General features: G+C 32.1%; 46 protein-coding genes (2 of these 46 only partly in view). 14 read left to right on the top strand and 32 right to left on the bottom strand.

Translation table 11 applies throughout. The annotated features are described in order from the left end of the window. The 11 genes from GQR97_RS13810 to nrfH all read right to left on the bottom strand — a co-directional run. On the bottom strand, window positions 1-938 hold the 5' portion of the coding sequence (locus GQR97_RS13810; protein WP_158849379.1) for a transglutaminase domain-containing protein. Its footprint begins 91 nt before the window's first position; only the first 938 of its 1,029 coding nucleotides appear in the window; the start codon lies at window positions 936-938; its stop codon lies beyond the left edge, outside the window. Continuing rightward, complete coding sequence (locus GQR97_RS13805) at window positions 939-1,652, bottom strand: carboxypeptidase-like regulatory domain-containing protein (protein ID WP_158849377.1); 714 nt, start codon at window positions 1,650-1,652, stop codon at window positions 939-941. A gap of 176 nt (window positions 1,653-1,828) precedes the next feature. Beyond that, a complete protein-coding gene (locus tag GQR97_RS13800) occupies window positions 1,829-3,085 on the bottom strand; it encodes an alginate export family protein (protein WP_158849375.1) in 1,257 nt (418 codons plus the stop codon). Between the two features lie 123 nt (window positions 3,086-3,208). Continuing rightward, window positions 3,209-4,027 carry an ABC transporter ATP-binding protein gene (locus tag GQR97_RS13795; protein ID WP_158849373.1) on the bottom strand — a complete coding sequence of 273 codons (819 nt, stop codon included), beginning with the start codon at window positions 4,025-4,027 and terminating at the stop codon, window positions 3,209-3,211. 11 nt (window positions 4,028-4,038) lie between these two features. Beyond that, a complete protein-coding gene (locus GQR97_RS13790; protein ID WP_158849371.1) occupies window positions 4,039-4,890 on the bottom strand; it encodes an ABC transporter ATP-binding protein in 852 nt (283 codons plus the stop codon). 118 nt (window positions 4,891-5,008) lie between these two features. Next, a complete protein-coding gene (locus tag GQR97_RS13785) occupies window positions 5,009-6,115 on the bottom strand; it encodes an ABC transporter permease (RefSeq protein ID WP_158849369.1) in 1,107 nt (368 codons plus the stop codon). A gap of 27 nt (window positions 6,116-6,142) precedes the next feature. Continuing rightward, window positions 6,143-7,537: a CmpA/NrtA family ABC transporter substrate-binding protein gene (locus GQR97_RS13780; protein ID WP_158849367.1), complete on the bottom strand. Its 1,395-nt coding sequence runs from the start codon at window positions 7,535-7,537 to the stop codon at window positions 6,143-6,145. Window positions 7,538-7,889: 352 nt separating this feature from the next. Beyond that, window positions 7,890-8,648, bottom strand: a complete 759-nt coding sequence (locus tag GQR97_RS13775; protein WP_233267544.1) for a Crp/Fnr family transcriptional regulator — start codon at window positions 8,646-8,648, stop codon at window positions 7,890-7,892. 209 nt (window positions 8,649-8,857) lie between these two features. Next, a complete protein-coding gene (ccsA, locus tag GQR97_RS13770; protein ID WP_158849365.1) occupies window positions 8,858-12,001 on the bottom strand; it encodes a cytochrome c biogenesis protein in 3,144 nt (1,047 codons plus the stop codon). A gap of 91 nt (window positions 12,002-12,092) precedes the next feature. Continuing rightward, window positions 12,093-13,589, bottom strand: a complete 1,497-nt coding sequence (gene nrfA / locus GQR97_RS13765; protein ID WP_158849363.1) for an ammonia-forming cytochrome c nitrite reductase — start codon at window positions 13,587-13,589, stop codon at window positions 12,093-12,095. A gap of 26 nt (window positions 13,590-13,615) precedes the next feature. Beyond that, the gene (gene nrfH, locus GQR97_RS13760) at window positions 13,616-14,215 is read right to left on the bottom strand and encodes a cytochrome c nitrite reductase small subunit (protein WP_233267543.1); all 600 of its coding nucleotides are present in this window, start codon (window positions 14,213-14,215) and stop codon (window positions 13,616-13,618) included. A 246-nt stretch (window positions 14,216-14,461) separates the two neighbouring features. Between nrfH and glp the strand changes: the two genes are divergently transcribed. The 9 genes from glp (at window position 14,462) to moaA (ending at window position 21,190) form a co-directional block, all read left to right on the top strand. Further along, on the top strand, window positions 14,462-15,643 hold the full coding sequence (glp, locus tag GQR97_RS13755) for a gephyrin-like molybdotransferase Glp (protein ID WP_233267542.1): 1,182 nt from the start codon (window positions 14,462-14,464) through the stop codon (window positions 15,641-15,643). A gap of 1 nt (window position 15,644) precedes the next feature. Continuing rightward, window positions 15,645-15,983, top strand: a complete 339-nt coding sequence (locus GQR97_RS13750; RefSeq protein WP_158849361.1) for a winged helix-turn-helix domain-containing protein — start codon at window positions 15,645-15,647, stop codon at window positions 15,981-15,983. 9 nt (window positions 15,984-15,992) lie between these two features. Beyond that, on the top strand, window positions 15,993-16,733 hold the full coding sequence (locus GQR97_RS13745; RefSeq protein ID WP_158849359.1) for a sulfite exporter TauE/SafE family protein: 741 nt from the start codon (window positions 15,993-15,995) through the stop codon (window positions 16,731-16,733). A gap of 1 nt (window position 16,734) precedes the next feature. Further along, window positions 16,735-17,313: a molybdenum cofactor guanylyltransferase gene (locus GQR97_RS13740; RefSeq protein WP_158849357.1), complete on the top strand. Its 579-nt coding sequence runs from the start codon at window positions 16,735-16,737 to the stop codon at window positions 17,311-17,313. Continuing rightward, window positions 17,304-17,537: a MoaD/ThiS family protein gene (locus tag GQR97_RS13735; protein ID WP_158849355.1), complete on the top strand. Its 234-nt coding sequence runs from the start codon at window positions 17,304-17,306 to the stop codon at window positions 17,535-17,537. Before GQR97_RS13740 ends, GQR97_RS13735 begins: the two co-directional genes overlap by 10 nt. A 45-nt stretch (window positions 17,538-17,582) precedes the next feature. Then, window positions 17,583-18,665 carry a HesA/MoeB/ThiF family protein gene (gene moeB / locus GQR97_RS13730; RefSeq protein ID WP_158849353.1) on the top strand — a complete coding sequence of 361 codons (1,083 nt, stop codon included), beginning with the start codon at window positions 17,583-17,585 and terminating at the stop codon, window positions 18,663-18,665. A gap of 11 nt (window positions 18,666-18,676) precedes the next feature. Further along, complete coding sequence (locus tag GQR97_RS13725) at window positions 18,677-19,120, top strand: molybdenum cofactor biosynthesis protein MoaE (protein WP_158849351.1); 444 nt, start codon at window positions 18,677-18,679, stop codon at window positions 19,118-19,120. Window positions 19,121-19,207: 87 nt separating this feature from the next. Further along, window positions 19,208-20,119, top strand: a complete 912-nt coding sequence (gene moaCB / locus GQR97_RS13720) for a bifunctional molybdenum cofactor biosynthesis protein MoaC/MoaB (protein WP_158849349.1) — start codon at window positions 19,208-19,210, stop codon at window positions 20,117-20,119. Between the two features lie 63 nt (window positions 20,120-20,182). Beyond that, window positions 20,183-21,190 (top strand): GTP 3',8-cyclase MoaA, encoded by a 1,008-nt coding sequence (moaA, locus tag GQR97_RS13715; protein ID WP_158849347.1) that lies wholly within the window; start codon window positions 20,183-20,185, stop codon window positions 21,188-21,190. A 223-nt stretch (window positions 21,191-21,413) separates the two neighbouring features. On the opposite strand, the gene GQR97_RS13710 is transcribed toward moaA, so the two are convergent. Genes GQR97_RS13710 through GQR97_RS13700 form a run of 3 tightly spaced genes read right to left on the bottom strand, consistent with a single transcriptional unit; the run spans window position 21,414 to window position 23,476 of the window. After that, complete coding sequence (locus GQR97_RS13710) at window positions 21,414-21,839, bottom strand: glycosyltransferase (protein WP_158849346.1); 426 nt, start codon at window positions 21,837-21,839, stop codon at window positions 21,414-21,416. 5 nt (window positions 21,840-21,844) lie between these two features. After that, window positions 21,845-23,032, bottom strand: coding sequence for a response regulator (locus tag GQR97_RS13705; protein ID WP_158849344.1), 1,188 nt, complete (start codon window positions 23,030-23,032; stop codon window positions 21,845-21,847). 39 nt (window positions 23,033-23,071) lie between these two features. Further along, entirely contained in the window at window positions 23,072-23,476 is a 405-nt protein-coding gene (locus GQR97_RS13700) for a PleD family two-component system response regulator (RefSeq protein WP_233267541.1), read from the bottom strand. 149 nt (window positions 23,477-23,625) lie between these two features. Between GQR97_RS13700 and GQR97_RS13695 the strand changes: the two genes are divergently transcribed. The 3 genes from GQR97_RS13695 to GQR97_RS13685 are packed head-to-tail and all read left to right on the top strand — an operon-like array spanning window position 23,626 to window position 29,443. Continuing rightward, entirely contained in the window at window positions 23,626-26,715 is a 3,090-nt protein-coding gene (locus tag GQR97_RS13695) for a hypothetical protein (RefSeq protein WP_158849342.1), read from the top strand. Beyond that, entirely contained in the window at window positions 26,715-27,932 is a 1,218-nt protein-coding gene (locus tag GQR97_RS13690; RefSeq protein WP_158849340.1) for a hypothetical protein, read from the top strand. The genes GQR97_RS13695 and GQR97_RS13690 overlap by 1 nt, the downstream gene beginning before the upstream one ends. Beyond that, complete coding sequence (locus GQR97_RS13685) at window positions 27,926-29,443, top strand: glycoside hydrolase family 2 TIM barrel-domain containing protein (RefSeq protein ID WP_158849338.1); 1,518 nt, start codon at window positions 27,926-27,928, stop codon at window positions 29,441-29,443. Before GQR97_RS13690 ends, GQR97_RS13685 begins: the two co-directional genes overlap by 7 nt. Before the next feature lie 2 nt (window positions 29,444-29,445). Here the strand turns inward: GQR97_RS13685 and GQR97_RS13680 are convergent, their stop codons facing one another. The 3 genes from GQR97_RS13680 to GQR97_RS13670 all read right to left on the bottom strand — a co-directional run bounded on the left by GQR97_RS13680 (window position 29,446) and on the right by GQR97_RS13670 (window position 33,495). Further along, window positions 29,446-30,648 (bottom strand): glycosyltransferase, encoded by a 1,203-nt coding sequence (locus GQR97_RS13680; RefSeq protein WP_158849336.1) that lies wholly within the window; start codon window positions 30,646-30,648, stop codon window positions 29,446-29,448. Between the two features lie 227 nt (window positions 30,649-30,875). Further along, window positions 30,876-32,126, bottom strand: coding sequence for an oligosaccharide flippase family protein (locus GQR97_RS13675; protein WP_199269855.1), 1,251 nt, complete (start codon window positions 32,124-32,126; stop codon window positions 30,876-30,878). A 190-nt stretch (window positions 32,127-32,316) separates the two neighbouring features. Further along, the gene (locus tag GQR97_RS13670; RefSeq protein WP_158849334.1) at window positions 32,317-33,495 is read right to left on the bottom strand and encodes a glycosyltransferase; all 1,179 of its coding nucleotides are present in this window, start codon (window positions 33,493-33,495) and stop codon (window positions 32,317-32,319) included. Window positions 33,496-33,739: 244 nt separating this feature from the next. Between GQR97_RS13670 and GQR97_RS13665 the strand changes: the two genes are divergently transcribed. Continuing rightward, window positions 33,740-34,876 (top strand): response regulator, encoded by a 1,137-nt coding sequence (locus tag GQR97_RS13665; protein ID WP_158851815.1) that lies wholly within the window; start codon window positions 33,740-33,742, stop codon window positions 34,874-34,876. Between the two features lie 169 nt (window positions 34,877-35,045). Then, window positions 35,046-37,106, top strand: a complete 2,061-nt coding sequence (locus GQR97_RS13660) for a tetratricopeptide repeat protein (RefSeq protein ID WP_158849332.1) — start codon at window positions 35,046-35,048, stop codon at window positions 37,104-37,106. Between the two features lie 548 nt (window positions 37,107-37,654). Here GQR97_RS13660 and GQR97_RS13655 read toward each other — a convergent pair. The 15 genes from GQR97_RS13655 to GQR97_RS13585 all read right to left on the bottom strand — a co-directional run. Further along, entirely contained in the window at window positions 37,655-40,270 is a 2,616-nt protein-coding gene (locus GQR97_RS13655) for a DUF6923 family protein (protein WP_158849330.1), read from the bottom strand. Window positions 40,271-40,391: 121 nt separating this feature from the next. Continuing rightward, window positions 40,392-40,886, bottom strand: a complete 495-nt coding sequence (locus GQR97_RS13650; protein WP_158849328.1) for a CAP domain-containing protein — start codon at window positions 40,884-40,886, stop codon at window positions 40,392-40,394. 230 nt (window positions 40,887-41,116) lie between these two features. After that, the gene (locus tag GQR97_RS13645) at window positions 41,117-41,830 is read right to left on the bottom strand and encodes a LytR/AlgR family response regulator transcription factor (protein WP_158849326.1); all 714 of its coding nucleotides are present in this window, start codon (window positions 41,828-41,830) and stop codon (window positions 41,117-41,119) included. Between the two features lie 9 nt (window positions 41,831-41,839). Continuing rightward, on the bottom strand, window positions 41,840-42,157 hold the full coding sequence (locus GQR97_RS13640) for an Hpt domain-containing protein (protein ID WP_158849324.1): 318 nt from the start codon (window positions 42,155-42,157) through the stop codon (window positions 41,840-41,842). Continuing rightward, window positions 42,126-43,208 carry a sensor histidine kinase gene (locus tag GQR97_RS13635; protein ID WP_158849322.1) on the bottom strand — a complete coding sequence of 361 codons (1,083 nt, stop codon included), beginning with the start codon at window positions 43,206-43,208 and terminating at the stop codon, window positions 42,126-42,128. The genes GQR97_RS13640 and GQR97_RS13635 overlap by 32 nt, the downstream gene beginning before the upstream one ends. Then, window positions 43,208-44,341, bottom strand: coding sequence for an FIST signal transduction protein (locus tag GQR97_RS13630; protein WP_158849320.1), 1,134 nt, complete (start codon window positions 44,339-44,341; stop codon window positions 43,208-43,210). Before GQR97_RS13630 ends, GQR97_RS13635 begins: the two co-directional genes overlap by 1 nt. Before the next feature lie 2 nt (window positions 44,342-44,343). Next, a complete protein-coding gene (locus GQR97_RS13625) occupies window positions 44,344-46,302 on the bottom strand; it encodes a PAS domain-containing sensor histidine kinase (RefSeq protein WP_158849318.1) in 1,959 nt (652 codons plus the stop codon). Continuing rightward, window positions 46,302-46,841, bottom strand: a complete 540-nt coding sequence (locus GQR97_RS13620; protein WP_158849316.1) for a heme NO-binding domain-containing protein — start codon at window positions 46,839-46,841, stop codon at window positions 46,302-46,304. Before GQR97_RS13620 ends, GQR97_RS13625 begins: the two co-directional genes overlap by 1 nt. Then, window positions 46,842-47,252: a response regulator gene (locus GQR97_RS13615; RefSeq protein WP_158849314.1), complete on the bottom strand. Its 411-nt coding sequence runs from the start codon at window positions 47,250-47,252 to the stop codon at window positions 46,842-46,844. It lies immediately after the preceding gene. A 468-nt stretch (window positions 47,253-47,720) separates the two neighbouring features. After that, on the bottom strand, window positions 47,721-49,145 hold the full coding sequence (locus GQR97_RS13610; RefSeq protein WP_158849312.1) for a rubredoxin domain-containing protein: 1,425 nt from the start codon (window positions 49,143-49,145) through the stop codon (window positions 47,721-47,723). A 2-nt stretch (window positions 49,146-49,147) separates the two neighbouring features. Continuing rightward, window positions 49,148-52,669, bottom strand: coding sequence for a nitrate reductase (locus tag GQR97_RS13605; RefSeq protein WP_158849310.1), 3,522 nt, complete (start codon window positions 52,667-52,669; stop codon window positions 49,148-49,150). Window positions 52,670-52,802: 133 nt separating this feature from the next. Then, a complete protein-coding gene (locus GQR97_RS13600) occupies window positions 52,803-54,221 on the bottom strand; it encodes an MFS transporter (RefSeq protein WP_158849308.1) in 1,419 nt (472 codons plus the stop codon). A gap of 339 nt (window positions 54,222-54,560) precedes the next feature. Then, a complete protein-coding gene (locus GQR97_RS13595; RefSeq protein WP_158849306.1) occupies window positions 54,561-55,226 on the bottom strand; it encodes a response regulator transcription factor in 666 nt (221 codons plus the stop codon). A gap of 161 nt (window positions 55,227-55,387) precedes the next feature. Beyond that, complete coding sequence (locus tag GQR97_RS13590; protein WP_158849303.1) at window positions 55,388-57,208, bottom strand: ATP-binding protein; 1,821 nt, start codon at window positions 57,206-57,208, stop codon at window positions 55,388-55,390. Between the two features lie 13 nt (window positions 57,209-57,221). Continuing rightward, window positions 57,222-57,671 carry the 3' portion of a DUF4202 domain-containing protein gene (locus GQR97_RS13585; RefSeq protein WP_158849301.1) on the bottom strand. The gene runs 135 nt beyond the window's last position, so only the last 450 of its 585 coding nucleotides appear in the window; its start codon lies off the right edge, out of view; its stop codon occupies window positions 57,222-57,224.

Here is a 57,671-nt window from a genome sequence, read left to right as displayed (position 1 = left end):
TTTTTATTAAACTGATGTTTGAATTCAAGTAAACCATCTTCATATTTATAGTCGACTAATTTAATTGCTTTAGAACTACTTCCTTTGGTTATTATAAGCTCTATCTCTTCTATATCATTCTCGTCAAAAACCTTCAACTTGAAAACAACATAATCATTTTTTAAAATTTCATTTTTTAGATTCTGTGGAAAAATAGGCAAAATATTATATTTAAAAGAACTTCCATAAACTATCGGCCCATTAACAAATTCATCAGCCCGTGGTTTATCATCTAACAATAACCACTTTGAATCTAAAGGGAAATGACTTTTAGAAAACTGCTCTGGTGAGGCTAAAAAATAACCATCGTTATAATTCTTAACAAATTGGTTTTCATTCACATTAAAATAACCACTCGCTAAAGTAGCATCTACCAAATACCATTTATTATTCAGCTTCACCGCATTCCATGAATGATTTGCTACACCTAGTTCACCAATTTGACTACTTGGCGAACGACTATAGCCATTTACAATCTCGCACTCAATACCAGATAGTGCCGCCAATTCTTTAATTAAATAAGCATAACCTGAACAAATAGTTTTTTGGTTGTCTACCAACTGTTTAAACACTTTTTTCTGTAAACTCTTATTCCAATTGGTAAAATCCAAACTATCATTTTTAAACTTTTTCCGCTTACGAGTGGTTTTCAAATAAAAACAATAATCGCCTTCTATATTGAGGCAAACCCATTTGTAAATGGCTCTAAATTTTTCGACATCAGAATCTAAATGAAACGTGAGATTATGTGCTAAAACTGGCAAATTCTTTAATGCAGTATAGTTATACAACTCAGAAATACTATCGGTTTTTTTAAAATCGATAGTATTGAAATCTGACTGTTGAGATATTGCCGAAAAACCGACAAAGGCTATTAAAATGAATATAAAGCGTTTCATCTAAAATATACCTTTTATTTTTTGCCATAAGTTTGGCTTAGACTCGTAAAGCTCTTTTACTGCTACTTTACCAACAAGTATGCAAACATCATCACGCATTACAATCTCTAATGGTTTTTGATTCTTTTTAATGGCGATTTCTTGTGTTTCGAAACCAATGTAACTTATAACCAAAATATCTCCTTCCTTTAAGGTTTCAGGAAACTCAAACTCACCATCAAAATTAGTGCTTGTACCAATAGTAGTACCTTTTAATATAATATTTACACCTGGTAACGGACTAGACGTATCAGAAACCGTTCCTTTTAAAAATTCAGTTTTAGAAGGAGTTGTTTCAGTTTGCTTTTCACTATCAAAAGCACTTACTTTTTGTACCGTTTGCGTCGGTCGTTGTAGTTGTTGCGCCTGTATATTTTGTAAAGAAATTAACGAAATAAAAGCCACACTAGCTACTCTTAGAAAATTAAAAGACGATGTATGTCTTCCTTTTTTATCTTCGAAAGTATAAGTCTTTAACTGCGAGGTCGCAAAAATGCCACAGGTATTTTCCTTATTGGTTTTAAAATAAGCCTTTAACTTATCATCACTCATTCTCCTGAAGTCTATAACTTCCTTGTCGCAGGAATTACAAAACCCGCCACAAGCCGTAGGTTTAAATTGATTATAATCTTCCGAACATGGTTGCTTTACCGAAATACTTAATTGTTGTTTCATAATATTTATTTTTCTTATTCGAATTTATAAATATCATAGCCTACAAAATATCAAGAATGAGTTAACAGCGTTTTTCAATGCGTGTAAGTTCTTTTCCGATTAGGCTTAATTCTTAAACATAAAAAATCCCGCCATAAGCGGGATTTCATATAATATCAATTTTATTTTAAAAGCTCTTAGTTTAAAAACTTAGGTTTGATAACTAACATAGCCCAAGCCCAGTTTTGCATATCTGCAGCAGCAGATTCTGTAACACCTTTTAATTCGTACATACCATCGCTAGCAAACATTTGCGAGTAACCTAATTTTAAAGCATAACCTTTAAACTGTTTAGAGTACACTAAATCTAACTCGGTTCCTAAAGATTTCTCTCCACTAGCTAATTCTTGCTCTCCGCTAAAATTTAAAGCTTTAACCATTAAGCTAGACGTTTCGTTTAATTTGAAGTTAGCACTTACGTGGAAATCAACTAAACCAACATTATTGGCATGGTTCCCTACGTAGAAATAATCCATAAAACCATTAAACTTGTGGTTTGTTCCGTATAATGGAAAAAACGCCTCAGAATCTGAAGTTGTTGTATCGTTACCACTAATAATCTCCATACCTGCACCTAAAGCAACTTTAGCCGATGCTTTATAAGTAAGCTCTAGACCTAATAAATATGCACCATCAACAGTATCACCCATTTGCGTGTAAGCATTTAAAGCCGCTCCAAAATCACCACTTTTATAATCTAAATGTGTTCCCAAAGTTTGAATACTGTTTACACCATCTGGAGTAACACCATCGGCTTCATATTTTTGGAAACCATTGTTTAATAACAATAAGCTACCTGAGAAACTATCCCAAGATTGTTTTAAATAAGCATATTGCATTGTTTTATAAGAAAAGAAACCTGTTGTACCGTATGCTGTAGAAGTTGATTGAAACCCTGTTGGATTAGAATAATCTTGACTAAACGCTAATCCTACATCTAATAAAAATTTACCTTTTTTGTATTTCAATAATGCAGCATCATGATTACGCCCTTGTTGTGCCCAATCTAAGCCACCAAAAATACGTTGATCATCATAAGAAATAACTTGGCGTCCTAATTTAGTAGTAAATCCTTCTCCTAATTTCACTTCTGCCCAAGCTTGAAATACTGCAAACGAGTTATTTTGATCGTATGGTAAAATTTGTCTGTTTTCTCCCCAAACCATAATATCTTGCAAGCTTACATAAAACTTATAAGCCTCTGTAGAGTAACCTGTATTTAATCTAATTCTAGTAGAAATACCAAAACCTGGATCTGCAGCATCGGGAATAATACTTCCAAAACCATTACGGTATTCTGTTCTTGGCCTAAACTCACCATCTAATGTAAATTGTGCTTGAGCAAATTGAACCATCATGGTTAAGATGCCTATAGTTAAATAAATTTTTTTCATAATTTTAAATTTGTAGTCGTTAATTGTTCGTTTTATTTAGTATCATTAAGTTTAATTTATCATGGCAAATATATGCGACTGTTAAGTCTTACTTTATGATAAATCTCATATTAATACTCATTTTTAGTGTTCTAAAAAGTCTATTAAGTGTTTTCTATATTTGTAGTAATCATCATGCTCTAACACCGATTTTCGTGTTCTTGGGCGCTCAAAATCAATGTTCAAAATATCTCCAATTTTCGCCTTAGGGCCACTCGTCATCATAACCACACGATCTGCTAAAAAGATAGCTTCATCTACATCGTGCGTGATCATAACTGCTGTAATTTTTTCTTTATTCCAAATTTCAATTAAAATATCTTGCAACTCACCTCGTGTTAAAGAATCTAGCATACCAAAAGGCTCATCTAGCAATAGCACTTTAGGTTTAATAGCGAAGGCACGAGCAATACCTACACGCTGTTGCATACCTTGAGACAAATCTGATGCCTTTTTATCAAAAGCATCCTCCAACCCTACTTTCTGTAAATAGTACTTAGCAATATCATGCCTTTGTGCTTTTGTAGCATGCGGAAACACTTTATTAACACCAAGTAGCACATTTTGTAAAGAGGTCATCCAAGGCATTAAACTAGGCGCCTGAAAAATAACACCTCTATCCGGTCCTGGTCCTTTTATGTGTTTTCCTAAAACAGATATATGACCACCAGAAATAGGATTTAATCCCGCAATCATAGAAAGCATGGTTGTTTTTCCACAGCCCGAATGGCCAATGATGGTAACAAACTCTTCCTTTCTAATCTGTAAGTTTAAATCTTCCAAAACCACATAATCTCCTTTAGGCGTTGGGTAAACCTTCTTTAAATGCTCTAAATTTAACATCACCTCATTCGAAGGAAAAAGTTCGTTCTTAAAAACGTGTTTTGCTTTTATATTTTCCATTATATCGCTCATTAAAATTCAAATTGATTAACAAAATCCTTAGGACTTAAATCCGGAAGTACAATGGCTTCCTTAGCCTCAGTTTTCCTTTCATTTCCAATATCCATTAAATACTCAATAATAGCATTTCTTGTTTTTTTGAAATTAGGATTATCATTCATTTCCGTTTTATCTCTAGGGCGTTCAATATCAATTTTAAACTCAGGTCCTAAAGTTGCATTTGGTCCTGGACGTAACGGAATAATACGGTCTGCCATATAAATCCCTTCATCCACATCGTTCGTAATTAATAGAGCTGTACGTTTATCTTTTCCCCAGATATTTAAAATTTCATCTTGTAAATTACCACGCGTTAATGCATCTAGAGCACCAAGTGGTTCGTCCATAATAATCATCTCTGGCTTCATAGCTAATGCTCTAGCAACCGATACACGCTGGCGCATACCACCCGATAATTCTTTAGGCCTTTTATTAATAGCGGGCGTTAAACTCACCATCTCTACATAATCGGCAACAATAGCATGTAACTCTGCTTTAGTTTTTTTAGGAAAAGCTTCTTTAACGGCCATATACACATTTTGCCCAACCGTTAACCAAGGCAATAACGAGTAATTCTGAAAAATCACACCACGCTCATGGCTAGTTCCTATAACCGGCTCGCCTTTAAATAAAACCTCACCTTTAGTTGGAGTAATTAAACCGTTAATTAAGTTTACCAAAGTTGTTTTTCCGCTACCAGTAAACCCTACAATAGCAACAAACTCACCTTCTTCTATCGATAAATTAATGTTCGATAATACTTCCGGTTCGTTTTCGCCTTTACCGTAAGTTTTATAAATATTATTTAATTCTAAATATGCCATTTTTCTAAGTTTTATTTGGGCGTTACCACAAGGGTCGGGCTTTACGCTTCAAGTCCTCGCTCCGTTCCTACGCTGTGGGCTTTCCACTGCAATCCCTAACGCAAATTCGTCTGTTCAATTAAATCCCTTCTGTTTTATCAAAAGACACCCAGTTTTGTATGGTTAGCATAATTCTATCTAATAAGAAACCAATGATTCCAATAACAAACATGGCTACAATAATTTTTGCATTAGAATCGTTAGCTCCGTTTTGGAATTCTTCCCAAACAAACAACCCTAAACCAGGACTCTGCGCCAATAACTCAATAGCAATTAAAACCATCCAAGCTACTGATAATGTGATTTTTAAACCAGTAAAAATTAATGGTAAAGATGAAGGAAGTACAACTTTAAATATTTTTTGAAATGGTCCTAACTTCAATACTTTAGCAACATTAATATAATCTTTATCTACAGTAGCCACACCCATTGCCGTATTAACCAAAGTAGCCCACATAGAACATAAACCAACACTTATAAAGGATATAGTAAACGAACTATCTTCACTAGAGCCAATCAATAGTGTTTTTACAATCATAAAAACAAGTAAATACCATACTACCGGAGAAACAGGCTTAAAAATTTGAATAAACCAATTAAAAGCACTTTTTAAAGTAGGACTCAACCCTATGAAAATCCCCAAGGGCACAGCAATAAACAAGGCCAATAAAAACCCTGCGAATACCGTTTTTAAACTTCTAAATATTTGATCTACGAATGATGGTCGCCCCGTATAAGTAATAGCATCCTTGCCTTCTGCCAATCGTTTTTCATTTAAAACAGCTGTTTTTTCTATAAACGCAGCTTTATCTGCTTTTATAATATTATGGTCTCTTAATAACGATTTATAAGAATCCCAAACCTGGCTTGGAGATGGCAACGTATTAGGTTGGCAACTAGAATCTCCCGATGCAATACATGCTTGCAAAGCATCGGCAGCTTCTTGTCCTTGATCTGTAAGTGCTTTTTCAATTTTATGTTCGGCTTCAATGTTGTACAAAGATTTTGCACCCAAATGCCACAGTCCAATAAATAATAGCATAGAAGCCAGTGGAACAACTGTTTTACGTAGGAGGTTTTTTAAATCTTCTCTTTCCAGCTTACCAGTAAATAAATCTTTTAATGTGCTTAAAAAACCTAGACCTATAAAATTGGTTACTTTTCCTAATGTTATACTTTGTTTCATGACTTCTTTATTTATTGGCTTTACTAATTATTGTATCGCTTTATCTTTATTTCCTATTTTAAAACTGTTGATGTAAGAAATTGGATCTTTTCCATCGTAAGTCGTCCCATCTATAAAATCTGATGTTGCAGGCTTAAATCCATCTGTTGTTGGAATATCTCCTGCAGGAATATTTCCTTCTTCAACTAAAAGCTTAGCCGCTTCTTTCCAGATATCTGGTCTGTAAATGTTATTAATAGTTTCTGCATACCATGCTGCTGGCTTAGCCTCAGGAATTTGTCCCCATCTACGCATTTGAGTTAAGAACCAAATACCATCAGAATAAAACGGATATGTTGCATTGTACTTATAGAATACATTAAAATCTGGCATATCACGCTTATCTCCTTTTTCGAACTCAAAAGTTCCTGTCATAGAATTCGCTAAAACCTCTTCTGGCGCACCAACATATTGAGACATTGATAATATTTTTACAGCCTCTGCTCTATTACTTGGCTCATCTAACCATTTACCAGCTCTAATTAAAGCTTTAGTAACAGCTATAGCCGTGTTTGGGTTATCTTCAACAAACTTTTTTGTCATTACAAAAACCTTCTCTGGGTTGTTTTTCCAGATATCGTAATTTGTTACTACAGGAACTCCAATACCTTTAAATACGGCTTGTTGATTCCATGGTTCACCTACACAATACCCGTGAATAGTTCCTGCTTCTAATGTTGCTGGCATTTGTGGCGGAGGTGTTACAGATAGTAAAACTTCAGCATCAATTTGTCCTTGAACATTATCTGCAGTATACATTCCTGGGTGAATTCCAGCTGCTGCTAACCAATATCTAATTTCATAATTATGTGTAGATACCGGAAATACCATTCCCATTTTAAAAGGCTTACCAGAATTTTTATACTCTGTAATTACAGGTTGTAATGCTTCTGCCTTAATTGGGTGTACAGGTTTTCCATCTTCTCCTGTTGGTACATGAGATTTCATTTTAGACCAAACATCGTTAGATACCGTAATGGCATTACCATTTAAATCCATTGAAAATGGCGTTACTAAATCGGCTTGACGTCCAAATCCTGCTCCAGCAGCAATTGGCTGTCCCGCTAACATGTGAGAACCATCTAACTGACCATCAATGACACGGTCTAAAATATTTTTCCAGTTCGATTGTGCTTCAACTGAAACAAATAAGCCTTCATCTTCAAAAAATCCTTTTTCTTTTGCAATGGCTAAAGGTGCCATATCTGTCAATTTTATAAAACCAAATGTTAATTGAGGTTTTTCAATATCTAATGTTTTTGTTTTAGAAACTTCAGCGACAACAGTTTCTGCTATTTCTTTCTTTTTCTCTTTGCCCCCACAAGCACTTAATGCAATCGCTAAGGAAAGAACTAAAGAGGATTTTGTTAATAATGATTTCATGTTGAATTGTTTTAATTAATTACTAAGTATTAATACTTACTTGTTGCAAATATATAAGTAGAACCTAATTTATTACATGATATTCCCCATATAATAACATCTTTTTTAGCATATAAAAACCTGCGAAAACACAGTTAAAAGAAATAACTAACTGATTAAAAACAACTTAAACACATAAAACAAACTACGTAAACCAACATAGTGAGCGTGAAAAACTACGTATAAAAATGAGTATTTATAAAAATTAAGTTGAAATAATATTTTAAATGAAGCATAACTTAGAAAAAAACAAGGCGGTTTTTAAGTTGAAGAAAGAAATGAAAAAGTATGTTGTATTACTTTGAAATGTAGCTTAACTATCTAAGAAATAGTTATGTTCGCTAATTTCATTTTTGAGCGATTGTACATTAGGAACACCAATTTTTTTTCCTTTAGCAGAAATTAAACCTTCTTTTTTTAATAAAGAAAATACACGAATAACCTGTTCTTCTGTGGTTCCTGCGTAATCGGCGTATTCTTTTCTACTTAGTGGTAAATTGAGATAACCACGTAAATCTCCAAATTTTCTATTAATGTATAACAATGTATCAATAACTCGCTCACGAACCGTCATTTGAGAAATAGACTTTACTTTAGATTCACTACGATTAAGCTCGTTGGCATAAAAAAGCATTAACTCATAACTAAACTCAGGACTTTTCCTTAAGGCTTCTTGTAAACTATCTTTAGAAAAATAACAAAGCACAGTGTCTTGTAAAGCCACAGCACCAATAGAATAATACTCTTCGGTACCAAAACCACGATGCCCGATAATTTCGCCTTCTTTAGCAAAACGAACTATTTGCTCACGACCATTAATACCAGTCCTGAAAACCTTAACCGTTCCTTTCAGAATAAAAAACAACCCATTAACTGGCGCTCCTTCTATTATAAATTGTTGTCCTTTTTTACAACGGATATCACTCTTTTCTTTTTCTAGAATTGCAGGACCTAAGGTATTTAATGCATTCTTTATTAAACAATTGTTATTAACACATACTTCGCAAGCTGTCCCTGTGAGCGATCTCCCGTTCGATGTTGTTCTATATGTATTTATAACTGTGTTTTGCATATCAAGCTTTTAAGCTACTTACACAAATATAAGTATTAATACGTAATTATTTAAAACACTACTTATTTTTGATAATTACACAAATAGATTCTTCAAATAATAAAGACATCATATATTTATGATGCCTTTATTATTAAAACCGTAATTTTAAAAATAGATTTTATGTATATCGTTCTATTGATTAAGAGTTTAAATCTATTCTACTACTCTCATTTTTTACGACAAAAAGTCTTCTTTCTGTAATACGCTAAAAGCGTTACAATAACCATAAACGCCGCTAAAACATAAACAAATTTAGGGATTGGCAACGGATCGCCAGCGGCATAACTATGCAACCCAGACAAGTAATAGTTTACTCCAAAAGACGTCATGATAATAGACCAAAAAGCAAACATACTTGCTACGTTTACAACAAAGTTGTTATTCAGTTTCGGGATAAATCTTAAATGCAACACAATAGCATAAACAATAATACTTATTAAAGCCCATGTTTCCTTTGGATCCCAAGCCCAATAACGTCCCCAAGATTCATTAGCCCAAACACCTCCTAAAAACGTACCTACAGCTAAAACAAACAAACCAATAGTCATGGCTATTTCATTAATATAAGTTAGCTCTTTAATTTTAATTTCTATTATCGCCTTAGTTTTGGGTGTTTTAAAAATATAAAGCAACAAGGCCATTAAGCCTAAAATAGCAGATAAAGCCAAAGGCGCATAGCTACTAACAATGGTTGCCACATGTATTTTTAACCAATACGACTTTAAAACAGGCATTAAATTCGTGATTTCAGGATTTAACCAATCTAAGTAACTTACAAATAATAAAGCTCCTGAAAACAGTGTTGCTAAAGGTAAAGAAAAATCGGATTTACGGAACGTAAGTAAACCGCATAAAAGCAGCACCCAAGAAACAAAAACCAACATCTCGTAGCCATTACTCCATGGCGCATGTTGGGCCACATACCAACGTAAAATAATATTTCCGGTAAAGCATAAAAATGAAACGAGCGTTAATACTATAAATGCATTATTAAAAAATTCTATAGCTTTCTTTTGAACAAACATTTTTACAATAGCTAAAACTAATAACACCAACCCAAGTGTAAAAAACACTTGAAATAACCAAAAATTAATATTGGCCTTATTGTACCAAAGTTCTGCTTCTATGCGCTCCGGAGTTGGTATCACACTTGCACCTAAAACTTCTTGATACTTTTTAATGTACATTAATTTCTCTTGAGCATCATCATACTTAAGCATTACAATGTCATTAAAATAAGATGGGATAATGTTTTGCGCGAACTGAGCATCTTCCTCTGGAAAATCTCTAAAATGATGTTTAAAACTGAACCACGTATTATTGGCATCATTCTTATTCGGGAAAATTTTTAAATAATTTCCAGCAAATAAATTATATAAAATATTAAATCGCTCATCAACTTTTAAAACCTCTTTATCAAACTCATTACGTTCTGCAGGCTTTTTCTTGTTAGCTTCTTCAACTTGATTGGTTAAAATATAATCACCTTTATCATCTAGCAAACTAGTATAAGGTAAAAGATTATTTGTACCAACTACCACATCTTTAAAAAGATCGCCTGTTTTATCGAAATCAACTTTAACTAGCGGTATTTTCTGCCAAACATGTGGCGCTATATGCATGGCTAAAAACGTTTGATTCGCATCAAAAGTTACTTTTTCATCATTTATTTGATATGAAAAACTCGATTTTCTTGATATTTTTCTTAAAAATTCAGATCCTAAAGTATTTACAGGTTTTATTCTACCGTCAAGATCTTGCACCAAAATCCGCCCGAAATAATCAGCATGTGCTCTATCTACTTCTTGCGATTTTACTAAATTCTCTATTTGCAGTGCCGTAGAATCGTTTAATTGTTGTGCAAATGAGGCTTGCAAACCAAAAAGCAATATAACAACGGCTACATGTTTCTTTTTTAAATGCTTCAACTTTTTATTAATTAAATGAAAACGAGATGTTTTTCCAAAAAGCGTGGCAAACATACCAAACGTCATAAGCAGATAACCTAAATAAGTAATCCAAGTACCTAAACTATCATGATTAACAGAAAGTACGGTACCTTTTTCATCGGTATCATAACTAGCTTGAAAAAAACGATAACCTCTGTAATCTAACACATTATTCATGAAAATTCTAAAAGGTGTTTTTTCATCGTTATCTATAATAGTAACTTCACTAGCATAGGCCGACGGACTAGAAGAACCGGGATAACGCTCCAGCTGAAAATCATCTAACTGAATAGCAAACGGTGTTTCTATTGCTCCTGCTCCATAAGATAAAATCACTCTTAAATTATCAATATTAACCTCGTGATGTGTTGGTAAAAACCCTTCACGATACAATATATTTAATGGCTTTTCAACATCATTTACAGATACATTTACAAGTAACGCGTCATCCTTCATTTTATCATTTTCTTTAGAATCTTCAGATTCACTTTTTAAATGAAAAATTCCGCTTTCAAAATACGTTAGTGGTACAAATGAGATATCGCCAGATCGATATAAAGTTCTTAAGGTAATAGCATGCAAACTATCTTTCGATATTATTCCTGCCTGTTGAGACGACATGATGAAGAAATCTAAATCGTGTGGAGAATTGATACTGAAAGCACCATTTTCTTCGACAATATTAATAATGCCTTTTTTATTAGAATTGAAACCAATTTCATGCTGGTGTTCCCCTATTTTTTCAATTTCTCCTTTTTTAAGATATACCGTGTTCCTGCCTTTCCCTTCAGTTACTACCATTTCTAGGAGTGGCTCGCCGTGTTTCTCATCCTCAATAACTTCTGCAATAGCATCTTCTACATAATCTTTATAAGACACAGCTACTGTTGCGCCTTCAAAATCTGTTTTTAAAGTGAAATCGTTATTTTTTATAGATGAAAAAGATAATTTTTCTTTTACTGTTTTTGAAGTTGTTCCATCGGTAATTGTAAGAGACAGGAAATTAGTGTCGGAAATAACAAAATTAGATGATTGCCCTTCTCTAATCCGCATAACACCTCCATAAGAGGTGTATCGTGTAATACCTGCACCTAAAATAATAATGATAAATGAAACATGAAAAAGCAGAATTGGCCATTTTTCCTTCCGAAGCAAATTATATTTAAAAATATTTGCAATAAATGAAAAAACCAGACCAACCATTACCACCTCGAACCACCAAGAATCGTAAATGATAACCCAGGCTGTTTTTGTTCCATAATCATTCTCAACAAACGTGGCTATAGCCATTGATACGGCAAATGTTAGTAATAAAAGTAAAGCCAATCGTGATGATGAAAAAAACTTGTATAATTTCTGCATAAAACTCTATTAAAAGAAGAAAGATAGCTTTGGTGATCTTACTAATCATCAAAAACTATCTTTCTTAATTATTAAAAACGAATACTAATTCCTAATTGTTTAAAGATACATCTTTAGAATCGTATTTAGACTCTCTTTCTTTAGCAGCTTCTAACCACTTAGGTACTAAGTTTTTCTTGAATTCAGCTTTTTCTTTTCTTAAAGCTTCCATATCCAAGCCTATATATTCTTGAGCTTTTGCTTTTGTGGAAATGTCTGGCATTTCAACTGGTTTATTATATCCTAAATCTGCAAGTAAACGTGCTAATTTTACACGTCCGTCTTGAATAATTGTAAAACCACTACCTATAACTCTAGCAGTTTCAACTGGCGAGTGAAATGATGCACCGTGAGATGCTGCTGCATAATCCCAACGCCATTGTGCGTGACGAATATCCATTAAAATATCTTTCATTTGTTCTTCCGTAGCTCCCAAATCCCAAGCTTTTTTAGCTTCTACATGCGCTTTCACTATAAATCCTTCTAATTTTAATCTGTTCTCTGCTGTTTTACGTTGACGATCGTAAACGTTCAACTTTAATTTATCAGCATCTTCTCTATGGCAAACTTGACAAGCGTTAGATACATTGTTTAAAGGTGATTGTATATGGTGATCCGTAAATTTTTGTCCGCCTTCACTTTTATATGGCATATGGCAATCTGCGCAAGATACACCACGATCTGCATGAACTCCAGTTAAGTATGTTTCGTAACCTGGATGTTGTGCTTTTAACATTGGCGCACGACTTAATTTGTGTGTCCAATCACTAAATTCAATAGCATCATAATACTCTTCCATAGCTTCTACAGACATACCGTTTTCCCAAGGTAACTTCAAATATGGAACACCTTCTTTTCCTGGTATTTTTTTATCGAAATAATACTCCACATGGCATTGCGCACAAACCAAAGATCGCATTTCTTGGTGCGTGGCTTGGTTAATATCTTTACCCATAGCATCAAAGGCTTCCACTAAAGCAGGACGAGATATCGTTAATTTCATAGTTTTAGAATCATGACAATCTGCACAACCAATTGGGTTTACAATCTCGTCACCTTTATCAGCCCATTTACCAGAATAAAATTCGGCTATACCTTTTTCATTCATTAAACGTGGCACATCAGGACTCTTACAAGTCCAACATGTAGCAGGCATTGGTCCATCACCTTCTCCTTTAGGTCCACCAGTTCTAAGTGAATTTGTTATATCCTTAATAGCATTCATGTGTCCTCTACCTTGGCTATAATCTTTAGAGAAACCATAACCAGCCCAAAGCACTACTAGATTTGTATCTTCATCTAACATGTCGCGCATAGCAGAACCTCCTTGAAAAGAGGCAAAACTAGTATCGGCTGTTTGCAAAAACGATTGATATTCCGCTGGATAATTTTTTCCCCATTCGGCGTTTCTTGGTTCATTATCGCCAATGTTAACCTTTGGAACATATTGATATTTAGCTTCGTTTTTCCTATTAACAATACTTGATGCTAATAATCCCAGTAGAAACACGACTACTACTGTTACGATAAATAAAACCTTGTTTTTCATGTATTAAGTATAATTATTTTAATAATCTATTTGGTTTCCATTTCTTTCTCCAACCAGCTTGGTATTACAGCTTCTTCTTTATCGGTTGGTAGTGGCGAAATATTACTTTTAATTGTTGAAATGCCATGAACTGTACCATGTGGTACTTCTTGGTGACATGACCAGCATTGTCTTTCTGTTCTATTTTTAGCATGATCTTCTATATAACCATCATACTTTACTTGAGTAACTTGTTGCACATGGCAACGAATACAGTTATTTTGAACCACTTCTTGAGATTCCTCTCTCATAAACATTACTTCGGGTTCTGCTCTTAAAGTAAAAACCGATGCATGAAATAAACCATCCTTCGCTTTAAAATAGTACTTATTAAATATGTTATTATGTGGCACATGGCAATCGTTACAGGAAGCCCATTGCCTATGAGAACTATGCATCCAGCTATTATAAACTGGCGTCATTACATGGCAGTTTACACAAGCTAAAGGATCATCGGACATATAGGAAACTAGTTCAGCTTCTTTTGTCATAAACAAACCTAAACCTGTAATAATAGCAATAAAAAAAACCGCTATTGTACGCCATCTAGATTTTTTATTTGGTAATAATTTGTTTTGGATATTCACAAGTATAAATTATCAAGTTTATTAATAAGCTGCCTTTTACCTCTTTTAAATGTTCTTCAATTCAAATCTTAATATTCTGTTAAAAATACGTTTTTTTATTATTTCAAACAAAACTAACATCAAGTCTTTTAATTATTTAGCAAAAATGTAGTATTATTTTATAAAAATTAATGACAAATATCATGTTATAATAAAGTTAAAATAAAAAATTAAATTCGTTATATTTGCCAATACATAACGATATTTATGATGATTTCCATAGAACAAGCCATTTCTACAGTTAAACAAAACACCAAGCCTTTAATGAAAACTACCGTAAAAACGGTAGAAAAAGCAGGAGGTTATATCCTCTCTAAAGCTGTGAAGTCTCCTATAAATATGCCGCCTTTTAACCAATCCGCAATGGATGGTTACGCTTTAAACTTACATAATGGTGCAACTTACCTCTTAATAGGTGAAATTCAGGCAGGCGATAAACACCAACCTATATTAAAACCAGGAGAAGCCGTGCGCATATTTACTGGAGCTGCGGTACCTAATTCTGCAAATGCGGTAGTTATGCAAGAAAAGGTTAAGATCGAAAAAACGTTTATTCATATTGAAGGCTCAACATCTTTAAATCAAAATATCCGTCCGCTAGGCGAACAAGTTAAACAAGGGGATTTAGCTTTAAAAGAAGGTACAAAACTAACACCCGCAGCTATTGGGTTTTTAGCATCTTTAGGTATTGGAACTGTTGCGGTTTACAAAAAACCAGCGATAGCTATTATAACAACAGGTAACGAATTAATAGAACCTGGAAACGATTTAAGCTACGGGAAAATTTACGAAAGCAATTCAAAAATGCTTTTGAGCGCATTGTACAATTTAAAATTCTACGATGTTAATTTATATAATGTATCTGATAATTATGGCCAAACGGTAACCAAATTAAAAGAGGCCATTAACGAGAATGATCTTGTTATTATAACAGGTGGTATATCGGTTGGTGATTACGATTTTGTTGGCAGAGCCTTAACAGAATTACACGTTGAAGAGCTATTTTATAAAGTAAAACAAAAACCAGGAAAACCATTATTCTACGGAAAAAAAGGAAGCACTCAAGTTTTTGCTTTACCAGGAAACCCTGCAGCAGCATTAACATGTTTTTACATTTATGTATACATCGCTTTGCAAAACATGATGAATCGTGATGCCTTAGAACTAGAACGAGTAGACGCCAAATCGATAACAAACTTTATAAAAAAAGGTGATAGAGCTCAATTTTTAAAAGCCATTTACAATAAAGGTGAAGTTGAAATTTTAGAAGGACAAAGTTCGGCTATGCAACAAACTTTTGCTTTAGCAAATGCTTTAGTATTTATGGATGAAAACGAACAAGAAATAACTATAGGCAAAACAGTTGAAACTATAATTTTACCCATATAATATGAGCTATAAAATTAAAAGTCGAATTTGGATAGAAGCCGAAAACCATGTGCTTTTGGGTGAAGGTCGTGTGCAATTATTAAAAGCCATTGAAACAGAAGGTTCTTTATCTAAAGCTGCGAAAACTTTAGGTTTATCATACAAAAAAGCATGGGGTTTAATAGATTCAGTTAACAAATCGGCTAAAAAACCAGTAACCATAAATAGCACTGGCGGAAAAGGTGGTGGTGGTGCGGAACTTACCGATTACGGCAAAAAATTAATTTCCGTTTTCGATGAAATAAACCAAAACTGCTGGAACTTTTTAGACGAACAATTAATAAAACTCGAAGAGCTATAAAAGTTTAACATGCTACAAACCGAAAACATAACCTTGTTTTTAATTATTTTGCCCATTATATCCTTTCTGTACTCCAGTGTAGGCCATGGTGGCGCTAGCGGTTATTTAGCATTAATGGCAATATTTTCGTTTGCTCCAGAAACCATGAAACCCACTGCTCTACTGCTTAATATATTTGTAGCAGGTATATCATTTTATTATTATTATAAAGCTGGATTTTTTAATAAAAAACTATTTCTAGCTTTTGCAATCACCTCTATTCCATTCGCTTTTTTAGGAGGAACTATTGAAATTGATGCTTCTATCTATAAAAAAATATTAGCTGTTTTATTGATTTTCGCCATACTTAAAATGCTGAATGTTTTTGGAAAAGAAAGCGATAACATAAAAGAAATTAAGCTCTGGAAAGGATTGCTTTTCGGTGGCACTATTGGTTTTTTCTCAGGACTAATTGGTATTGGTGGTGGCATCATTTTAAGCCCGGTAATTCTATTATTCCATTGGGGTAAAATGAAGGAAGCAGCAGCTGTTTCGGCATTATTTATTTGGGTGAATTCAGCATCAGGTTTGGTTGGTCAATTATATAGTGGTGTAACCATTGAAAAAGAATCATTTTTATTAGTAGCCATTGCGTTAATCGGTGGTATTCTAGGTGGATATTATGGAAGTAAAAAAATTAACAACATGCAGTTGCGCTATATTTTAGCTTTTGTTTTAATTATGGCCTGTGGCAAATTATTTTTCACATAATATGATAGATAAAAAAAACATATCGGGTATTATTCTAGCAGGAGGAAAAAGCTCTAGAATGGGTACGGACAAAGGTTTTTTAATGTTGAATGATAAATCGTTTATACAACATAGCATCGATGCTTTAAAACCATTAGTTTCCAAAATAATAATTGTTTCAAATAATACAGATTATGATGTATTTGGTTTAAAAAGAATAGACGATATTATTGAAAACACAGGACCTTTAGCGGGAATTTATTCAGGTTTAAAAGCATCTAAAACCGAGTACAATTTGGTTTTAAGTTGCGACATTCCCTTAATAAATGCCAATATTTTAAATCGATTAATTTTAGGTATTGATAAAACATCAGAAGTTATTCAAATAGAAAGTAAAGGACAAAAAATGCCGCTAATTGCTTTATATAATAAGTCTTGCGAAACAACTTTTATAAACCTTCTAAACAAAGGTGAACGCAAGTTACAGTTTGCTATAAATCAATGTAAAGTTAAGAGTGTTTCAATTGAAGACAATGAAAATCAGTTTACAACAAACGTAAATACTAAAGACGAATTAAAACAACTAAAAGCATGCAAATAAGCATAAAATATTTTGGACAAATTGCTGAAGTTACTCAGGTTAATGAAGAGTTAATTGAGTTTTTAGGAGGTGACGTTTCTGAACTTTTAAAGGTATTGTATTCAAAATATGAAAACTTAAAACACAAAGATTTTCAAGTGGCTCAAAATCAAGAATTGGTTTCGGGAAACACAGAAATAACAGGTGCAGATATTGCATTATTGCCTCCATTTGCTGGTGGATAATTATTTAAGTTTTAGTATAAATTTTTTTCAAAATAAAATAAGTTAATGAGCAGCAGATACAACCGGCATATCACCCTTTCTGAAATAGGAAAAACAGGTCAAAATAAACTAAACCAAGCCAAGGTTTTAGTTATTGGCGCTGGTGGTTTGGGTTGCCCTATTTTACAATATTTAGCGGCTGCAGGAATTGGGACAATTGGGATTATAGATTTTGATGTGGTAGAATTATCTAATTTGCAACGCCAAGTTTTATTCGGAAAATCAACTCTAGGAATCAACAAAGCTATTGCTGCAAAACAACGTTTAGAAGATTTAAACGATACCGTTTCTATAAAAGCATTTCCTAAAAAACTGACTTATAAAAACGCCTTAAGTTTATTTAAAAACTACGACATTATAGTTGATGGATCTGATAATTTTGAAACCAGATACTTAGTTAACGATGCTTGCGTAATAACCAACAAACCATTGGTATTTGGAGCTATTTATAAATTCGAAGGTCAGGTTTCGGTATTTAACTATCAAAACGGGCCAAGTTACCGTTGCTTATTTGCAAATCCACCGGAGAAAGATAGCGTTCCTAATTGTTCGGAAACTGGAGTTTTAGGTGTCCTTCCTGGTATTATCGGCACTATGCAAGCCAACGAAGTTTTAAAGATTATTTTAGGCATAGGCAACGTGCTTTCAGGAAAAATTCTGTTTTACAATGCCTTAACTTATCAAACTTCGACCTTAAAAATAAAAAGAAATGAAACTGTTATTCAAACGGTTTTAGATAAAAAAGATAACTTTCAATCTAAAATATTTAATTTCAATTGTGAATTCGAGAACGAAACAATTTCAATTAAAAGGATATTAAATAAAGAAAATATTCAATTTATCGATGTTCGTGAAACACATGAGACACCTAAAATTAAAAGTCTAAATGTGATAAACCTTCCTTTATCTCAATTAGGGAACAACTTAAATACAATAGATTCAAAAAAAGAGAATTACTTGTTTTGCAAATCGGGAATGCGCAGTAAAAAAGCCGTTTCAATTTTGAAAAACAATGGAATTAATAATTGTTTTAGTTTAAAAGAAGGAGCTTTAGAACTCATAGAAACTTTAAAAACTAAAACAGTCTAAAAAACAAACATATGGAACCTAAAAAATCAAAAAACGTATTTCAACAAGGCGCAATTTCATCCGAATTTATCGGAAATTCAATTGCTAAACATCAAACCAAAACGAGCATTGGTGCACATAATATATTTTTAGGCCAAGTACGTGCCGATGTTATCGATAATAAAACGGTGGCCGCTATAGAATATACAGCATACGAAGAGATGGCCAACGCTAAATTTCATGAAGTTAGAGAATTGGCTTTTGAAAAATTCGACTTAACCTGCATGCATATTTATCACAGTTTAGGAACTGTAAAAGCAGGTGAGATCTGCCTCTTTGTATTTGTATCTTCTCCAAGACGAAAAGTGGTTTTTAAAGCTTTAGAGTTTATTGTTGAAGCGATTAAAGCAGACGTTCCTGTTTTTGGAAAAGAAATTTTTGAAGATGAAACACATCAATGGAAAGTGAATTCATAATATATTTTATAGCGAAAGAATTAAATTGAAAAACCCCTAATAAACTAAATGCTTTACGCAAATTTCAGTTAAACACATAACAATACAATGGTAGACATCACCCATAAAAGCACAACTTTACGTACCGCAACTGCTCAAGCTGTGGTAAAAGTAAGTAAACCCGAAACTATAGAAGCTATTAAAAACGATACCGTACCTAAAGGTCATGTTTTTGCGATGAGCAAAGCTGCCGGGCTGTTGGGTGTAAAACGAACGCCGGATATTTTACCTGATTGTCATCCTTTACCTATTGAATTTACAGGTGTAGAATACGAAATTAACGGACTAGAAATCACGGTGCTTTTCACAGTAAAAACTATTTATAAAACAGGTGTTGAAGTTGAAGCGATGCATGGCGCAAGTGTTGTTGCACTAAATATGTACGACATGCTGAAGCCTATTGATAAAGGCATTGAAATTCATGCTATTAAATTATTAGAGAAAAAAGGCGGAAAATCGGATTTTAGAGATCGTTTTAGAAAAGATTTAAAAGCTGCTGTTGTGGTGTGTTCCGATACTATTTCGGCAGGGCATAAAGAAGATAAAGCAGGAAAAGCAATTATTTCAAAATTAGAATCTTGCGATGTGAAAATTGCAGAATACGTTATTATTCCAGATGAAATTGATGACATTCAAAATAAAGCTAAACATTTTGAAGCACAAGGTATCGATATGGTAATATACACCGGTGGCACAGGGCTTTCGGGACGTGATGTTACTCCAGAAGCTTTAATTCCTTTGCTTGATAGACGTATTCCGGGTATTGAAGAAGCTATTAGAAATTATGGGCAAGATCGTACACCATTTTCTATGCTTTCGCGCAGTGTTGCAGGAACAATAAAAGATACTTTGATTTTAGCTTTACCAGGTTCAACCAATGGAGCCAAGGAATCTATGGATGCCATTTTCCCTGCTGTTTTGCATAGTTTCAGGATTTTGAAAGGTGCAAGACACGATTAGTTAGTAAAAGATTACTTCTGGTTTTTTAAACGTGAAAATATAGAATAAATTAAAAGAATAGTAATGAAAAACGAAATCCCCGTATTACAAGATTTACACGGTAGAGATCACGCATATTTACGAATTTCGTTAATTGAGCGTTGCAATTTACGATGCTCATACTGCATGCCTGCCGAAGGTGTTCCTCTTTCTCCAAAAAGCCATTTAATGACTTATGAGGAAATCTATGACATTGCTAAAACCTTTGTAAAACATGGTGTTACAAAAATTAGACTTACAGGTGGCGAACCGTTAATAAGAAAAGATATTCCTGTTATTTTAGAACGTTTGGCATCACTTCCTGTGGAATTATCAATTACCTCTAATGCTGTAATTATCGATAAATATATTGATATTCTTAAAAAACATGGCGTTAAAAAAATCAACGTGAGTTTAGATTCTTTAGATGCGGAAAAATTTAAACATATTACCCGTCGTGATCAATTCACGAAAGTTTATAACAACATTCTACTTCTAGTAAAAGAAGGTTTTAATGTGAAATTGAACGCCGTTTTAATGAAAGATTTTAATGAAGATGAAATTATCGATTTCATTCATTTCACCAAAGATTTACCAATTTCTGTTCGGTTTATAGAATTTATGCCTTTTGATGGCAATAAATGGGATATGAGCAAAATGGTATCTTATGCCGATGTGATGCATTTAGTTAACGCTTCCTTTTCCGAAGAAGAAATTGAACGCTTAATCGATGCTCCAAATGATACATCTAAAAACTACAAAATAAGAGGTTATAAAGGTAGTTTTGCAGTGATTAGTTCGGTTACCAATCCCTTTTGCGATTCTTGTAACAGATTGCGTTTAACAGCCAACGGACAATTAAAAAACTGTTTATTTTCTTCTGGAGAATCGGATTTACTAACAAGCTTGAGAGAAGGGAAAAACATAGAACCTATTATACAAAAAGCGGTACAAGCTAAATTTAAAGTGCGAGGTGGTATGGATACTTTAAAGAAGTTACAAGAGCCTAAATTGCATAACAATAACCGTAGTATGATTACGATTGGTGGTTAATTTCATATCAAACAAAACAGACAAAGTACTTATTGGCAATAATATTAAGATTACTAAAAGAATTACCGCATTAATCGCAAAGTGATTTGACAAAATTTAGAATAAAAAAAACGCTAAAATCTGGGGAGGATTTCAACGTTTTTTAGTAACAACATAAGTTAGGTTATGCGTGCTTTCACAAGTTAAATATCACGATGCTTTACAAGCGATATTTAATTGTTTGTTATTTCTGAATTTTAAAAAACACCGGTTTAATTGGACTTGTACTTTGCGACTTATCCACTTTATAATTAATCATTGTTTTTAAAAAATTTTCAATTTCATTCATTAATGAGAACAAATCGTTTGTTGCTCTTACATTTGAGGTGGTAGAATATCCAAAATATTTCAACTTATTTTGGCTAAAAAAATATCTAGCACCTGCCTTTATCGCAAAATTCACTCCTTTATTTTGCTTAATATCTATTAAAGTGCAATCTAATCCCGACGTATCAATTAACATTTCTAATTTATCCAGAGTATCATCTCTACTGCCATTGTTTACTAAACATAAGTGAACATCACTACGAAAACCAAACAAGCCATCAAATAAACCTTTTTCAATATCTACAGCGTTATTATCAAACACTATTATTACTCCAATTTTCATTATAATTAGCTAGAAAAACTATTAACAGCTTTTATATTTGAAGTATTCATTTTTTTTCCTCTATATACCCATGCAATTTGTGCCAATTGAAATACAATTTTTACAGAATCTTTCATAGATAACTTAGATCCATCGGCATGTATCCATCTTTTTAATGGTTGTTCACAGATATATGTTTTAGCTTTTTCTGTGCCGAAATAAAGCGTCATTCTTTTAAATATCTCAACATCAAAAATCCATTGTGTTACAAACTTTTCTCTAAAAGAAAGTTCAATAACATCTTTACTGAAAATTTTAGCACCACATTGCGTATCCTTAAAATCCATTCCCAAAATCTTTCGGATAATGAAATTAATAGTCATACTAATTATTTTTCTTGCAGATTCTTTAGTGATATTTGCTCCCATTCTACTAATTCGAGAGCCACTAACAATTTTAAAATCTGAACTTTCTATGGTTTTAACTAAATCGTCAAAATCTCTTAAATCGGTTGATAAATCGGCATCTAAAAAGCCAATATAATCTAGATCATCATGCTGAGCCATATGCAACATCCCAAGTCTAACAGCTTCCGCTTTACCTCCATTTTTTTCACAATCGTAAACAGTAATAAAATCTTCTCGACCCTTTTTTAAATCTTTTAAAACTCTTAAAGTATCATCTTTACTACCATCATTAACAAAACACAAATGGTAACCCGTGTTTTTACTTATAAAATCTGTAAACTCTTTACTTAACAGGCGCTCTTCTTCATCATAACAAGGGATTACAACGCCTACACAACGGTGTTGTATTACACCATCTCCAGTTGTATCATTGGTAGATACAACATCTGGTTGACCGATTAATCTTTTTACCCTTGCTGAAATTTCGTTTAAGCTTAAAGGTTTTTTCATATAATCGTTAATACCTAATTCAAAACCTTCAGTAATCACTTTATCTTCAGTGTTACCCGATAAAACCATAATTGGAGTATCGCTATATTCGGAGTTTCTTATATATTTTACAATATCTAACCCAGAGACGCTAGGCATATTAATATCGACAATTACTAGATCTGGAACAAAGTCGTTGTAAAGGGATATCGCTTTATTCGCATCAGTTTCTATTTTAACTTCGTATCCTAAATCGCTTAATCGCTTTTGGAGAGGAAGTAAAACCAACTGTTGGTCATCTATGGCTAATATTTTCATAACTAATTTTTTATTGTAGGTTAAGGTTAATAGAAATGGTTAATGGGTTCTGAAATAAATATTAATACGTTTAATACGATTACAAATCTCACTTAAACTTATTGGTTTTTTTATATAATCGCTAATTCCTAATTTGAATCCTTCGGACATAACTTCTATACTTGTATTTCCAGATAGCACGATAATTGGAATAGAGGAATTTTTAATCTTTCTAACATACCTGATATATTCTAATCCTGAAAATTTAGGCATATTGATATCGACAATAATTAAATCTGGTTTGAATGACCCAAATAATTCGGTCCCTTTTTTAGGATTGGTTGTGGTACAGACTTTATATCCTAATTCCTCTAATCTTTTGCTTAAGGGAAGCAAAACTAATTGGTCATCGTCGATGGCTAATATTTTCATTTTTACTAATTTTAATAATGGATTACCTGACAAAAATACATTTGAAGAGGCGTTTAAAATTAATATTTAGCCTAAGGAATGAAGAACTGTAGACGAATGGTAGATTTGTATAGATAAATAAATTATGTACCGTAATTAAATTATTTATCTTTACCATGTAGTTACTACCTGTCAAGTCATTAATGAAAGAAACCTCAAATAAATTCTTAATCACGGCCATCCTTTTAGGGTTAGCCTTTCATGGTAGTGCTATCTTTTTCACTTTGGAAACCACGTATGATGCATTAATACACTTGTTTTTTGCAGATCATTACGCAAATAGTTGGTTCGAACCTTGGAATTACGAATGGTATACCGGGTTTACGGTACAAAGTTATCCGCCCTTAGTCCACCAATCTATAGCACTATTGTCTATGATTGGTGGGTTGAAATTTGGAATGTTCAGTGTTGCTCTTATTGCTATTGTTCTATTTATTACCGGAGCTTATCGCTTTTCTTTAATGATGACGGCCAGCAAAACAGTTGCTGGTTATGCAGCAGTTTTAGCTGTATTCTCGTCTTCATTTGTAGAAACACTCCATATTTTTGGACAATTACCAAGTATTATTGGTGTTTCTGTTTTAATGCACGCCTTACCAGAAATTTATTTATGGTTAAAAACAGGTAAGAAATGGTACTTAGCGACATCTTTATCATTAATAGCTGTAACGGTTACATCTCATCACGTTACACCTATTTTCGGGATGATCTTTTTCATCTTTCCTTTAATAGGGATGGTTATAATGGATGTTTCGAGAGAGCAAGTCAACTCGATGAAAGAAGTAACCTTTAAAGTATTTTTAAATAGTTTTTTCAAACTCTTTAAGCGTATAATTAGTTTCGGGATGTTATCGTTAGTACTAATTATAGGCTGCATTTTTCCATATTGGTTAAACTCAAAGGCCAACCCAATTACCCAAGTTCCAATCCCTCATGGTTCCCGAGATAATTTTTTAGAAATCACTTCGTCTGGATTGGTGTTCTTTTTAATCCCTTGGGGAATTTTACTCATATTATTGCCTTATATATTTTACCGATACTACAGTAAACGATATATGTTTTTTGGTTTATCCATAACCATTTGTACCATTTTAGGAACTGGAGGTACTACGCCTGTACCACTAAAAATGTTAGGTGAAACTGCTTTTAATATTTTAACGCTTGATAGGTTTACACTTTGGGCCTCCATTTTATCGATACCCATGTTAGGCGAATTCACCTATCGTTTTGTGGAAGGTGATTTAAAAGAATTAATACAAACTAAACTTGGTGCTATTTACCATCGTATTATTGGTGGAATACTAGCTGGATTATTAGTGTTTATGGTAATGTTCACCATGAGTTTAAATTATTTTAGACCATCGCAGCCACAGAAAATAAAGATGCTCCCAATCGTGAATTTTTTAAATCAAGATGATCACGACAAATGGCGTTTTTTAACACTTGTTTTTGGCGACCAAATGGCTTGGTTAAGTGCACAAACTAATGCGATGACGGTAGATGGAAACTATCACTCTGCAAGGCGATTACCCGAATTAACAACCAGACCAATAGAACGTTTAGAGAACTCAAAATTTAAAGGTGTTGCGGGTATTGGATCTTTACAACAGTTTTTAACAACACCCGAAAAATATAACCTCAAGTATATATTTTCTAACGATAAATTTTACGACCCTATTCTCTACTTCTGTGGTTGGCAACGTTTACGTCAATTAGAAAATGGAATTATGGTTTGGGAACGCCTTAACATCCCTCCTGTCTCTGCTATTTTACCAAAAGAAGATGTTGCAAAATGGATTAAAATTATTTGGGGTGTTATTCCTTTTTTAACTGTTTTAGTTGCTTTTGTACTTAACATACAAATGCTTTGGGTAAACATGCTAAAAACACGAGTAAAACCCATTCCATACTTTTTAAAATACCCTGTTACTTATAATAAGTTTTCACGAAACGTTTTACGTATTACTCATATTTGGTCGTTCATTTTGGCCATTGTGTTATTTTATGGTATTTATTTATTCTACCTAAAAAACGATTCGCAACGCAGTCCCGAGAATGCAATTATTGCCTATTACGATGCTTTAGATTTTAAAGAATTTGAAAAAGCATATAGTTTAGTGGATCCAGAAAGTAAATTACCTATAGCCCAATATATGCTAGAAATTTCGGTGACTGATGGCTTATTAAGTAGTTATGCTAAAATGGATGCTATAGAGACTGAAATTACAAAATACAACGATAGTACAGTCTCTGCAAAAGTGACTACGAATTGGATTACACCTTTAGAAAAAATTGAAAAAACAGATTATAAATCGCTATCTAAACGGAAAGGGAAATGGTATTTACAACCAGACGATTTAAACAACGATTTACCACCAGATCAACTATACTCTGCCAATACCACAAAATATTTCAACCAAGGTAGACGCCGCATTACAACCGAGCAAACACACCATGAGGACATACTAAAACAACCTGTTTTAGAAGTACTTTCGGCCAAATTAGTAAAGTATGATGGCAGTTATGCCATTATTGGTGAAGTTCAAAATATAGACAATGTTCCTGCAGATGTTATTTTAAAAGGAACCTTGTATAATGATGACAATAAACAACTAGCAACCTACAATGCAAAATATCATATTAAGCATAAGTTGATGCCTAAAGAATCTAGTAGTTTTCGTATTAATTTTGAAGGTATAGCTTGGTCTAAAACACAAGATTCTATTCCTGATACGTTTAACCCAGATGAATTTACACCTATTGCTTTTGAAGAACAACCAACAAAATTCAACCTACAAATAGCAGGAAATGTGTCTGGTTCTGATTTATATAAAAATGTAGTGTTGAGTGCTATTAATATTAAAAACGGAACTATAAACGGGAACTTATTTAATAGCGGAATTCAGGAAATAACCATTCCACAACTTTTAATTACCTATTATGATGCGAATAAGAATATGGTTTGGGTAGACCATTTATTTGTAAAAGCAGGAATCAGGCAGCAACGCAAACAAGCTTTTGAATACCAAATTTTAAAAGATGGCCGAGTGAAAATTATTAATGATGATATGAAAAATATTTTTGTAAATGGTTTACCAAACAATGCTATTGCTAGTAAAATAGTACCAGATAGAATTAAAAACCACAGCGATGCACAATTACAAAAAATTGATCATCCAGAATTTAGTTATATTAAAATTGAAATTAACACGTACATAGGAAGTCCAAATTAATGCAGTTAAAGCATATATACATATTCGTTTTAGGTTTAATTTTATTATCATCTTTTGCTGTCGTGCAACAAAATGAAACGGCAAATAAAATAGAGCTATTAACCTCACAAACCAATTATGAAGCTGGCAGTAAAATTGTTTTAAAATTCTCAACTACAGAAACTTCAAAACCTTTATTGTATTGTTCAAATAGCTATGGTTCTACTTTAGTGTCACCAAATTTAGAAAGCAACACACTTCAATATACTCTTCCACAAACTATCAGTAAAAAAATAGGTGCCGTTAATTGGAAAATATTGGATACTATTGAATCTATTACAGGTACAATCAAAATAACACCCAGAAAAGAAGTTGCAACTATGGAGACATATATAGGGCCACCAAGTATTGAAGCTGGTGGAACGGATTATACTATGCTGGTTGTTATTCCAACAGATTCTTTAGATAACCCTTTAGCTGAAAACTCTTTAGTAAAAGCAAAACATCAATTTTTAGCTTCCGAAGAAAACAATGATATTTTTACTAAAAATTTAATTGCTTATAAAAATATAAATTCTAAAAAAGAAAGCGGCAGAATGTTAGTGTCCTCTGAAAGTTTAGGTATCAATTCTAAAGAATTTACTATAAATATAAAAGCTGCAATTCCAACCGATTTCACTATTTCGGCAAAGCGACCTCATGATTATGCAGATGGAAATCAAGTCACTACATTTTCAACATCTATAATAAAAGACAAGCAAGGCAATGTGGTTAGTGATGGTACATTTGTTACGTTTTTTATCACCAATGCTGACGAAAATATTTTAAAAACTACAGGAACTACTATTGAAGGTGTGGCGCATGCTAAAATAATTCATCCAAATTTCAAAGATACTTGGAGTATCAAAGCTTACATAGATGGCATGTCTGAAAGCAAAATAATATCACTTAAATACAAACAAGTTATTGAAGATTTTGATATTGCGTTTTCAGAAAAAAACAGAAAAATAACGATAGGGCCTTTGCAAAGTTTTATGCTACAAATGATTCCTGATGGTTTACAAGTAAAACTTAAAATTTATAAAGACAATTTACTTATAGATACGCTTACAAAAACATCATATAATGGCTATGTTAACTTTATTTTAAAACCTGCTATTTATGAAAATGGCGATTATAATTTTAGAATTGAAACTGCTGGAAAAACAAAAGAATCCAATACAAAAAAACTATGGTAGGGCTTAACAAAAACATACTGCGTACCATACTAGTAGCATCATATATTATAATTATTGCTCTAATAATTTATGGTGTTAGCGCCTTATTCAGTTACCTAAATACGGGAGCAGACCGAAGTAAAATGTTGCATACCGAAATTAAAAAAATAGAACAATATCTACCTAAAATTGTTTGGGAACCTTTAAATAATGAAGGCAGACCAATGGATAACCAAAATTTAAAGGCTTTAGAAAACGACTATTTAGATGCTTGGTATGTTAAGCAAGTTGCCTACAGCAGTAATTCGATAGCTGGCATCAAAGATTATTATACAGATAGTGCCAAAGAAAATATTTTTGATTTTATTGAACGCAATAAAGATGAAAACATCAATATTGAAGCAACCACTTTAAACCACAATCCTACTTTAGAGTTTTTTAGTGAGGATGGACAATTAGCAGTCATTACAGATAGAAATGTTGTCGAGTTTAAACGTGTTTTTAAAGCCAAAAAATTAGTTTTAGAAACCACAGAAACATCTACTTATAAAATAGTATTTTTATTAGAGGATGGTTTTTGGCGTATTAGGCATTTGGTAAAAGAAAACAGTGAACTATATAAAGTTGAAGCTGCACCAATTGAAACTAACGGGCTAACCATTAAAGGCATTAATTACTATCCGCAAGCAACCCCTTGGAATATGTTTGGCGATGCTTTTGCAAAAGACACCATAGCAAAAGATTTTAAAATTATAAAAGATGCTGGCTTAAGTTCGGTGAGGATTTTTGTGCAATATGATGACTTCGGGAAAGCAAAAGTGAACTCACTAAAATTAGAGAAATTAAAACAAACTTTAGATGCTGCAGAAGAAAATAACCTGAAAGTAGTTTTAACATTGTTCGATTTTTACGGTGATTATTCAGTTTTAAACTGGACTTTAAATCAGCGTCACGCAGAAAAAATTATTGAAACCTTTAAAAACCATAACGCACTATTAGCTTGGGACATTAAAAACGAACCCAATTTGGATTTTGATTCTCGTGGAGAAACATTAGTTACTGCATGGTTAGATAAAATGATCGATTTAGTGAAAACAATAGACCCAAAGCATCCTGTAACAATTGGGTGGTCTAATATTGAAAGCGCTACTATTCTAAAAGACAAATTAGACCTTATTAGTTTTCATTATTATGAAGATTTGGATGATTTAGAATTAGCCTTTAGAAATTTAAAACTAGAAGTTTCAAATAAGCCTATTGCTATCACCGAATTCGGGTTATCATCTTACAAAGGTTTATGGAATCCTTTTGGAAATAATGAAAAAGACCAGAGCGAATATCATAAAAAATGCCAAACTATTTTCAGTAATAATACCATCAGTTTTATGTCTTGGACACTTTACGACTTTGTAGAAATACCAAAGGAAGTCGTTGGACGACTTCCTTGGCGCAAGCGAGCTCAAGAACATTTTGGTTTTATCAACAAAAATGGAGAGACTAAACCCGCTTTAAAATATATTTCTTCTAACTAATTTTAAACTATTAACATTACAGCTCTAGAAGGTATCTCCATAATTTTTTTAAAAGTATTTAAATATATTTCTGTTATTTCGGACATAGGATATCCCGTTGCTGCTTGATAATTAGCCTTTCCTAATTCACGTCTATAGATTTTATTTGTTACAATATTTTCAATCGCTTTTGCTAAGCTATCAACACTTGTAGGCTCAAAAAATTCACCGCGATATCCTTCATCTTGTATTAAAGAAGTCAAATCTCCTAAGTCTGGCATAACCACAGCTTTACCATAACTTCCTGCTTGATGTAATACACCAGAACTACCTGTGGTAGATGTATAAGGAAACACAACTACAGCACTATCGTTAAATAATTTAGGCACTTCCTTTTCTTCCACATAACCGGTAAAACGAACTTGCGGCACGTGCTTATAATCTTCTTGTACTTTGGCTAAATAACCTGGTACGTTAGGATTATCTGTTCCTGCAATAACAACTTCTAAATCTAGACCTGTAGATTCTCTAACTTTTTCTACAGCCTCAATCATCCCTTCTACTTTCTTATAAGTTCCAAATTTTCCGAATGTCATAATTTGCATCGGTCCAACTGGTACATTAAAATCTGGTTTTTCAGGAATTTCAAAAGTACCATGAGGAATTAATTTCACGTTTTTGGCGTTGTATTTCTTTTCTAAAATATCTACATATTTTTGCATGGTTACAGCAACCGTATCAGCTTGTAGAATTAAACGGGTTAAACTAGATCCTATAAAGCCATAAACTTTCTGCATCACCTTATTTTTTGTAAACCCTGCGCTTCCTAAATCAACTTCTTCTAAAATATTATGTAATAAAACAATACTTGGTATTTTTTTTAACTTACAAACTAAAGGCAACATTAAACCTAAAGCAGCCGCTACTTTTTTATCACCAAACTTCATAAACTGTAAATTAAATAATACAGCATCTGGATTTACACGACTTATTGCATTGGTAACGTTTAAAATAGTACTATAACTATTAAACTCCCAACACTCTTCTATTGTAATTTGACATCCATCTTCGGTAAAAACAACATCTTTATGCTCATAAGTTTTATCGGTTAATAAAACCAATTCTGTTACGTCTTCTTTCTGTCTAAAGTGTTTTACCAAATGGTATGCATACTCGTTTAAGGTTACTTTACTTGGAGGGTATGCAGTTACTATTGCTAGTTTCATTATAAGTTTTAATTAATTTTTACACTGCAAATTTGCAATATTAAAAAGAGTAAAACAGTTGTCTTTAGATAGATTACCAATTGCTGCAGACGAATGGAATATCACTATAGATTAACTATAACTGATTGTTATAGTTATTATTGCTATTATAATTCTTTTACTTTTATAAAATAAAAAAACCTCTAGAATAAGCTAGAGGTTTCTGTTTTTGAATTGTTATAGGTTAACTATTTTTCAGTTTTCGATTTATATTCAAAAAAGAAAAATGACAGTTGTATAATTAACAATAAAACCATTGCTATAATTTGCATGTGTACTACTTGCTCTAAACTATCATGATAAAAAATAACTAATCCCATTTGCAGCATCCCGAATATACCAGATATAACTACGGGAATATATTTATCTAAAGATAAATAGTAATAAGCGAAGATATTAGATATAGCAAACATAGATGTTGCAATCGCGTATTGCCATAATAAAGGTGCCATAGCTATATAACTATCACCAAAAAGCAATGTTATAATAGTTTCTGGAAAACATAAACAAACCACTATTATGCATATTGAAATAGCGGCAATATAGCCTACATATTTAAAAAGCGTTGGCGCAGTTTCTTTCCCTTCTTTTTTTAGTTGAACTACTGTTGGTAATAAGAGCATAACAAACATCCAAGCGATAAAGTAAACAATTCTACCTATTAAAGCTAAAGAAGCATATAAACCAGCTTCATAAGATTCAAAGTAATGCTTAACTAAAAGTATATCACTATTGTTTATAATGATTTGTGTGAGCTCATAAAATGCAGTAATCATAAAGAAACTCCTTATGTCTTTTGAATGTGTATCACTTAATATTAAGGCCTTCTTCGGAATTAGAGTAGGAAATCTAAACGGTATCAATCCAAACACAAAAGAAACGACAATACCAATAGCAATAACCACTGACGATTGTATATCAAAAATTAAAATAAGTCCTAACGTTATAATTAAACGACTTAACATCTCACTTTGATAGGTAATCGACAAAGATTTAAATGCTTTTTTTCCCTGATAAACACCACGATTTACACTCATTAAAAAGTATAACGGAACACCACAACCAAAAATAAGAAACATATTTGATGAAGATGTGTTAAATAGGTTTTGCAATTGGTTTGAAAAAATGATAATGAGTACTCCCATTATAACACCAACCAAAAGTGCATTTTTATATATTTTGGAAACAAAACTTTTAAAAATTTCGTTCTCAAAAAGTACTGAGAATTTTGCTGTTACTAATTGAAACGTCATGGCTGCAAAACTCAATACTAACAAAAATGTAATAAGAACTGCCGCATCTGCAAATTGAGCTGGCCCTAATACACGACCTAGAATTAAATTATACAAATAATTACCACCGTTTACTATTAGAACACTTAACATAAAGAATTGCTCTGGAGTAATTTTTTTAGATTTTAAAGTGCTTAAAATTTGCATGCCTTTTGTTTTAAAAATTAGTGTTCTATTAATTATGCCAATACCTACAAACACTTTATTATAAGATCTTTATTTCTATTACAAATATCTCTTAATAATCAATGGCGTGCTTTTATATTTCGGTGAATTACGTTTAGCTTTAGATGAATAGATCTATTATCAAAATAAAAGCTATACATTATTTTAAAAATTATTTTTCGCTAATAATTTTATTAAAGGTATCTATATACATTTGAGCTATATGTGACATAGGATGTGCCGTTGCTGCTTTGTAATTTACACGTCCTAATTCTATCCTATAAGCGTCATTAGTAACAATATTTTCAATAGCTTTAGCTAAACTAGCTACAGATGTTGGATCGAAAAATTCTCCTTGATAGCCTTCATCTTTAACTAATAGCGCTAAATCTCCTAAATCTGGCATAATTACAGCCTTACCATAACTACCTGCTTGATGTAACACACCAGAACTACCTGTGGTAGATGTATAAGGAAAGACAACAACCGTGCTTTCATTAAATAAAATAGGAACTGAATATTCTTCAACATAACCCGTAAAACGAATTTGCGGTATATGCTTATAATCATCTTTTACTTTAGCTAAATATCCTGGAACATTAGGGTTATCTGTACCAGCGATAACAACCTCTAGATTTAAACCTGTAGACTCCCTAACCTTCGCAACGGCTTCTATCATATTCTCAACTTTTTTATAAGTGCCAAATTTACCAAAAGCCATCACTTGCATAGGATTTGTAGGTACTTTATAATCTGGCTCATCTGGAATTTCAAACGTACCATGCGGTATTAATTTAACATTATTAACGTTATATTTAGGTTGTAAAATATCAACATACTTCTGCATAGTAACAGCAACAGTATCTGCTTTAAGAATTAATTTAGTTAAAGTTGTTCCTATAAAACCATATAGTTTTTGCATCACTTTATTAGATGTAAAACCAGCACTTCCTAAGTCTACTTCTTCTAAAATATTATGCAATAACACAATATTTGGTATCTTTTTAAGCTTACATACTAAGGGTAACATCAATCCCAATGCTGCTGCTATTTTTTTGTCACCAAATTTCATGAATTGTAAATTAAATAAAACAGCATCTGGTTGTGTCTTATTTATTGCTTTGGTAACATTTAATATGTTCGAATAGCTATTAAAAGACCAACACTCTTTAACCGTAATTTTACACCCAGCTTCTTCAAATTCAATATCCTTTGCTCCTTCTGTAAAATCGCATAATAATATTAATTCTGTTATTGCTTTGTTTTGCCTGAAAGATTTAACTAAATGATAGGCATATTCGGTTAAAGTAACTTTACTTGGTGGGTATGCGGTTATAATGGCTAACTTCATAATAAGTTCGTTTGGTTCATTTTTATTTGTTCTAATAACTAAGAAATAAATCCTTAAATAAAGACAAATTAATTAGGTCAATTATACTATATCCTACATTAAAACGTGTAAATATAACACTTTGTCGATAAATAAATCAAAATTATAATATCTTTCTTTCAATAAAATATTACATTTACAACTTGATAATACACTTTCAAATAAAATGTTAAAATAAAAAATTAAACAAAAACCTAAAATCATGATAAAAATTCTAGCCATAGATGATCAGCAATTAATTCTGTTATCATTAGAAAAGCATTTAACCGATTTAGGCTTTGATATAAAATGTGCTGACAGCGGAGAAAAAGGCTTAGATCTTTTCGACACGTTTAAACCAGATATCGTTATTGTAGATATTAATATGGATGGCATGTCTGGATTAGAGGTTGTAAAGAAAATTAGAATTGAAAAAAAATCTGATACAAAAATTTTAGTACTTTCTGGAAATACTGATGATGATACCATTATTGATGGCTTTGACTTAGGTATTGATGATTACATGAAAAAACCCGTATCTCTTAACGAAGTAACTGTAAGGATATCTAGAATATTTGGGTTAAAAACAGATAAGCTACAAAGTAAGACCACAAAAGATCAGATACTTCAAAAACGTTGTGTAGGTGTTGTTATTCCTTGTTATAATGAGGAAGATAGACTATTAAGTAAAGAGTTTATTGATTTTGTTGATAGTAATTTAGGCTATCATTTATGTTTTGTAAATGATGGTAGTACAGATAAAACTTTAGATGTTTTAAATGAATTACAAAAAGATAGAGAAAAAAATATAAGTATTTATAACTGTGAAAAAAATGGAGGAAAGGCTGAAGCCGTAAGACAAGGTGTATTACACTTGGCAAAAGACCCTCAATTAGATTATATAGGGTATTTAGATGCCGATTTATCAACAGATTTTAGAGATTTTGACGATCTAGTTAAAACCATAGAAACCACAGATTTTAAAATTGTTAGTGGCTCCAGAATGACAAGAATGGGTGCTAATATTGCTAAAGAATCTGCCCGTGCAATAATAAGTAAAACAATAAACCTTATAATTAGAACCATCTTGGGTATGTCATTCAATGATACACAATGTGGCGCAAAAATTATGGATAAAGATATTGTTAATATTATGTTTAAAGATAAGTTTATTACGCGTTGGATTTTTGATGTTGAAATCTTTATGAGAATGCGAAATCATTACGGAAAGCAAAAAGCAATTTCATACATCTGTGAACAACCTCTTAAAAGATGGGTTCATGCCGATGGATCTAAACTATCCATGAGAGACTCTGTTCAAATTGTTGGACAACTTGGACAAATAGCATTACATTATAGATAAAAAAAGTCCTTTTTCTTATAAAACTTTAAAATTAATACTAATTTATTTCTAACAGAAATATGGCATAATAATCAATGAAAAGTATTTAATTTCTTTTAGTCTTATGTTACTCTAGAAGAATATTTCAATACTAATGATTAACTTGCACTTGTAATAAATTAAACACACTATGCTCTTTAAAAAGTTACTATTATTACTTGCCTTATTTATATCCTCGCTTACCTATGCACAGGATATGAAGGAAGGTTTTACCTATCTAGAAACTGGTAAATACGCAAAAGCAGAAACGTTTTTCGAAATAATTTTAAAGGATTATCCAGATAATAAAACAGCAAGATTATGCTATGGCCGTGCGGTTGGATTACTTGGAGAATCGGACAAGGCTGTTAATATATTTACAGAATTGTTAAGTTTATATCCAGACGATTTTGAAATAAAATTGAATTATGCAGAATCCCTACTTTGGGATAAAAATTATACCGATGCCAAGGCTTTTTATGAAATTTTAATAAAGGAAGATTCTAAATCCTTTCCAGCTCTTTTAGGTTATGCCAATACGTTATCAAACCTTAAATTATACCAAGAGGCTTTAACTTATGTAAACAAAGCTTTAGAAGTTTTACCAGGAAATCAAAATGCTTTAACCTCAAAAAAATATATCTATTTAGGATATGCATATCAAAATCAACAAGCTCAAAATTATGATGAAGCCGAACGTCTATTAAAAGAAAACTTAGTCCTTTTTGAAGATGATAAGGACACTTTACTAAATTTAGCCAACCTTTATCTAATTTCAGAAAATTTTGAAGAAGCCGAAACTACATACAACACCATAGCTAAAAACCCAGATAATAAAACAATTGCTTTAAACGGTTTAGCTTTAGTAAAACACTTAAAAGGCAAAGAAAAGGAAGCGCTTATAATAAGTGAAGAAGCTTATAGTTCTATCCCTAAATTAACCGATGCTTCAATAATACAACAAACCCAAGTACGCTATATTCAAGCTTTAATTTGGAATAAAAAATATAAAGATGCTCAAGTTTTAATTGATACTTTGATTGAAAAACACCCCAATGAAAACTGGATTTTAGCCTTACGAGCCACTTTAAATATCTACAAAAGTAATTTTAAAAATAGCGTTACAGATTATAACAGTATTTTAGAAAATGACGACAGTTCTTTCGATGGAAACTTAGGGAAAGCCAATGCGTTAAAAGCTATAGGAAAATATAGTGCAGCGTACAAATCTGCCGAAAACACGTTAACCTTTTACGATAAGCAAAAAGATGCTACCAATTTTATTAAAACACTAAATACAACCTTTACTCCTTTTTGGGAAACTAAAACATCTTATTCCTTTGATAATGGAGATAACAAAGCCTTCTCTGTTAATACAAATATTGAATTCCCAACTTCAACAAAATTTAAATGGTTGGCCAGTTATTCATATAGAACTACTAGTAATAAAGTAACGGATAATGATGCAACTTCTAACGATTTTTCATTAGGTCTCTCCTATCAGTTACTACCAAATATTACGTTTAAAGGTTTGGCCGGAGTTACTTCCGCGAAAGCTAATACGAGTGATTATACGCAATTAGTAAGCGATATTTCATTAAACATAAAACCTTTTAAACTTCAGGTTTTAGATATTGGATTTAAAAGTGAAATTCAAAGCTTTAATGCTGAATTATTAGATCGAGAAATCGTTATGAATAATCTTTACGCCAACTATAACTTAAGTACTAATTTTAACTTAGGTTGGTTTACACAGTATTTTTATACATGGCAAAACGATGATAATGCTAGAAATTTATTATTCACATCACTTTACTACAACATAATGAGTAAACCGGCATTAAAAGCAGGTTTAAATTACCAATATATTACCTTTAAAAACCAGGTACCAACTATATATTTTAGTCCGGAAACATTTAACGCAGTCGAAGTATTTGCGAACATAATAAAGGATGAAAGCATAACGAAACCAAAAGAATGGTTTTATGAGTTAACTGCTGCAACAGGTATACAATATATTGAAGATGGTGGTAGCCAAAGTACTTACCGCATACAAGGAAAATTAGGTTATAAATTTTCTGAGCGTGCCTTACTGAATTTTTATGGTACACGAAGTAATATTGCTTCGGCAACAGCTGCTGGTTTTACATTTAACGAAATTGGTTTACGCTTTAAATGGCTATTGTTTGATAAACCCATTTTTAGAGAATAGACTTACTTAAATATGAATTCATGAAAAAAGGCACTATTTAATAGTGTCTTTTTTTGTTATAAAAATTCTGTCTAAAAAAAGTTAATCAAATTAAAAAGGTTCGCAATCAAAAACTATGCTTCATCTAATATATACTCAAAGAAGTTCTCACTAAAGCACTTCTTAATTAATATGTAATAAATAGAGTCACAAATTCGGCTCTTTTAGTTAATAAGAGTACTATTTTAATCATTCACTGCCTATCTTACTCTTTTATCAGTTAAGCAAATCCAACTCTATTTCATTTTAATAGTCATAATTATTTCAATACGCTTAAGACAATTAATAATAAAAGAAAACAACAATACTAACCTTCAAAATCTCTCTTAAAGTAAACCCATAAAATCCTTTTGTATTAAGTTGGTAGCGAACAAAACCTGATTTATTAAAGTAAAGACAACAATTTAAAAGTACGCCTAATTTAATCGGTTAAACTAGAACTTATTTAAACAAAAAAATGGTAAAAAACTTACGTCTTTTACCATACTACAAGATTAATTTGCTATTAATTATTCTAGAAGTAGTTTTGTGGTTTTGTATGTAGATGTACTACTTTTTATTTTACAGAAATAGATGCCATTGCTTAAATTTCCACGGTGAAGTACAATTTCATTTTTACCTAGTTTTGAACTAAAAGGAATTTTATTTACTAAACTACCTAACTGATTATAAACTAAAAGTTCAACATTCTCTGCTTGTTCTGCTGTAAATTGAATACCTGTTTTAGAAGTCATTGGGTTAGGTATAGCTGCTGTAATTAAACCATTATCTTCTGATATTTTAGACACAGATAACGTTCCTGCTGTTGAGAAACGAAGTTGCTCTAAAGTCATTTCCTTTATAACTTCTTCTCCATTTTCGGCCAACATAGTAAATACAATAGATGTAACATCGCTAGCATCTAATGCTTCTCCATTACTAGATTCAAATTCTGAAAATGGTAATATGTAGCTTGCTATATCGTTAGTTAAATTAACTGAGGTTTTATATTGAGTTTCCCAGTTGGTAACACTCTCTTTTACTAATCTTACAATAAGTGTTCCTGTGCCTTTTGCTTCAAATTTAAAACTTTTATAGTCTGTTAAATCAATTGGATTAAACTTAGGAGTTAAAGCGCGATAAGCAGCTATGTATTCGCTAGTTTTAGCTTTTAACGTAATGTTACGTTCTATATTAAAATCTTCATCACTTAGTGCTTCTGTGTTTGCGGCTATTGTATATTCTGTAACTTGAGTACTAGGAGCAGCATCATCATAACCCCATGGACCGTCCGACATAAATAAATCGTCTGGAGTTTGAACGCCATCACCTATTCTAAATCCAATATCGAATAAGCTTCCTGCATCAACTTCAATATTAGAAATATAATCACCGGTTAAATTAATATTAGTTGAAACATACTCTACCTCGTGTGTTTCTGTTGTTCTTACACCACCATCAAAAACAACCGCTTCACTCCTATTTGTATTTACAATTTGAAGATTTAATTTACCGTTGTTATAATGACCTGTTCTAACAAATACCGTTGGAGGTGTTGAGTTATTATAATTATCAATTGGTTTTTGAACATCTAAAAGCTGAACAACTTCTTCTCCTAATTTTAATAAATCGTCTAACGAATTAGACCAGATTTGAAAGTTATAAAACCCTATATTATCTTCATATTTATCTAAATTCCAGTGGCTTTCAATTCCGAAGTTTTGATCGTTATTTATTGATTTTGCAGAAAGGCTTAATACAAACTCGACAGTACCTTCAATGGTTCTAATTAAAGATTTAATAAATTGGTGGTCGTTGATTTCTATAGTTGAAACTGAAATTAATTGCGCTCCTAATAAACGATCACAAATGTACTTTGTATGCTCATAAACACCATTTTCTGTTTTTAATAAAAGTATTGAAGCTACAGACTCATTATTTCTCATATAATCTACAGAATACACCTCTGTTGCATTTGTAATACCTATTAAATCTGTTGGAGAAGATTCGATAACATCATCTTCATTAATAACATCTAAAGGCATTAAATCTGACAATTGAAAAACACCATTTTTACTAGCCGTAGATCTTCCGTATTGTTTAGACTTAGCAAAACGTTTTGCTGTAGTTTGATTAAACTTATAATTACTTTTAGCTCTATTAAAATTTCTTTGGCTAATTTGTTGTGATAATCTATTATTACTTTCCAAACCACCATCGTTTCCGCTAGAAGTTGAGGAGAAAGATACCACAGGACAACCTGTATAACCAGAGCATGATGGATCTTCACAATCTATTAATCCATCTCCATCATCATCAATTCCGTTATCACAAATTTCTTGAGCAACTGGAGCTGTAGGGCAACGCGCTCCATCGTTACTTGCACTTGAAGGTCCAAATGCGAATAAGTTAGAGTCCATGGTAGATTCGGGGGTTAAATCTTGAACACTTTGTATTACGTAAATAGTTCCTGTTTGATTGGCTGATACGTAAAAACGACCATCGGCATCAAAATAAACAGCACCATATGTATAGTTTAATCCCGCTAAAATTGGAACTTCACCCAAACTTTCAACAGCACTAGTTACCGGATTAATTCTATATAAAATATTAGACGTTTTTTCTAAAGCATATAAGTTACCATCTACAGCATTGAAAGCCCAATCATGAATACTAATATTCTGCGATAATGTTTCTGTAGATAAATATTTTGAATAATTAGCAGATTCTGGGTTTAAATCTACTTTATAATAAGTGCTTCCGCCACCTTTCAAAAAATATATACCATCTGGATTAACATCTCCAATATATTTATTTTTAGTATCAAGTTCAGGAATATTAAAAGATGTAGTTTTAAAATCTTTTCCTATTCTAACAATAGTTTGAGAAGGTGTACTTAAATATCCCCAAATATAACCATCTGCAGGATTGTAGGCAGTTGCATTAATATTTCCAGAAGTGATATTCTCCGCAGCAAGAAACGAATTTCCAGAAGCTAAATCAATCGCGTAAACATCGTTATATTGAAAAAGATAAGCACTATAATCACAATTAAAAGGTGTGTTTTGTGAAGAACTCATTAAACTAAATATCAGCGCAATAAGTACAAGTATTTTGTTTTTTAAGAAAGGTAATGCTGTTGTCATGATTTGGGTTTTTATGATAGAACAAATTTACTTTATAAATACGTTGAAAATTTTGTTTTTCGTTTACTTCGATTTTAGTGTAGACGAATGGTAGATTAATGTAGTTAAACCAATTTTGTAGTTATCTTTTTACAAAAATATTAGTGAAGTAATTTCTTCCATTTTCATCTTTTTTAGAAGAAATCCCCATATCTGTAAAGTTAGGATTTTCTAGATTTTTTCTATGTTCTTCGCTTTCCAACCAAGCTTTAACTAAAGTTTTTGCCGTACTAAAACCATATCCTACATTTTCGGAAACCACTATAGCTTTAGCTTCCTTTTTTAGATTCTCGGAACGCACATAAAAAAAATCGTGACTCGGAGTTCCTTGTTTAACCATATAGGTATTATGAGAAATAGCTTCTTTAGAGGCTTTATTTAAAATATTTAATTCTACTAATCCTTGTGAAGTTCTATGTTCATTAATTAACTCAGCAATATCATAATCCATTTGGGTATATGTTACATTTATGGTTTCTGAATTATATTCCTCTGGCGCTGTAACATCTTCTTCTACAGAACAAGAGGTTAAAAAAGCGGATAATAAAACTGCAGTGATAAGTAATAATTTCTTCATCGTAATTGGATTAATTTGATGACAAAATTATAAGGAAAGACAGTTGAATTTGACATTTTTCGATTAGCTGAATTTGAAGTATCGACGAATGGTAAAACTTAAAAGATGAATACTTTTATCTACATTTCACCGATAAAATCACTAGAAATGAAGAAAAAAAAGAACATTCTTTCATGTTTATGAAAGAATAAATTAGATAAAAAAATGTTTAATATTTTGATTTACAGCAATTAAAGCAAGTTCAAACGCTTCATAAGTTCTGGTCTGTTAGAACGACTTACAGGAATAACATCTTTTTTAATAAGTACACTATTATCTTCAATATCGATAATTTTTTTGATGTTTATAATGTAAGATCGGTGTACTTTTAAAAACAAATCATCAGGTAATTTGTCTTCGATCTTCTTTAATGTAGAATGTACTGTGTAGTTTTTGCCTTCTGTTTTAACTTGAATATAATCCCCTTTTGCTTCAATTAAATAAATACTTGGGATATCTATTTTTATCAAACGCCTATCAATATTTACATATAAATCATTACCCGAAGTCGTTTCTGTTTTTTCAGATTTTGAAATAGTTTTAATAGGTGTACTTTGCTTTGCTTCGGCTTTTAATATCGCTTTATCAAAACGTTCTTGAGATATTGGTTTCACCAAATAATCTACAATGCAATCGTACTCGAATGCCTGAATTGCAAAGTTAGGATCTGATGTTGTTAAAATTATTTTTGGTGGATTTTTTAAGGTATCAATAAAATCGAAACCTGTAAAATCTGGCATGTGTATATCTAAGAAAATTAAATCTACTTCATTTTGGTTTAAATATTTTATGGCTTGCATGGCATTAGGAAAATCTTCTAATACATTAAGACTCGGCACATTTGAGCATAGTTGAGAAATAATCATTCTAGCTGTAGCTTCGTCGTCAATAACAATACAATTCATAAATAATATTTAGATGTCTTCAAGATATTTAGTTATGGCATTTAAAATAGCTTCAAATTCGTCTTTTTGGTCGGTTGAACCTTCCAATAAATTCATTTCGTAAGCTACAGCAACATCATAACTCTTTTCAAGGCCTAAAATACTAATTTTATGTTTAAGTTTGTGTACATTATCTGCTGCTAATGTAAAATTTTTAGCATTATAGTTGTCAAAGTACTCTTGTTTCTCTTCTGGAAACTCTTTTTTAATAATATTTATTAATTTTTGCTTAAAAGCTTCATCGTCTCCAGATAAGCTATTTATGTAAGTTTGGTTGGGTTGTTCCATTTATAGATTTTTTTAAAGTGAAATAAAAAGTGGTTCCAATATTAACTTGAGATTCTATCCATATTTTACCACCGTATAATTCGACTATTTTTTTAACAATAGATAATCCAATACCTGAGGATTCCGGATTGTTTTCTAACTTGATAAAGGTTTTAAATATTTTATTAAAGTAGGTTTCTTCAATACCTTTTCCGTTATCTTTTACATGAAATTGCCAATAATCGAGTTGGTCTTCTACCCCTATTTCGATAGTTCCGTGGGTTTTATCGTTATATTTTACAGCATTACCAATTAAGTTTTGAAACAGTTGTTGCAACCTGTACTTATCACCTTTTATTGTTGGTAAAATAGTTTTTGTAATACTAATATGTTCGGGAATTGGAGTCGTTATTAATATATCTTTTATGAGTTTATTTAAATTAACGTCATAAACTTCAATCTGGTTTTTACCTATGGTAGAATACTCCAAAATACCACTAATTAAGGTATCCATTTTTTCTACATTAGACCTAATAAGATCTAGTGATTTTTTACCATTATCATCAACCGAATCTTGATAATCTTCTTTTAACCATGATGTTAAAGTATCTATACTACGTAAGGGAGATTTTAAATCGTGAGATACCATATGCGCATAATCGCTAAGCTCCTGGTTTTGGTGAGCTAGTTCGTTTAAAAGCGCTTGCTTTTGCTTATTCATCTCGATAATCTCTTTGGTTTGATTATCAATAAAATCTACTAAATTAGAACCTGTTAATTCAATGTTTTTAGGTTTTTCATTTTCCTTTAAATCATAAAATTTTAAAGTATTTATTACTTTTTTTAGTTTTTCAATAACTTCTTTTTGCTCATTGGCTTCATTTTGCAGCTTTCTATTAGCTGTATACAATTCTTCTGAACTAATAGACATAGCTCTTTGAATCATATTAGATTGCTCGTCAAAATTATTATAAGACAAATCTACAGCTTCAAAAAACGCTGTTAAACCTTCATCGTTTTTTAATTCTTCACTTAAAAATTTACGTATTTGTCTTTTCAGTAATGAATTCATTATTCACTTATAAGCGTTATCGTCATAGTTTGGTTATGTAATTGACATGCTGATTCTCCATGAAAAGGAGCAATTTCTCCATAAGAATAGAAACCAGTAATTACAGCATCTTTACCAATTACCTCAATAACTTCTTCTATTTCTTCTTCTACACGTTGGTCGAGTACTAATTTTCTACCAATACAACTAATAAGTATTGCAAGTTGCGGCTTGTTTACTCTGTATTCTAAGGCTTGTCTTGCAGCACGCTCCGATGCATTTGCAATATTATCGACATTAGTCATCATGAGTTGCACTTTAGCTTTCTCTATAATATCGCCAGCTAAAATAACGGCATTCTTTTCTTCATCAATATTTAATATAGACCTCACAATAGATTGCCTTTCTCCTTCTGTTGTAACGCTAAAAGGATATAATAAGGCAGCTCCAGGTAAATCTTTAGCTTTTTCTCCTAAATAATTTTTGTATAAATCTAGAGCTGGTAAACCATCTAGTTCGTAAAGTATATTACCTTCAGATTTTGTAACAATACGTTCTGGTCCAAAAGGTGTCCATCCGCCATGAATAGAAAAAGATATTTCCAACGTTTCTCCATAAAAACCAACAGCTACTAGCTCTTCTTCTTTTGGGTTTTCGTTGTAAGAGGCTAATGTTTTTTCAAATCGAGCATCATCACCACATAATCCGCCAGTAATAACCAAATTATCATCTGTTGAAGCACTCATCCCTTTTGTAAGTTGGCTACCATTAACAAAACTACCTTCGGATACTACAAACACATATTTTAATCCTTCTTGCGGAAATTGATTAATTAAATCGTTTCCTGTTTTAAAACTATCTAAATCTGTATTTAAAACATTACTAGTTTTAATTAAAAATTCACTTTTCTCAAACTCTATAGCTGTTACCGTAATACTTTCTTCGTTTACCGTATTCGATGAAATTTCGGCACAAGCAGAACCAAAAATAATATGCCCATCAGGAAACTGTTGTCTAATTTCTTCATAAATAGAATCGTCTTCCAACATATATCTGTTTCCAAATACTAAAACTAAGGGCTCCCTTAATTCTTGATTTTCGATTACATATTCCCAATCTTTATTTTTATGTTTAACTAATTGTACTGTTTTCATTGTTATTTTTTTAATGTAAAATAAAAAGTGGTCCCTACATTTGGTTCACTATCTAACCATATTTCACCTTCATGTAAATCGACAATTTTCTTAACGATGGATAATCCAATTCCTGAAGAATCTTTACTTTTCTTTAATGAGTGGAATATTTTAAATATTTTATCATGATACTTTTTATCAATACCTATTCCGTTATCTTTTATTGAAAACTTGTAGTGACTTTTTAAATCGTCAAAACCAATTATAATACTTCCTTGTTCCTTATCTATAAACTTAACAGAGTTACTTATTAGGTTCTGAAATAATTGCTGGAGCTTCGTTTTATCTCCTTTTAAACTCGGTAATGGATTTAAAAACTCAACTTTAATATGCTCCGGAATGTATAAAATTGTTATTAACTCGCTTATTAAACTATCTAAATCTACATCTGTTTTTTCTGAAATGTCCGATCCAACACTTGAGTAATTTAAAACATCGGTAATCAACATTTCCATTTTCTCCAAAGTGGTTTCAATAAGACCAAAATTTTGAAGACTTACATCATCTATCTTACCTTGATTATCTTCTTTTAACCAACTAACCAAAGCATGTATACTGCGTAATGGCGATTTTAAATCATGAGATACAATGTGTGCATACTCTTGTAACTCATCGTTACTTTTTTCTAGCTTTTCTAGTAATTTTTCTTTTTGAAGCTCTAGATTCTTAAGTTCCGTAATATCTAAATGTATACCTATAGAACCAACTATTTCACCATCTAAATTATAATTGGGTGCTCCACTTATTAACCAATGTCTAGTCTTTCCTTTTTTGCAAATGGCTTTAAACTCATAAGAGCTTGATACTCCATTTTTACGCTTTTTACTCTCTTCTATAATAATACCAGATTGATCTTCGATAGAGAAAAGCTTTCTTGCATTTTTCCCTAAAATTTCTGCTTCAGTATAACCAGACATTTTCTCAAAGCTTTGATTTACCATCAAAATTTCCTCTTTATTATTAACTTCAACCATACCAAGGTTCATGTTAGCAATAATGCTGTAATATTTTTGTTTTTGTGCTTCTAGACTTTTTCTGTAAGTTCTTTTTAGGGTAATATCTGTAAAGGTCCATAAATACCCTTTACGTTCTCCTTCTATTATTATTGGCATGTAATTACGCTCTAGTATCTTACCATCTAGCATTACTAGTTCGTCTCCAATTACTGTTTTTTTTTCTGAATCAATAGCGCGCATTCGCTCCATGAACGATACTGGATCTTTAAATAAAACCTTATTTTGTTCTGATGCCTTAGCGCAATCCATACCTACAAGGTCTTTAGGATTTGCATTTATACCAAAAAGCTCACAAAATTTATTATTTGTGAGTACTATATTTCTATTTTCGTCTTCTAAAACAATACCACTATCTAAATTTAAAATAAGTGTAGATAATCTGTTTTCTGACTCTATTAATTTTTCTGCAGATTTTTTTTGATCTGTAATATCTCTAACAATACCTTGGGCAGCTACGGGGTTTTTATCTTTATCAAAAATAATACTAGCATTAATATGTACCCATTTAACCTCTTTAGATTTGGTATATACTCTTGCCTCATAATCCTTAAAAAAACCTTTTTCCGTTAACTCCATAAAGGAAGTTATGGCGTATTCATAATCTTCAATATAGATTAGTTTAGAGACATTTATCTCTTCGTTATCTATATCGTAACCAAATAATTTTGTTGCAGATTCATTAAACTTAAGAATGTTGCCCTGTAGATCCATTACAACGTATGCATCTATTATGTTTACAAAAACTCCTTCTAATTCTGAGGATTTTTCGTCTAATAAAGATTCTAACCTTTGGGTAGTAAAATAGAGCTTCCTTGATTTCTCTTCAAGAATAGCCTCTGCCGCTTTTCTAGCAGCCTTTTCTCGTTTTAAAGCACGTTTTAGTATTTCACTTTGATCCTGACTCATTAATTTTTTTGAATAATAAATCTAACTTCCGTTCCGTCTTCTTTAATATTTTCTAAATCAATTTTAGCTGTAGAGTTAAAGTGTTCAAAAGTTTTATTCATTAACCCTAAACCAAAATGATGCATCGCTCTACTTGATTTATATATAAGAATTAAAGAGTTTTCTGTTTTTTCAACCACCTCAAAAGTCGGCAGTTCTGCATCTGGATAAATTTTTCTAACCTCTACATGAATATGATTTTCTACGGAAGAAATCATTTCAATCGGGTCTTTGTATGTTGCTAAAAGTCCTGGATAACTTTTCTCGATAACACTAAAAAAGTGTTCTGCGTAAACCAATAATAAATTATCTATTGAAATACCTGTGTTTTCACTTAAATGCTGCAATAATTGTAGCATTTCAGAAAAACTATACGTTCCTACTGCTGTGTAAACACCTTCTGAATCTAAGGTTGAACTGGTTATAATTCTATCAACCATTTCTAACCCAAACTTATCTTCAACTAAATCTAAAAATTCAGTAAAAACGATACCTTTCATCTATATTTGTTTTAATTCATTAATACTCCAGTATGCCAAAAGTTTCTCTATTTTGGAAACATAATCTTCGTATTTCAAGGGTTTTAAAACATAACCTGCGATACCTATTTTATAACACTCTAATAAATCTTTTTGATTTTGGGAGGTTGTTAAAATTATAGTAGGTATATACTTTAGTACATCATCAGATTTTAAAATGTTTAAAAACTCTATACCATTAATCTTTGGCATATTCAAATCTAACAAAATTATGTCAGGTAATTCGTCTTTTTTTTCTAAAAATTTTAAAGCGTCTTCTCCGTTATTGGCTTCTATAATTTTATGGTCAAGTTTAAGCGACGAGATTGTACGTTGAAATTTCATAACCTCAATCATGTCGTCTTCTATTAATAATATATTTAAAGTTTTCATTAGCATTTCTTCTTTTTCTTAGATTTGGAGTAAAAGTAATTATAAACTCTAAATTTAAATTTGTAATTCGATAAATTGGATTTTAATGAAGTTCAATAACGATTAAGTATCGACGAATGGTTAAACGAAAATTTACGATTTAATTTGATATCTAATTAATTGCTCGACAAACCCTGAAAACCCTTGTAGGGCTTTTAAACTAAGCCATTTTTCTTGTAGGTTTTGTCGCTGTAAAACAATATAATTTTGAAGTTGAATTTTCTACTATTTTTATAAAACTTATAAGAATATTGGATTGAAAATAGCTTTGGCTGATAGTTTAGCCCTGATAGTAGCGGCATCCTTTTTTGAGTTATTTGATATCGCTAAATTGATATTGTAAAAATAATTTTTTAGATGAAAAACCACTAAGAATTTGTCCGCAAAAAAAAGATATAGCGGATAGCAGGAAATAGCTTCTAAAAAATATTATTTAACTAAAGTCTTTTTTTGAAAATGGCTTTTAGGAGCTTCGCAAAGGGAACATTCATAAGTTTCATCGAGATCTTCAAAGCGTGTGTTAGGATCAATATCTTGAGTAATATCTCCAAATACCTCGTTATAAATGGTTAAACAATCTTGACATTGGTAAACGTTTTCCTCGGTGGCTTCTTTCTTAATTTCTTTGGCCTTAATCTCTTCGCGTTGCGTTCCTAATTGCTTAAAATAGAGTTTACTTAACTCCATTAAAAGTCCGGGAAGCTCAACTTTATCAACGTCTTGTACATGCATAATGTATTCCCCTGTGTTTGGGTCGAAATTTTTAGCATACAACAAATTGTAAGTATCACGAATTACGAAATCACCCAAAAGTTCAGGTTTTTTATTTTTTTCTATAACTACAGATGTAAAATGATAGGCTTTACTTTCGAAATTTGAAATCCCAAATGTTAAACCATAAGTACTTATATCGTTTTGATCGAAGTTTGTTACCAAATACTTTTTTAGGTTTAGCGCATCTTTATCATTTACCGGTAAATGCCAATTAAGCTCTAACATGGAGTGGCGTACGTTAATACCGTAGCTACCCAAAAACTTTTCCCATTGCAATTTAGAATCTACAGGCACTCCTTTTACAATAAAGGATTTCCATGGCGTAATACATATTTTACCTATTTTACTTTCGGCACATAAATCGCACAAATCCTTTAAAAAATTTAAATCGTAACGGTTATTTCTCCAATATAAACCTAACCAATATTTATCACCAAAACGGTTCATACCCTCATAATATGGAAATGGGTAAAATGGAACTTCTAGTGGTTTATCTACGGTACGGTTATTTGTTTCAACGGCATCGTTAACCAAATCGAATAACGTTTCCATGGTTTCTGGCTCTTCCTGTAATACCTGCTCTATAGCCAATTCTATTTTATCCATATCCCAACTATAAATTAATGCGGGATACATTTCCGTTTTTTGCCACTCTGGTAAACGCACATATAAATACCAATAATCTTCACTTCCTGAAGCTATAAAATTCACATTTCCTGTGAATAAAGGTACTAAGCGCTGTTTGGGGTCTATAATGTTTACTCGCAATTTTAAATCGTGCTTAAATTGCTCTAATATATATAGGTAGCGATCGCTGGTAAGCCATGAGGTGCTTGGCAAAATATCGGCCGAAACATAAGATGATACAATATTTTCTATACCATCGTGCTTGGGTTGTATAAACTGAATTTTATCGAATTGAGAAAACTTATCTTTATCTATCTTTTCCGGGAAAATAATATCTTGTCGAGATCCAAAAGAAATAGCATCTAAACCTAAGCCTTCTGCGGCCTCACAAATATATTTTAATTCACCTGGTGATAAAACACCTCCGTTAATTCTAAGTCTATATGGTTCCATAATTATGCTAATACTTTGGTGTTATTCAAAATTTCTTTAACCTCTGTTTTACAACTTCCGCAACCTAAGCCCGCTCCTGTTTTGTTACAAAGCTCGGTAAAATCGTTACAGCCTTTTTCTATAGCTTCTACTATATTCCCTTCGCCCACTTGGCTGCAAGAGCAAACTAATTTACCAATAACAGGAACATCGTTTGAAGCACCACGAAGCAACGTATTTCGTTTATCGGCCATTTCAATTTTACTTTCAATCATGGTTTTAAACTCGGCAAATTCGTTTTTATCACCCATTAAAACAGCGCCAACTAGTAAATCATCTTTTACAATACATTTTTTGTAATAACGCTTAGATATATCTGTAAATATAATTTCCTCGTAACTTAAATCATTTTCCGGAATATTAATTTCTCCAATACTACAAAGATTTAAATCGTTGAATTTTAAAATATTCATTAAAACAGAACCGCTGTATGATACACTAATATCGCCTGCTATAAAGTTCGCTAAAATATTAGCTTGCTCCTCTGCTGCCGATGTTATTCCGAATAACTGGTTATTGAATTCTGCAATTTCACCAATGGCAAATATATTTGGAACAGACGATTGTAAATGCTGATTTACCTTTACACCACGACCACAAAGAATACCATTTTCTTTAGCGATTTCTATATTAGGACGCGTACCAATAGCATACACAATAGCGTTTGCTGTTAAAGATTTACCACTTTTAAGCGTGATATTAATCTCGCCAGTATCATCGTCATCAAAAACAGTACTAACTTCATTATCAAAATAAAGTTGAATACCACGTTCATGCACATCTAAAGCTAAAAGTTTACTAGAAACCTTATCTAATTGGCGTTCCATTAAACGTGATGCACGTTGAATAATAGTGATTTTCACATTTTTATGCTTCATGGCTGCTGCCAACTCTAAACCTAACAAACCACCACCTACAATAACAACATGTTGCTCTTCTGGAGGTAAGTTTGTTGCATCTAAATAGGCTTTAAAACTATCGGCATCACTCTTGTTTCTCATCGTAAATCGACCTGGTAAATCAATTTGAACTCCTTTTGGTATAAAGGCGCGACTTCCTGTAGCTAAAATAAGTTTACTGTATGTATGCTCTTCACCATTACTATCTGTAACAACGTTATGTTTAGAATCTATATTTGAAATGGACGTTTCTGGATGAACGGTTATTTTGAGTTTTTTTAATTCTATTTGTTTTATTTTAAGAAGTGCGTCCCATGTTAATTCTTCAGTAATATATTCAGGTAATAATACGCGGTTATAGAATAAATTAGGTTCTTTAGAAAACACATGAATCTCATCAACCTCGTTAGATTCTCTATAGTTTTGTACAAACCTAAATGCCGCTGCACCTGCTCCAACAATAATAATTTTATCGACTGGTTTTTTATATTTTTTAACGGATACACAAGTAAATTTAAAATCAGGTTCTTTAGATACTGGATCTACAAGCGTATTAGTTAAATTGTTTGCACGATTTAAATTACTTTGAAGCTGTTTTCCCCAGTGCATTGGTAAAAACACAACACCTTTTTTAATAGTATCGGTTACTTTAGCACGAACGCGAACTACGCCATTTGTACTTTTTATTTCTGAAATATCACCGTCTTTAATTTTATTTAAGAAAGCATCCACCGGATTAATCTCTAAAACGGGAGTTGGGTAATGTGTTTTTAATCGTGATACCTTCCCGGTTTTTGTCATGGTGTGCCATTGGTCACGTACTCTTCCTGTTGTTAAAATTAAAGGGTGTTCTCCATCGGGTTTTACCGAATTATTTTCGATCGTTGATGGTAAATTGAATATCGCTTTTTGTGATGGCGTATAGAATTTTTTATCTTCAAATAAACGTGGTGTACCTTTATGTCTATATTCTGGAACTGGCCATTGAAAAGTACCTTCGTTCTTTAATCTATCGTAATTTAAATAAGAAACATCAATATTTGTTCCCTTTGTCATTGCAGCGTATTCATCGTAAATTTCCGAAGTATTATTAAAATTAAACCCACGAAAGCCCATTCGTTGTGCGAAATCACAAAATATTTCGACATCTGGTCTCGCTTCTCCTGGAGCTTCTATTTCTTTCGGTAAATATGAAATACGACGCTCAGAATTCGTCATAGTACCTTCTTTCTCTAACCAACCAGCAGCTGGCAATACTAAATCGGCATATTCTAAAGTATCCGCTTTATGAGAAATTTCTTGAACAACCACAAATTTAGCTTTTTTCATAGCCTTTTCAATACTATGTGTGTTAGGCATACTTACCAAAGGATTGGTACAAGCAATCCAAACAGCCTTAACTTTTCCGCTTTCTAAAGCATCAAATAGTTCCGTAGCCGTTAAACCTGGTTTAGGTGAAATTTTATCGACACCCCAAAACTGAGCCACTTCTCGACGGTGTTCTTCATTACCTAAATCCTTATGTACAGCAAGTAAATTAGCCATACCTCCTACTTCACGACCACCCATAGCATTTGGTTGTCCTGTTAATGAGAAAGGTCCCGAACCTGGTTTTCCAACCTGGCCAGTAATTAAAGATAAATTAAGTAAAGACACATTTTTATCGGTACCTACAACACTTTGGTTGAGTCCCATGGCCCACATACTTATAAAACCTTTAGAAACACCAATAATATCAGCCGCTTTCCTAATATCCTTTTCTTCTACACCACAAATTTTTGAGGCTTGCTTTAATGATGTTTTAAATATTAATTCTTTATAATCCTGAAAACCTTCAGTATGTTTTTTTATAAATTCTTCATCTATTAATCCACGTTTATACAAGCATCTTCCAATGGCATTGTATAAAACAACATCGGTTCCTGGAAGCAATTGTAAATGTAAATCGGCAAAATTTGCTGAATCCGTTTTTCGAGGATCAATAACAATAATTTTAACCTCAGGATTCGTTTCTTTTCGCATTTCAATACGACGAAACAAAATAGGATGACACCATGCTGGGTTTGCTCCTGTTATTAGAAAACAATCAGCTAATTCAATATCTTCATAAGATACTGGAACACTATCTTCTCCAAATGTTTTTTTGTAACCAACCACTGCCGAACTCATACATAATCTTGAGTTGGTATCAATGTTATTAGTGCCTAAAAACCCTTTAGTAAGTTTGTTGGCAATGTAATATTCCTCTGTTAAACTTTGTCCCGATACGTAAAACGCAACGCTATCTGGACCATGTTTTTTGATTATAGACTTAAAAACACTTGCTGCACGATCTAAACCTTCGTCCCAAGTAACACGCTCTCTAGGGTGCGAACGACTCCAACGCATTTCTGGATATAGAATTCTATCGGAAACATCATTTGCCACGTAATGTAAATTCATGCCCTTTGAGCACAACATACCTTTGTTAACGGGATGATCTTTATCACCTTCCACCAAAACTTTACCATTGGTATCTTTTTTAACAATAATTCCGCAGCCTACACCACAATATGAACACGTTGTTTTTACTTCGTTTTTAATCATTGAGATTCACATTTTACACTAAGTAACACTAATAAATTCCAGAAAACAAATGAATTATTCATTATTCTGAATATTTAAAAAAAGATTCTTTTAATCACTTTTTTATTAAAAATACCACAATAAAACTAGCTTTTTACTTCACTAGAATTAAGTTTTCGGGCTCTACTATAGATTCTTCTTTCGCTACCTTTTCATCTTCCGTTGAAAAACGTATCGTTAAAGAAACTACCGCAGTTAAAACCACAGTGACACCAATTATGAAATAGCCACTAGAAACTGCGGTAGCTGATGCTGCTGATTGAGCGACCTTAATGGCCTCTTCGCCTAAGCCTTGACTGGCTATTATAGCGCCTTTTTCTGCTACGGCCGATTGTGATTTTAATAGCATTGCTGCTAAAAAGGCACCTACATTTCCTCCTGCTCCAACAATTCCTGAAACCGAACCTATAGCTTTTTTATTAATAAATGGCACTACCGAAAACGTTGCGCCTTCTGCCATTTGAACTGATAAACTAAATAATATTAAGAACGTTACACCAACCATAATACTCGTTGTTGTAGAGAACGTAATAAGCATTAAGCCTTGTATTGTTAAAATAAATGCTAAGAATAAAACTCGACCTCTTAAGCCTTTTAATTTTCCGAATTTATCTCCAAAAAACCCACCTAGTGTTCTTGCAAAAATATTCATTAATGCGAATGATAACACGATGTTTCCTGCTGTAACACGCTCTAATTGAAAGGTGTTTTGCAGATAATCATCCATAGTACCATAAACCGTTAATTCTATTCCAAAGCTTGCTGCATAAACAACAAATAAAATCCAAACTCTATAATCTTTTAAAACTTCTAAAAACCCAATTTGATCTTTTTTAGTTGAAACCATCTCTCCTGAAGCTCTCAAATCTTTAAAGTTTCCGTTAAGCGTATCTTTAGTAAAGAAGAAATAAATAATTCCCATACAGAAACAAACAATCCCTGCAACAATCATAGAATATCTCCATGCATCGGCATCGGCTACACCAAAACTAACAACAGCGGCAGCAATTAACGGCATACCTAAACGATTTGCTCCTCCACCAAGGTTTCCCCATCCTGCAGATGTTGCGTTTGCTGTACCTACAATATTTGGCGCATACATTAAAGATGTATGTACTTGCGTGATAACAAATGAGGCTCCAATGAAACCTATAAATAATCTACAAATTAAAAATTGCGTTGGTGTTTGAACCAAACCACATAATATAACCGGTATTGCACCAATAGTAAGTAACCAAGTATAACATAATCTTGGGCCATACTTATCACATAATTTACCAATAAGCAAACGCGCAAATACGGTTCCTGAAACAGCTAGAATTATAGAATTCCATTTTTGATCTGGTGTTAAACCTAAATCTTTAACCACATCAGGCATAAACGGAACAATACCAAACCATGCGAAGAAACACATGAAAAATGATATTGACGTGATCCAAAACGTACGTGTAGAAACGCTTTTAAAATCTAATAAACTTAGTGTTGTTGACTTTTCTTGTGCTAAATTTGCCATAATTGATAATTTTATACTTACAAAACTAAGTATAATTACTTAATTTACAAGAAAAAATATACGTATTTATAAATTTATGCTAGATTGATAATTTTAGATTAAGCTTTTTGAGGATCTGGTAAAATGATATTAAAATTTAAGAAGAAACTTATATTATGATAATTAGTAGAAGATACTAAAACACGTAATCATATAATAATTAAATAATTATAAGTAAAAATTAATTAAATTTTGATTAAAATAAAGCAAAAAAAAAGAGTTGAAAAGCTTATCAAAAAACTTAACAACTCTAATATATAAACACTACTTAAAACTAGTAAGTAATTATGACTAATATTTTTATTCTAACCCGAATTCCTTGGCTTTATTAGATAGTTCCATTAAATTTTTAACTTCCAGTTTTTTCATCAGGTTAAAACGATGCACCTCTGCTGTGCGTTTACTAATGTTTAGCTCATCTGCAATATCTTTGTTATTTTTTAGCTGAAGTACTAAATTAAGTATTTGTTTTTCTCGTTTTGTAAGTTTAAATGGATCTTCTATTGGTTTTACCTTTGGAGCAACAGCAGTATTTGTATTACCATTAACAAAGTTATTCATGATAATAGCCGATACGTCTCCCGTAAAATATTTTCCACCAGAAGCTACTTTATTCAAGGCTTTTAAAAACTCCTCTTTACTTGCTCCTTTTAATAAGTAACCATCGGCTCCTGCTTGAATAGCTTGTAACACATATTCTTCGGAATCATGCATAGACAGTACCAGTGTTCGAACATCTGTATATAATCTATTAACCTCTCTAACGGCATCAATACCATTCATTTCAGGCATACGTATATCTATAATTAGTACGTGAGGTTTATTGGTTTTAATGACCTCTAGAGCCTCTTTTCCATTCGAAGCTTCATCTATAACAACTATACCAGACTGATCTTCTAAAAGCGCTTTTATTCCATCGCGAACTAAAACATGATCATCTGCTAGTACAACATTAATAATATCCATAAATAACAATTATAAGTACAAAAGTAAGACTTTTTAAGTAATGCTACGTAATTTTGAATTGGATTGTTAGTTAGGTGTGATAGCAAGTAATGTGATAGTGATTAAAAACTTTAATTGTACATGATATCTCGATTCCTTAACATATCAAAAAAGACACAAAATCAATCATCATTTAAAGGAATATTTAAAGTAACTCGAGTTCCTTTTCCTTCTTCTGAACTTAAAAATAAACGACCATCGATATACTTTATGCGTTCTTTCATAAAAGTCATACCCATACCTCCATCGGCATTTTTGAAGTTTTTCACATTTTGAGGATCAAAACCTTTTCCGTTATCATCAATAACAATACTTAGTATATTTTTGCTATGAGTTAAAGACACCAAAATATGAGTGGAATCGGCATATTTTATGGCATTATTAATCGCTTCTTGAGTTATTCTATAAATATTTATTTCAACTAAAGAATCTAACCGATCAGAAAAATCGGTTTTATTAAAAAACACAATATCCTTTCCGGTAAGTCTTGCCAATTCTTTTGTAAGTTTAATTATTGCTGGTACAATACCATGATCAGATAATTCCGGCGGTGTTAAATTAAACGTTGCCGTACGCACACCTTTTATAATATTAGTGGTAAGTTCTTTAAGGTGTTCTATTTTGGAAGCCGTTTTTTCTATATCATTAATATTTATGCTTTCCAAATTATATTTTAAACCCGTGAGCATTTGTCCAATACCATCATGAACATCTTTAGCTATACGGTTTTGCTCCTTTTCTTGATTCTCAATAATTTTACTAGAAATAATTTTTTGCTGACTTATCTCTTCCTGAAAATTCTTTTTATTTAAGCGTTCAATTTCTAATTGTCCCGCTTTTCGTTCTGTAATTTCCGAAGCTATAATTAATAATTCCGTTTTTTCATCATTTGGGCTAAACGGAATAATTGCCATCTCTAACCAAACGCTTTCATCTTCTTTAGTAGTAGCCTTTACTTCGCCTTGCCAACCTGTTTTTTTATATTTTGTTACTAAATTTTCAAATGCTATTTTTTCACTTTCCACAGAAGACATAACATTCCAAAACATAGCCGTATCATTAAACCTAGAGAATTTAAAGCGTCTTGAAAACTTATTACCAATGTGAATAATTTGTCCGCTAGATAGAATACGTGCAAACAACAGAGTCTCATCCATTGCCTGACTTAAAGCACGTAATTCTTTGATAGATTTTTCTTTTGCAAAGCTTAACTCATCAGCATCGAAGGCCATTTTTTTTGCATGCTTTTCAGCTTTTAATAATTCGGCGAGCGTTGCTCTAACCGATTTTGCCGTTGGCCAGAATATAAAGAGTAATTCTCCTAATAAAATGACTAAGGTCAAAACCATCAAAAGCGTTTCCAACTTGCCTAACCAGCGTACTTTTTGATCCGCTTCTAAACTGTACTGATTAACTATTTGATCCATGATTAACAAGAAATCACCCTCGTTATCTCTTACCAAATTAACATCTTTATTAAAACTTACTGATGTCAACTCCTCATTACTTTCAACACTAGAAATAATGCGCTGTGCAGCTTCTTCTATAACTTCAAAAACAACATTTAATGCTTTAAATTTTATGGAAATATCTTTGCTATTTTTCGCAGGTAAACCTAGCTCAGCATCCCCTTCCTGCAAAGCATTATGGGATAATTGCCAAAGCAACAATGTTTTCTTTAACCGATCTTTAATAACAGTTCTTGCTTCTGGAGTTTCTGCAGTAGCAAGCAATAAAATCTCTTTGGTAAGTTTTTGACTCAGCATACGTTGCCTACCCGCCACATTTATAACAGTAGAATCGCTTTGCTGCGCCTTTAAATGCTGGCGAACAAAAATATTACTTAAAATTACCGATAAAGCAATGGTACTTAAGGCAATAATATATAAACGACTCAATTTACCAAACGTACGCTGATCTAAAGAATTGCCGTTTTTTGTCATATTACATAAAATTTTAAGAAATAGCTTGTTTTACTAAAGCCAAACTCTTTTCGGAAAACTTAATTTTCAATGCCTCGGCATGGCCTTCATCAGACATTTTTTTCCAAGTTTTTTGTAGAATATCAATTATTTTTTCATCGCTGTGTTTAGCAGCAAATTCATCGAAGTAAAAATCAAGAAAGACTAAACAAATAACATCCTCAATAGTCTGAGATTCTTTATTTTTCTTAATTAGTTTTTTAAGTACAATAGCCTTAACACGATCTATAAATTCATCGTCATAACCTACTTCCTTCAAAATATCACTGGTTAATTCAGCATGCATTTGTTTTAAATCTTGACGCCATTTTAAATAACCAGCACGATCCATTGGATATTCATTTCTAGCACTTTTCCAACGGCAAATATGCTGTGCTCTAGCTGCTATTTGCAAGGCTTTAGAAGCATTTGAATCAAACTGTAA

The sequence above is a fragment of the Algibacter sp. L1A34 genome, from assembly GCF_009796805.1.
In the GTDB taxonomy this organism is placed as follows: Bacteria; Bacteroidota; Bacteroidia; order Flavobacteriales; family Flavobacteriaceae; genus Algibacter.
This window is presented reverse-complemented; position numbering and strand designations above follow the sequence as displayed.

Excerpts from the sequence above, each read along its gene's own strand:
- GQR97_RS13805 (WP_158849377.1), bottom strand. The coding sequence starts at position 1,652 with ATGAAACAACAATTAAGTATTTCGGTAAAGCAACCATGTTCGGAAGAT.
- GQR97_RS13800 (WP_158849375.1), bottom strand. The coding sequence starts at position 3,085 with ATGAAAAAAATTTATTTAACTATAGGCATCTTAACCATGATGGTTCAA.
- GQR97_RS13795 (WP_158849373.1), bottom strand. The coding sequence starts at position 4,027 with ATGGAAAATATAAAAGCAAAACACGTTTTTAAGAACGAACTTTTTCCT.
- GQR97_RS13790 (WP_158849371.1), bottom strand. The coding sequence starts at position 4,890 with ATGGCATATTTAGAATTAAATAATATTTATAAAACTTACGGTAAAGGC.
- GQR97_RS13785 (WP_158849369.1), bottom strand. The coding sequence starts at position 6,115 with ATGAAACAAAGTATAACATTAGGAAAAGTAACCAATTTTATAGGTCTA.
- GQR97_RS13780 (WP_158849367.1), bottom strand. The coding sequence starts at position 7,537 with ATGAAATCATTATTAACAAAATCCTCTTTAGTTCTTTCCTTAGCGATT.
- GQR97_RS13775 (WP_233267544.1), bottom strand. The coding sequence starts at position 8,648 with ATGCAAAACACAGTTATAAATACATATAGAACAACATCGAACGGGAGA.
- ccsA (WP_158849365.1), bottom strand. The coding sequence starts at position 12,001 with ATGCAGAAATTATACAAGTTTTTTTCATCATCACGATTGGCTTTACTT.
- nrfA (WP_158849363.1), bottom strand. The coding sequence starts at position 13,589 with ATGAAAAACAAGGTTTTATTTATCGTAACAGTAGTAGTCGTGTTTCTA.
- glp (WP_233267542.1), top strand. The coding sequence starts at position 14,462 with ATGATGATTTCCATAGAACAAGCCATTTCTACAGTTAAACAAAACACC.
- GQR97_RS13750 (WP_158849361.1), top strand. The coding sequence starts at position 15,645 with ATGAGCTATAAAATTAAAAGTCGAATTTGGATAGAAGCCGAAAACCAT.
- GQR97_RS13745 (WP_158849359.1), top strand. The coding sequence starts at position 15,993 with ATGCTACAAACCGAAAACATAACCTTGTTTTTAATTATTTTGCCCATT.
- GQR97_RS13740 (WP_158849357.1), top strand. The coding sequence starts at position 16,735 with ATGATAGATAAAAAAAACATATCGGGTATTATTCTAGCAGGAGGAAAA.
- GQR97_RS13735 (WP_158849355.1), top strand. The coding sequence starts at position 17,304 with ATGCAAATAAGCATAAAATATTTTGGACAAATTGCTGAAGTTACTCAG.
- moeB (WP_158849353.1), top strand. The coding sequence starts at position 17,583 with ATGAGCAGCAGATACAACCGGCATATCACCCTTTCTGAAATAGGAAAA.
- GQR97_RS13725 (WP_158849351.1), top strand. The coding sequence starts at position 18,677 with ATGGAACCTAAAAAATCAAAAAACGTATTTCAACAAGGCGCAATTTCA.
- moaCB (WP_158849349.1), top strand. The coding sequence starts at position 19,208 with ATGGTAGACATCACCCATAAAAGCACAACTTTACGTACCGCAACTGCT.
- moaA (WP_158849347.1), top strand. The coding sequence starts at position 20,183 with ATGAAAAACGAAATCCCCGTATTACAAGATTTACACGGTAGAGATCAC.
- GQR97_RS13710 (WP_158849346.1), bottom strand. The coding sequence starts at position 21,839 with ATGAAAATTGGAGTAATAATAGTGTTTGATAATAACGCTGTAGATATT.
- GQR97_RS13705 (WP_158849344.1), bottom strand. The coding sequence starts at position 23,032 with ATGAAAATATTAGCCATAGATGACCAACAGTTGGTTTTACTTCCTCTC.
- GQR97_RS13695 (WP_158849342.1), top strand. The coding sequence starts at position 23,626 with ATGAAAGAAACCTCAAATAAATTCTTAATCACGGCCATCCTTTTAGGG.
- GQR97_RS13690 (WP_158849340.1), top strand. The coding sequence starts at position 26,715 with ATGCAGTTAAAGCATATATACATATTCGTTTTAGGTTTAATTTTATTA.
- GQR97_RS13685 (WP_158849338.1), top strand. The coding sequence starts at position 27,926 with ATGGTAGGGCTTAACAAAAACATACTGCGTACCATACTAGTAGCATCA.
- GQR97_RS13680 (WP_158849336.1), bottom strand. The coding sequence starts at position 30,648 with ATGAAACTAGCAATAGTAACTGCATACCCTCCAAGTAAAGTAACCTTA.
- GQR97_RS13675 (WP_199269855.1), bottom strand. The coding sequence starts at position 32,126 with ATGCAAATTTTAAGCACTTTAAAATCTAAAAAAATTACTCCAGAGCAA.
- GQR97_RS13670 (WP_158849334.1), bottom strand. The coding sequence starts at position 33,495 with ATGAAGTTAGCCATTATAACCGCATACCCACCAAGTAAAGTTACTTTA.
- GQR97_RS13660 (WP_158849332.1), top strand. The coding sequence starts at position 35,046 with ATGCTCTTTAAAAAGTTACTATTATTACTTGCCTTATTTATATCCTCG.
- GQR97_RS13655 (WP_158849330.1), bottom strand. The coding sequence starts at position 40,270 with ATGACAACAGCATTACCTTTCTTAAAAAACAAAATACTTGTACTTATT.
- GQR97_RS13650 (WP_158849328.1), bottom strand. The coding sequence starts at position 40,886 with ATGAAGAAATTATTACTTATCACTGCAGTTTTATTATCCGCTTTTTTA.
- GQR97_RS13645 (WP_158849326.1), bottom strand. The coding sequence starts at position 41,830 with ATGAATTGTATTGTTATTGACGACGAAGCTACAGCTAGAATGATTATT.
- GQR97_RS13640 (WP_158849324.1), bottom strand. The coding sequence starts at position 42,157 with ATGGAACAACCCAACCAAACTTACATAAATAGCTTATCTGGAGACGAT.
- GQR97_RS13635 (WP_158849322.1), bottom strand. The coding sequence starts at position 43,208 with ATGAATTCATTACTGAAAAGACAAATACGTAAATTTTTAAGTGAAGAA.
- GQR97_RS13630 (WP_158849320.1), bottom strand. The coding sequence starts at position 44,341 with ATGAAAACAGTACAATTAGTTAAACATAAAAATAAAGATTGGGAATAT.
- GQR97_RS13625 (WP_158849318.1), bottom strand. The coding sequence starts at position 46,302 with ATGAGTCAGGATCAAAGTGAAATACTAAAACGTGCTTTAAAACGAGAA.
- GQR97_RS13620 (WP_158849316.1), bottom strand. The coding sequence starts at position 46,841 with ATGAAAGGTATCGTTTTTACTGAATTTTTAGATTTAGTTGAAGATAAG.
- GQR97_RS13615 (WP_158849314.1), bottom strand. The coding sequence starts at position 47,252 with ATGAAAACTTTAAATATATTATTAATAGAAGACGACATGATTGAGGTT.
- GQR97_RS13610 (WP_158849312.1), bottom strand. The coding sequence starts at position 49,145 with ATGGAACCATATAGACTTAGAATTAACGGAGGTGTTTTATCACCAGGT.
- GQR97_RS13605 (WP_158849310.1), bottom strand. The coding sequence starts at position 52,669 with ATGATTAAAAACGAAGTAAAAACAACGTGTTCATATTGTGGTGTAGGC.
- GQR97_RS13600 (WP_158849308.1), bottom strand. The coding sequence starts at position 54,221 with ATGGCAAATTTAGCACAAGAAAAGTCAACAACACTAAGTTTATTAGAT.
- GQR97_RS13595 (WP_158849306.1), bottom strand. The coding sequence starts at position 55,226 with ATGGATATTATTAATGTTGTACTAGCAGATGATCATGTTTTAGTTCGC.
- GQR97_RS13590 (WP_158849303.1), bottom strand. The coding sequence starts at position 57,208 with ATGACAAAAAACGGCAATTCTTTAGATCAGCGTACGTTTGGTAAATTG.